Source organism: Arthrobacter sp. L77, from assembly GCF_000816565.1.
Taxonomy (GTDB): Bacteria; Actinomycetota; Actinomycetes; order Actinomycetales; family Micrococcaceae; genus Arthrobacter_D; species Arthrobacter_D antioxidans.
Genome location: NZ_JWSU01000005.1, coordinates 356,243 through 413,433, shown reverse-complemented (window position 1 = coordinate 413,433; position 57,191 = coordinate 356,243). Strand labels below are relative to the sequence as shown.

The 57,191-nt window shown below is 70.2% G+C and carries 49 protein-coding genes (2 of these 49 running past the window's edge); 30 read left to right on the top strand and 19 right to left on the bottom strand.

Annotation, left to right across the window (positions count from 1 at the left end):
- The 7 genes from RY94_RS09930 to RY94_RS09900 all read left to right on the top strand — a co-directional run.
- A protein-coding gene (locus RY94_RS09930) for an alanine/glycine:cation symporter family protein (RefSeq protein WP_043444498.1) crosses the window boundary here: on the top strand, positions 1 to 1,540 show its 3' portion. Its footprint begins 2 nt before the window's first position; the window shows 1,540 of its 1,542 coding nt (coding positions 3–1,542); its start codon straddles the left edge of the window (only 1 of its three bases is visible, at position 1); it ends in the stop codon at positions 1,538 to 1,540.
- 106 nt (positions 1,541 to 1,646) lie between these two features.
- Positions 1,647 to 4,118 carry a DNA helicase PcrA gene (pcrA, locus tag RY94_RS09925; RefSeq protein ID WP_043444496.1) on the top strand — a complete coding sequence of 824 codons (2,472 nt, stop codon included), beginning with the start codon at positions 1,647 to 1,649 and terminating at the stop codon, positions 4,116 to 4,118.
- Positions 4,119 to 4,288: 170 nt separating this feature from the next.
- Positions 4,289 to 5,455, top strand: a complete 1,167-nt coding sequence (sucC, locus tag RY94_RS09920) for an ADP-forming succinate--CoA ligase subunit beta (RefSeq protein ID WP_043444494.1) — start codon at positions 4,289 to 4,291, stop codon at positions 5,453 to 5,455.
- 12 nt (positions 5,456 to 5,467) lie between these two features.
- The gene (gene sucD, locus RY94_RS09915) at positions 5,468 to 6,370 is read left to right on the top strand and encodes a succinate--CoA ligase subunit alpha (RefSeq protein WP_043444492.1); all 903 of its coding nucleotides are present in this window, start codon (positions 5,468 to 5,470) and stop codon (positions 6,368 to 6,370) included.
- Between the two features lie 114 nt (positions 6,371 to 6,484).
- Positions 6,485 to 7,912, top strand: coding sequence for a sugar porter family MFS transporter (locus RY94_RS09910; protein WP_043444491.1), 1,428 nt, complete (start codon positions 6,485 to 6,487; stop codon positions 7,910 to 7,912).
- 76 nt (positions 7,913 to 7,988) lie between these two features.
- Entirely contained in the window at positions 7,989 to 9,044 is a 1,056-nt protein-coding gene (locus RY94_RS09905; protein ID WP_043444489.1) for a zinc-dependent alcohol dehydrogenase family protein, read from the top strand.
- Between the two features lie 81 nt (positions 9,045 to 9,125).
- Positions 9,126 to 9,596 (top strand): SRPBCC family protein, encoded by a 471-nt coding sequence (locus RY94_RS09900; RefSeq protein WP_052274214.1) that lies wholly within the window; start codon positions 9,126 to 9,128, stop codon positions 9,594 to 9,596.
- A gap of 28 nt (positions 9,597 to 9,624) precedes the next feature.
- Here the strand turns inward: RY94_RS09900 and RY94_RS09895 are convergent, their stop codons facing one another.
- Together RY94_RS09895 and RY94_RS09890 are read right to left on the bottom strand one after the other, a co-directional pair.
- Complete coding sequence (locus RY94_RS09895) at positions 9,625 to 10,548, bottom strand: S1C family serine protease (protein ID WP_442853446.1); 924 nt, start codon at positions 10,546 to 10,548, stop codon at positions 9,625 to 9,627.
- A 97-nt stretch (positions 10,549 to 10,645) separates the two neighbouring features.
- Positions 10,646 to 11,767: a VIT1/CCC1 transporter family protein gene (locus RY94_RS09890; protein ID WP_231554487.1), complete on the bottom strand. Its 1,122-nt coding sequence runs from the start codon at positions 11,765 to 11,767 to the stop codon at positions 10,646 to 10,648.
- Between the two features lie 313 nt (positions 11,768 to 12,080).
- Here RY94_RS09890 and RY94_RS09885 point away from each other — a divergent pair, with 313 nt between their 5' ends.
- Together RY94_RS09885 and RY94_RS09880 are read left to right on the top strand one after the other, a co-directional pair.
- On the top strand, positions 12,081 to 13,811 hold the full coding sequence (locus tag RY94_RS09885; RefSeq protein ID WP_043444487.1) for a long-chain-fatty-acid--CoA ligase: 1,731 nt from the start codon (positions 12,081 to 12,083) through the stop codon (positions 13,809 to 13,811).
- Positions 13,808 to 15,169 (top strand): AI-2E family transporter, encoded by a 1,362-nt coding sequence (locus tag RY94_RS09880; RefSeq protein ID WP_082046233.1) that lies wholly within the window; start codon positions 13,808 to 13,810, stop codon positions 15,167 to 15,169. Before RY94_RS09885 ends, RY94_RS09880 begins: the two co-directional genes overlap by 4 nt.
- A gap of 72 nt (positions 15,170 to 15,241) precedes the next feature.
- Here RY94_RS09880 and RY94_RS09875 read toward each other — a convergent pair whose 3' ends face one another.
- Positions 15,242 to 16,738, bottom strand: a complete 1,497-nt coding sequence (locus tag RY94_RS09875; protein WP_043444485.1) for a sodium:solute symporter — start codon at positions 16,736 to 16,738, stop codon at positions 15,242 to 15,244.
- Between the two features lie 158 nt (positions 16,739 to 16,896).
- On the opposite strand from RY94_RS09875, the gene RY94_RS09870 reads away from it, so the two are divergent.
- Complete coding sequence (locus RY94_RS09870) at positions 16,897 to 17,475, top strand: helix-turn-helix domain-containing protein (protein WP_043444482.1); 579 nt, start codon at positions 16,897 to 16,899, stop codon at positions 17,473 to 17,475.
- 36 nt (positions 17,476 to 17,511) lie between these two features.
- On the opposite strand, the gene RY94_RS09865 is transcribed toward RY94_RS09870, so the two are convergent.
- Entirely contained in the window at positions 17,512 to 19,464 is a 1,953-nt protein-coding gene (locus RY94_RS09865) for an amino acid permease (RefSeq protein ID WP_043444480.1), read from the bottom strand.
- Positions 19,465 to 19,654: 190 nt separating this feature from the next.
- Here RY94_RS09865 and speB point away from each other — a divergent pair, with 190 nt between their 5' ends.
- The 3 genes from speB (at position 19,655) to RY94_RS09850 (ending at position 22,621) form a co-directional block, all read left to right on the top strand.
- Positions 19,655 to 20,653, top strand: coding sequence for an agmatinase (gene speB / locus RY94_RS09860; protein ID WP_052274213.1), 999 nt, complete (start codon positions 19,655 to 19,657; stop codon positions 20,651 to 20,653).
- Positions 20,654 to 22,345 (top strand): thiamine pyrophosphate-binding protein, encoded by a 1,692-nt coding sequence (locus tag RY94_RS09855; RefSeq protein WP_043444479.1) that lies wholly within the window; start codon positions 20,654 to 20,656, stop codon positions 22,343 to 22,345.
- 72 nt (positions 22,346 to 22,417) lie between these two features.
- Positions 22,418 to 22,621 carry a DUF2945 domain-containing protein gene (locus RY94_RS09850; protein ID WP_043444477.1) on the top strand — a complete coding sequence of 68 codons (204 nt, stop codon included), beginning with the start codon at positions 22,418 to 22,420 and terminating at the stop codon, positions 22,619 to 22,621.
- Positions 22,622 to 22,687: 66 nt separating this feature from the next.
- On the opposite strand, the gene RY94_RS09845 is transcribed toward RY94_RS09850, so the two are convergent.
- A complete protein-coding gene (locus RY94_RS09845; protein ID WP_043444475.1) occupies positions 22,688 to 23,032 on the bottom strand; it encodes a DUF3140 domain-containing protein in 345 nt (114 codons plus the stop codon).
- Positions 23,033 to 23,164: 132 nt separating this feature from the next.
- Between RY94_RS09845 and RY94_RS09840 the strand changes: the two genes are divergently transcribed.
- Positions 23,165 to 23,704: a hypothetical protein gene (locus tag RY94_RS09840; protein WP_043444473.1), complete on the top strand. Its 540-nt coding sequence runs from the start codon at positions 23,165 to 23,167 to the stop codon at positions 23,702 to 23,704.
- Positions 23,705 to 23,803: 99 nt separating this feature from the next.
- On the opposite strand, the gene RY94_RS09835 is transcribed toward RY94_RS09840, so the two are convergent.
- Genes RY94_RS09835 through RY94_RS09825 form a run of 3 tightly spaced genes read right to left on the bottom strand, consistent with a single transcriptional unit; the run spans position 23,804 to position 26,899 of the window.
- Complete coding sequence (locus RY94_RS09835; RefSeq protein ID WP_043444469.1) at positions 23,804 to 24,940, bottom strand: FAD-dependent oxidoreductase; 1,137 nt, start codon at positions 24,938 to 24,940, stop codon at positions 23,804 to 23,806.
- On the bottom strand, positions 24,933 to 25,661 hold the full coding sequence (locus RY94_RS09830; protein ID WP_043444467.1) for a class I SAM-dependent methyltransferase: 729 nt from the start codon (positions 25,659 to 25,661) through the stop codon (positions 24,933 to 24,935). Before RY94_RS09830 ends, RY94_RS09835 begins: the two co-directional genes overlap by 8 nt.
- Positions 25,658 to 26,899 carry a type III polyketide synthase gene (locus RY94_RS09825; protein WP_052274212.1) on the bottom strand — a complete coding sequence of 414 codons (1,242 nt, stop codon included), beginning with the start codon at positions 26,897 to 26,899 and terminating at the stop codon, positions 25,658 to 25,660. The genes RY94_RS09830 and RY94_RS09825 overlap by 4 nt, the downstream gene beginning before the upstream one ends.
- Positions 26,900 to 26,981: 82 nt before the next feature.
- On the opposite strand from RY94_RS09825, the gene RY94_RS09820 reads away from it, so the two are divergent.
- Positions 26,982 to 27,881 (top strand): SDR family oxidoreductase, encoded by a 900-nt coding sequence (locus tag RY94_RS09820; protein ID WP_043444466.1) that lies wholly within the window; start codon positions 26,982 to 26,984, stop codon positions 27,879 to 27,881.
- A 128-nt stretch (positions 27,882 to 28,009) separates the two neighbouring features.
- Complete coding sequence (locus RY94_RS09815; RefSeq protein WP_156135119.1) at positions 28,010 to 28,684, top strand: hypothetical protein; 675 nt, start codon at positions 28,010 to 28,012, stop codon at positions 28,682 to 28,684.
- A 121-nt stretch (positions 28,685 to 28,805) separates the two neighbouring features.
- Here the strand turns inward: RY94_RS09815 and RY94_RS09810 are convergent, their stop codons facing one another.
- Both RY94_RS09810 and fdhA read right to left on the bottom strand, forming a co-directional pair.
- The gene (locus RY94_RS09810) at positions 28,806 to 29,519 is read right to left on the bottom strand and encodes a LysM peptidoglycan-binding domain-containing protein (RefSeq protein ID WP_043444462.1); all 714 of its coding nucleotides are present in this window, start codon (positions 29,517 to 29,519) and stop codon (positions 28,806 to 28,808) included.
- 422 nt (positions 29,520 to 29,941) lie between these two features.
- Positions 29,942 to 31,159 carry a formaldehyde dehydrogenase, glutathione-independent gene (gene fdhA / locus RY94_RS09805; RefSeq protein WP_043444459.1) on the bottom strand — a complete coding sequence of 406 codons (1,218 nt, stop codon included), beginning with the start codon at positions 31,157 to 31,159 and terminating at the stop codon, positions 29,942 to 29,944.
- A 212-nt stretch (positions 31,160 to 31,371) separates the two neighbouring features.
- Between fdhA and RY94_RS09800 the strand changes: the two genes are divergently transcribed.
- Positions 31,372 to 32,136: an SDR family NAD(P)-dependent oxidoreductase gene (locus tag RY94_RS09800; RefSeq protein WP_043444457.1), complete on the top strand. Its 765-nt coding sequence runs from the start codon at positions 31,372 to 31,374 to the stop codon at positions 32,134 to 32,136.
- Between the two features lie 6 nt (positions 32,137 to 32,142).
- Here the strand turns inward: RY94_RS09800 and RY94_RS09795 are convergent, their stop codons facing one another.
- On the bottom strand, positions 32,143 to 32,451 hold the full coding sequence (locus RY94_RS09795; RefSeq protein WP_043444455.1) for a hypothetical protein: 309 nt from the start codon (positions 32,449 to 32,451) through the stop codon (positions 32,143 to 32,145).
- 149 nt (positions 32,452 to 32,600) lie between these two features.
- On the opposite strand from RY94_RS09795, the gene RY94_RS09790 reads away from it, so the two are divergent.
- From RY94_RS09790 to RY94_RS09755, 8 genes are all read left to right on the top strand, one after another.
- Positions 32,601 to 32,864 (top strand): YegP family protein, encoded by a 264-nt coding sequence (locus RY94_RS09790; RefSeq protein WP_052274211.1) that lies wholly within the window; start codon positions 32,601 to 32,603, stop codon positions 32,862 to 32,864.
- A 118-nt stretch (positions 32,865 to 32,982) separates the two neighbouring features.
- Positions 32,983 to 35,826, top strand: a complete 2,844-nt coding sequence (locus tag RY94_RS09785) for an aconitate hydratase (RefSeq protein ID WP_043444453.1) — start codon at positions 32,983 to 32,985, stop codon at positions 35,824 to 35,826.
- A gap of 104 nt (positions 35,827 to 35,930) precedes the next feature.
- Positions 35,931 to 36,596 carry a GntR family transcriptional regulator gene (locus RY94_RS09780; RefSeq protein ID WP_043444452.1) on the top strand — a complete coding sequence of 222 codons (666 nt, stop codon included), beginning with the start codon at positions 35,931 to 35,933 and terminating at the stop codon, positions 36,594 to 36,596.
- Between the two features lie 2 nt (positions 36,597 to 36,598).
- Complete coding sequence (locus RY94_RS09775) at positions 36,599 to 37,639, top strand: nucleoside hydrolase (RefSeq protein WP_043444450.1); 1,041 nt, start codon at positions 36,599 to 36,601, stop codon at positions 37,637 to 37,639.
- 150 nt (positions 37,640 to 37,789) lie between these two features.
- Positions 37,790 to 38,722 (top strand): ECF transporter S component, encoded by a 933-nt coding sequence (locus RY94_RS09770; protein WP_331375539.1) that lies wholly within the window; start codon positions 37,790 to 37,792, stop codon positions 38,720 to 38,722.
- Positions 38,723 to 38,725: 3 nt separating this feature from the next.
- Positions 38,726 to 39,478 (top strand): energy-coupling factor transporter transmembrane component T, encoded by a 753-nt coding sequence (locus tag RY94_RS09765; RefSeq protein WP_052274210.1) that lies wholly within the window; start codon positions 38,726 to 38,728, stop codon positions 39,476 to 39,478.
- A complete protein-coding gene (locus RY94_RS09760) occupies positions 39,475 to 41,007 on the top strand; it encodes an ABC transporter ATP-binding protein (protein ID WP_052274209.1) in 1,533 nt (510 codons plus the stop codon). Before RY94_RS09765 ends, RY94_RS09760 begins: the two co-directional genes overlap by 4 nt.
- 5 nt (positions 41,008 to 41,012) lie before the next feature.
- On the top strand, positions 41,013 to 41,876 hold the full coding sequence (locus RY94_RS09755; protein WP_052274245.1) for an alpha/beta fold hydrolase: 864 nt from the start codon (positions 41,013 to 41,015) through the stop codon (positions 41,874 to 41,876).
- Positions 41,877 to 42,016: 140 nt separating this feature from the next.
- Here RY94_RS09755 and RY94_RS09750 read toward each other — a convergent pair whose 3' ends face one another.
- Complete coding sequence (locus tag RY94_RS09750) at positions 42,017 to 45,313, bottom strand: DEAD/DEAH box helicase (RefSeq protein ID WP_043444448.1); 3,297 nt, start codon at positions 45,311 to 45,313, stop codon at positions 42,017 to 42,019.
- 224 nt (positions 45,314 to 45,537) lie between these two features.
- Here RY94_RS09750 and RY94_RS09745 point away from each other — a divergent pair, with 224 nt between their 5' ends.
- Positions 45,538 to 46,839 carry a cation:proton antiporter gene (locus tag RY94_RS09745; RefSeq protein WP_043444446.1) on the top strand — a complete coding sequence of 434 codons (1,302 nt, stop codon included), beginning with the start codon at positions 45,538 to 45,540 and terminating at the stop codon, positions 46,837 to 46,839.
- Between the two features lie 10 nt (positions 46,840 to 46,849).
- On the opposite strand, the gene RY94_RS09740 is transcribed toward RY94_RS09745, so the two are convergent.
- Positions 46,850 to 48,037, bottom strand: coding sequence for a benzoate/H(+) symporter BenE family transporter (locus RY94_RS09740; RefSeq protein ID WP_043444445.1), 1,188 nt, complete (start codon positions 48,035 to 48,037; stop codon positions 46,850 to 46,852).
- Positions 48,038 to 48,115: 78 nt separating this feature from the next.
- Here RY94_RS09740 and RY94_RS09735 point away from each other — a divergent pair, with 78 nt between their 5' ends.
- On the top strand, positions 48,116 to 48,670 hold the full coding sequence (locus tag RY94_RS09735) for a helix-turn-helix domain-containing protein (protein WP_043444443.1): 555 nt from the start codon (positions 48,116 to 48,118) through the stop codon (positions 48,668 to 48,670).
- An 11-nt stretch (positions 48,671 to 48,681) separates the two neighbouring features.
- Here the strand turns inward: RY94_RS09735 and RY94_RS17865 are convergent, their stop codons facing one another.
- The 6 genes from RY94_RS17865 to eat are packed head-to-tail and all read right to left on the bottom strand — an operon-like array spanning position 48,682 to position 54,724.
- Positions 48,682 to 48,840 carry a hypothetical protein gene (locus tag RY94_RS17865; protein ID WP_156135118.1) on the bottom strand — a complete coding sequence of 53 codons (159 nt, stop codon included), beginning with the start codon at positions 48,838 to 48,840 and terminating at the stop codon, positions 48,682 to 48,684.
- Positions 48,841 to 48,885: 45 nt separating this feature from the next.
- Positions 48,886 to 49,683, bottom strand: coding sequence for a 3-oxoacyl-ACP reductase (locus RY94_RS09730; protein ID WP_052274207.1), 798 nt, complete (start codon positions 49,681 to 49,683; stop codon positions 48,886 to 48,888).
- Positions 49,684 to 49,711: 28 nt separating this feature from the next.
- Positions 49,712 to 51,094: an aldehyde dehydrogenase family protein gene (locus RY94_RS09725; protein WP_043444441.1), complete on the bottom strand. Its 1,383-nt coding sequence runs from the start codon at positions 51,092 to 51,094 to the stop codon at positions 49,712 to 49,714.
- Positions 51,091 to 51,861, bottom strand: a complete 771-nt coding sequence (locus RY94_RS09720) for a gamma-glutamyl-gamma-aminobutyrate hydrolase family protein (RefSeq protein WP_043444439.1) — start codon at positions 51,859 to 51,861, stop codon at positions 51,091 to 51,093. The genes RY94_RS09725 and RY94_RS09720 overlap by 4 nt, the downstream gene beginning before the upstream one ends.
- Positions 51,862 to 51,867: 6 nt before the next feature.
- Positions 51,868 to 53,241, bottom strand: a complete 1,374-nt coding sequence (locus RY94_RS09715; RefSeq protein ID WP_043444437.1) for a glutamine synthetase family protein — start codon at positions 53,239 to 53,241, stop codon at positions 51,868 to 51,870.
- A 49-nt stretch (positions 53,242 to 53,290) separates the two neighbouring features.
- Complete coding sequence (gene eat / locus RY94_RS09710; RefSeq protein WP_043444436.1) at positions 53,291 to 54,724, bottom strand: ethanolamine permease; 1,434 nt, start codon at positions 54,722 to 54,724, stop codon at positions 53,291 to 53,293.
- 195 nt (positions 54,725 to 54,919) lie between these two features.
- Here eat and RY94_RS09705 point away from each other — a divergent pair, with 195 nt between their 5' ends.
- The 3 genes from RY94_RS09705 to RY94_RS09695 all read left to right on the top strand — a co-directional run.
- The gene (locus tag RY94_RS09705) at positions 54,920 to 55,711 is read left to right on the top strand and encodes a FadR/GntR family transcriptional regulator (protein ID WP_082046231.1); all 792 of its coding nucleotides are present in this window, start codon (positions 54,920 to 54,922) and stop codon (positions 55,709 to 55,711) included.
- A gap of 205 nt (positions 55,712 to 55,916) precedes the next feature.
- Positions 55,917 to 56,906: an LLM class flavin-dependent oxidoreductase gene (locus RY94_RS09700; RefSeq protein ID WP_043444434.1), complete on the top strand. Its 990-nt coding sequence runs from the start codon at positions 55,917 to 55,919 to the stop codon at positions 56,904 to 56,906.
- A gap of 210 nt (positions 56,907 to 57,116) precedes the next feature.
- Positions 57,117 to 57,191, top strand: the start of a protein-coding gene (locus tag RY94_RS09695) for a cold-shock protein (RefSeq protein ID WP_026533290.1). 129 nt of this gene lie beyond the right edge of the window; the window shows 75 of its 204 coding nt (coding positions 1–75); it begins with the start codon at positions 57,117 to 57,119; its stop codon lies beyond the right edge, outside the window.

Here is a 57,191-nt window from a genome sequence, read left to right as displayed (position 1 = left end):
GACAGCTGCGTCCGACGACGTCGGATGGCTTGCCGCCATCGACGAGGCGATCAATAATGCGTTCGCCAGACCCACCGAGATCTTCTCGAGCATCGTGTTCTTCCCCATCACCATCGGCGACCTGAGCTTCCCGTTCGTCGTGCTGTGGCTCATCGCGGCAGGAGTGATCTTCACGATCTACTTCGGAGTCCCGCAGTTCCGCGGCCTCAAGGTCGGGTACGAAGTAGTTCGTGGACGCTACTCCTCGAAGGACGATCCGGGCGAGGTGCCGCACTTCCAGGCCCTCACCTCGGCGCTGTCGGGCACGGTCGGGCTGGGCAACATCGCCGGCGTCGGAGCGGCCATGGCCCTCGGCGGTCCCGGTGCGACCTTCTGGATGGTCCTCGCGGGCCTGCTGGGCATGGCGACGAAATTCGCCGAGTGCACCCTCGGCGTCAAGTACCGGGAGGTGCATGAGGACGGGTCGATCAGCGGTGGTCCGTTCAAGTACCTGCCCATCGCGTTCAGGAAGTTCGGAAGTGTCCCGGCGAAGATCCTGACCGGCATCTTCGCGGTCGCCATCCTGATCTTCGGTGTGGCGGGCGGCAACATGTTCCAGGCGAACCAGACCTTCGCGCAGGTGCAGAACGTGACCGGCGGGGAGGACGGCTTCCTCGGCAGCGCCGGAGCCGCGCTCATCTTCGGCCTCGTGCTCGCGGGCCTCGTCGCCGTGGTGATCCTCGGCGGGATCAAGTCCATCGGCGCCACCACCAGCCGGCTCGTGCCGGCCATGGGCATCGTCTACGTGGTGTCCTGCCTGCTCGTCATCCTGGTGAACTTCACCCAGATCCCGGCCGCGATCGCTTCCATCTTCGCCGGTGCATTCAGCCCCGAGGGAGTCGCGGGCGGCATCCTCGGCGTGATGATCGTCGGCTTCACCCGTGCTGCGTTCTCCAACGAGGCGGGACTCGGGTCGGCAGCGATCGCGCACTCCGCGGTGAAGACCCGCCGACCGGTCAGCGAAGGCTTCGTGGCCCTCTACGAGCCGCTCATCGACACGGTCGTGATCTGCACGATGACGGCCCTGGCGATCATCATCGCGGGTGCGCCGAGCCTCCAGGCCGGAATCGACCAGGTGCAGGCAGGCGGAGGAACGCCGGACGGCGTGATCCTCACCTCCGACGCCTTCGCCACCGTGTTCCCCTGGTTCCCCGTGGTCCTCGCCATCGCGGTGTCGCTCTTCGCCTACTCCACGCTCATCACGTGGTCCTACTACGGGCTCAAGTCATGGCAGTACCTGTTCGGACGCGGCAAGACCTCGGAACTCGTCTTCAAGGTCATCTTCCTCTTCTTCACGGTTGCCGGGTGCGTGCTGACGTTCAGCCAGGTCATCAGCTTCGCCGACGCCGCCCTGTTCGTCTGCGGCTTCGTGAACCTGCTCGGCGTCTACCTGCTCCTGCCCGTCATCAAGCGGGAGATGAAGGAGTACCTCGCCGACCGCAAGAGCGGCAAGCTGCTCATCCTCGGCGTGGAGGAGGACGAGCTCCAGCCCGAGAAGTAACGCCCCGTTCCACCTCGACTGCCCCCGCCGGTCCTCCGGCGGGGGCAGTCCTGTGCCCGGGACGGCACCCGTGGGTGTCGGGGGCACGGCCTAGACTTGAGGCACCATGGACATGCTCTTCGATCCCTACGTCTCCCCGCCCACGCCCGCCGAGAAGAAGCGTGCCCGGGACGCGGCGACGGCGGCTGCGCCCGGAGCGGCCGACCCCGCCACGGAGCACGTCCCCTCCCGCGCCGGCGTGGACGAGGAGCGTGCCCGGGAACTCCTGGTGGGACTGAACCCCCAGCAGGAGGAGGCCGTGAGGCACGGGGGATCTCCGCTGCTGATCGTCGCGGGCGCCGGGTCCGGCAAGACCCGCGTGCTCAGCCACCGGATCGCCTACCTGCTGGCCACCGGCCGCTCGCACCCGGGACAGGTCCTCGCCATCACCTTCACGAACAAGGCCGCCGCCGAGATGCGGGAACGCATCGAGGGCCTGATCGGCGACGTCGCGAAGCGGATGTGGATCTCCACGTTCCACTCCTCCTGCGTGCGCATCCTCCGCCGCGAGGCCGCCTCCGTGGGCCTCAACTCGAACTTCTCCATCTACGACTCCGCCGACACGCTGCGGCTCATCACGCTCGTGGCCAAGGGGCTGGACCTCGACCCCAAGAAGTTCGCGCCCAAGGCCATCCAGCACAAGATCAGCGCCCTCAAGAACGAGCTCATCGACGAGGAGACGTTCGCCTCGACCGCCGGCCTGTCGGATCCCTTCGAGCAGGCCGTGGCCGAGGTCTACTCCGGCTACGCCCAGCGCATGCGCCAGGCCAACGCCATGGACTTCGACGACCTGATCGCCCAGACCGTCTACATGTTCCGGGCCTTCCCCGGCGTGGCCGACTACTACCGGCGGCGCTTCCGCCACGTCCTCGTCGACGAGTACCAGGACACCAACCACGCGCAGTACGCCCTGGTCCGGGAGATCGTCGGGGTGCCGGGCGAATCCACCGACGACCCGGCGGAGCTGACCGTCGTCGGCGATTCCGACCAGTCCATCTACGCGTTCCGCGGCGCCGACGTGCGGAACATCGTCGAGTTCGAGAACGACTACCCGAGCGCCCGCACCATCCTGCTCGAGCAGAACTACCGCTCCACCCAGAACATCCTCACCGCCGCGAACGCCGTCATCTCCAGGAACCCCGACCGCCCGGAGAAGCGGCTGTGGACGGCCGAGGGCAGCGGCGAGAAGATCGTCGGCTACGTGGGCGAGAACGAGCACGAGGAGGCCCGCTTCATCGCCGAGGAGATCGACCGCCTCCAGGACGAGGACGGCATCCGGCCCGGCGACGTCGCGATCTTCTACCGCACCAACGCGCAGTCACGCTCCGTCGAGGAGATCCTGCTGCGCGTCGGCCTGCCCTACAAGGTGGTCGGCGGGACCCGCTTCTACGAGCGCAAGGAGATCAAGGACGCCCTGGCGTACCTGCGCGTCCTCGTGAACCAGGACGACGTCGTCAACCTCCGCCGCATCCTCAACGAACCCAAGCGGGGCATCGGCGACCGCGCCGAGTACGCCGTCGCGTCCCTGGGCGAACGCGAGCGCATCAGCTTCATGGCGGCCCTGCGGCGGGCCGACCATGCGCCGGGCATGGCGACGCGCTCCGTCAACGCCGTGAACGGATTCGTGAAGCTCATCGACGACCTCGCGGAGGTCGCGAGCGGCTCGGGCGCCTCCGCGGCCCTGGAGGCCGTCCTGGAACAGACCGGCTACCTGGAACAGCTGCGCACCAGCAACGACCCCCAGGACGAGTCCCGCGTGGAGAACCTGGCCGAACTCGTCGCCGTCGTCCGCGAGTTCGAGAGGGACAACCCCGAGGGCACGCTGGGCGATTTCCTCGAGCAGGTGGCCCTCGTGGCCGACGCCGACCAGATCCCCGACGCCCCCGAGGGCTCGGCCGCCGATGTGCAGCGCGCCGTCGAGGAGGCCCGGCGCCAGGGCGTCGTCACCCTCATGACGCTGCACACCGCCAAGGGCCTCGAATTCCCGGTGGTGTTCCTCACCGGCATGGAACAGGGCATCTTCCCGCACCAGCGCTCCGCCACCGATCCGAAGGAACTGGCCGAGGAGCGGCGCCTCGCCTACGTGGGCCTGACCCGTGCCCGGCAGCGCCTCTACATCACGCGCTCCGAGGTGCGCAGCATGTGGGGGCAGAGCCAGTACAACCCGGCGAGCCAGTTCGTCAGCGAGATCCCGGAGGAGCTCATCCACTGGAAGCGCGAGGGCGCGGCGAAGCCGGCCTGGACCTCCGGCGGCGGCGGCAGTGCCGGCGGTCCGCGGTTCAGCGGGTCCTACTGGGGTGCGAGCGGCGGCGGGTTCTCCGGCGGAGCGCCCGCGCCGTCCAAGAGCGTGGGGCGCGTGCAGCCCCAGAAGGAGGTCGTGTCCGTCACGGTCGGCGACCACGTCAACCACACGAGTTTCGGCAACGGCACGGTGCTGTCCGTCGAGGGTGCGGGCGACAAGACCGTGGCCAAGGTCCGGTTCGACGTCGGCGAGAAGCGGCTGCTGCTGCGCTACGCACCGCTCACCAAGGTGGCCTGACCGGCGCCGTCCGGACCCGGATAGCAGTTCCCGACCCCCGGGCGCAAATTTCTACAGGGGATAGAAGTGTGGCCTTCCTCACGAAACCGATAGTCTGGGGAAGGCCTCAGGCCCGAGGGGCTAAAGTTCCCTCTTGTAAACCTACTTCGACGTAGAAGGACACTAGCTAAGTGGACCTGTTTGAATATCAGGCGCGCGATCTTTTCGAGGCACACGGGGTTCCCGTGCTGGCCGGCATCGTGGCGCAGACCCCAGAAGAAGCCAAAGCAGCAGCCGAGAAGATCGGCGGTGTCGTGGTCGTCAAGGCCCAGGTCAAGGTGGGCGGTCGCGGCAAAGCCGGCGGCGTCAAGGTCGCCAAGACCCCCGATGAGGCCTTCACCTACGCGTCGGACATCCTCGGGATGGACATCAAGGGGCACACGGTCCACAGGGTGATGATCGCCCAGGGCGCCGACATCGCCGAGGAGTACTACTTCTCGGTGCTGCTCGACCGCTCCAACCGCAACTACCTGGCCATGTGCTCGGTGGAGGGCGGCATGGAGATCGAGCAGCTCGCCGTTGAACGCCCCGATGCGCTCGCGCGCATCGCCGTCGACGCCGGCACGGGCATCGACCAGGCCAAGGCCGAGGAGATCGTCGACGCCGCCGGCTTCGCCCCCGAACTCCGCGAGGGCGTCGTCCACGCCATCCTCAAGCTGTGGGACGTCTTCGTGAAGGAGGACGCCACGCTGGTGGAGGTCAACCCGCTCGTGAAGACCGGCAACGGCGACATCCTCGCGCTCGACGGCAAGGTCACGATCGACGAGAACGCCGGGTTCCGCCACGCGGACCACGCCGCACTCGAGGACACGGACTCCACCGATCCGCTCGAGGCCAAGGCCAAGGAGCACGACCTCAACTACGTCAAGCTCGACGGCGAGGTCGGCATCATCGGTAACGGTGCCGGGCTCGTCATGTCCACGCTCGACGTCGTCGCCTACGCCGGCGAGGCCCACGGCGGCGTGCTGCCCGCCAACTTCCTCGACATCGGCGGCGGAGCCTCGGCCGAGGTCATGGCCGCCGGCCTCGACGTCATCCTCAACGATGCGCAGGTCAAGAGCGTCTTCGTGAACGTCTTCGGCGGCATCACCGCGTGCGACGCCGTCGCCAACGGCATCGTCAAGGCCCTCGAGATGCTCGGCGACGAGGCCAACAAGCCCCTCGTGGTGCGCCTCGACGGCAACAACGTCGAGGAGGGCCGTCGCATCCTCGCCGACGCCAACCACCCGCTGGTCACGCTCGCCGACACCATGGACGAAGGCGCCGACAAGGCCGCCGCGCTGGCCAACGGAAAGTAAAGGGTTCCCCACATGTCTATCTACCTCAACAAGGACTCCAGGGTCATCGTCCAGGGCATCACCGGCGGCGAGGGCACCAAGCACACCGCCCTCATGCTGAAGGCCGGGACCCAGGTGGTCGGCGGCGTCAACGCCCGCAAGGCCGGCACCACCGTGACCCACGGCGACGTCACCCTCCCCGTGTACGGCACGGTCGAGGAAGCGAAGAAGGAGACCGGCGCCGACGTGTCGATCGTCTTCGTCCCGCCGGCCTTCACGAAGGACGCCGTCGTCGAGGCCATCGAGGCCGGCATCGGGCTCGTCGTGGTCATCACCGAGGGTGTCCCCGTGCAGGACTCGGCCGAGTTCTGGGCCCTCGCCCAGTCGAAGGTCGACGCCGACGGCCGGCAGATCACCCGCATCATCGGGCCCAACTGCCCGGGCATCATCACGCCCGGCGAGTCCCTCGTGGGCATCACCCCGGCGAACATCACGGGCAAGGGCGGCGTGGGCCTCGTCTCGAAGTCCGGCACGCTGACCTACCAGATGATGTTCGAGCTGCGCGACCTCGGCTTCTCGACGGCCATCGGCATCGGCGGCGATCCCGTCATCGGGACCACGCACATCGACGCCCTCGCGGCGTTCGAAGCGGACCCCGAGACCAAGGCCATCGTCATGATCGGTGAGATCGGCGGGGACGCCGAAGAGCGTGCCGCCGAGTTCATCAAGGCGAACGTCACCAAGCCCGTGGTCGGCTACGTCGCGGGCTTCACGGCTCCCGAGGGCAAGACCATGGGCCACGCCGGCGCGATCGTCTCCGGTTCGGCCGGGACCGCGCAGGCCAAGAAGGAAGCCCTCGAGGCCGCCGGCGTCAAGGTCGGCAAGACGCCGTCCGAGACCGCCAAGCTCCTCCGCGAGGTCTACGCGACACTCTGATCACCGTGATCCGACAGGCCTCCTCCGCATGCATGCGGGGGAGGCTTTCGCGTGGGAGGGACCGGTGGCCCCATCACCGGAGCCAGGGGACGATCACCAGCAGGAGTTGAGGGCATGAGCAGCCTGACCAGGAACGGCACGGCCGTCACGGCGGTCGACGACGGGCACCGGCAGCGCCGACGCCTCCGACGCGCCACCTGGGTGGCGACCCTCGGCGGCCTGCTGTTCGGGTTCGACACCGGCGTCATCAACGGCGCGCTGCCGTTCATGGTGGACGATCTCCGCCTCACGGCGTTCACGGAAGGCCTCGTCGCGAGCTCGCTGGTCTTCGGGGCCGCGTTCGGCGCCCTCGCCGGGGGCCGGCTCGCCGACGCCTACGGCCGGCGCCGGATGCTCATGGTGCTCGCTGCCGTCTTCCTCGGGGGAACGCTCGGCTCCGCCCTCGCCCCCGATGTCACGGTCATGGTCGCCTCGCGGCTCGTCCTCGGGCTGGCGGTCGGCGGGGCCTCGGTGCTCGTCCCGATCTTCCTCGCCGAACTCTCCCCGGCCGCCCGCCGCGGGCAGGTGGTGACCCGCAACGAACTCATGATCGTGACGGGCCAGCTCCTGGCGTTCAGCAGCAGCGCCTTCCTCGGCGGCTTCTTCGGCGACAGCCACGGCATCTGGCGATGGATGCTCGTCCTGGCCACGCTGCCGGCCGTCGGCCTCTGGATCGGCATGTACTTCGTGCCGGAGAGCCCCCGCTGGCTCGCGGCGCGGGGCGCGTTCGGGTCCGCCCTGCGAGTCCTGGAGACCCTCCGCCCGCCGGCCGCCGCGCAGGGCGAGTTCGCCGCGCTCAAGGCGCTGGCCGTCGAGGACCGCGGGCAGGACCGGGCGAGCATCCGCGACCTGCGCGAGCCCTGGCTCCGCCGCATCGTCGTCGTCGGCCTCGGTCTCGCCGTCATCCAGCAGATCACCGGCGTGAACTCGATCATGTACTACGGGACGCGGATCCTCGAGGTCGCAGGGTTCGGGACGCAGGCGGCGCTCACCGCGAACATCGCCAACGGGATCATCTCCGTCGCGGCGACCTTCGTCGGCATCTGGCTGCTCGGCCGGGTGGGGCGCCGCCCCATGCTCCTCGTCGGGCAGATCGGGACGACGTCGGCCCTGCTCGCCATCGGCCTCGTCTCCCTCCTGGTGCCCGAGGGCACGGCCCGGGGCTTCCTGGTCCTGGCCCTCACGGTCACCTTCCTGGCCTTCCAGCAGGGCGCGATCTCCCCGGTGACCTGGCTCATGCTGTCCGAGATCTTCCCCATGCGGCTGCGGGGCCTCGGCATGGGCGCGGCGGTCTTCGTCCTGTGGATGGTCAACTTCGCCGTCAGCCTCAGCTTCCCGATCCTCATGGATGCCATCGGCATCTCGTACACCTTCTTCGTGTTCGTGGTCCTCGGTGGCGCCGCGATCGTCTTCGCCCGCCGCCACATCCCCGAGACCCGCGGGAAGAGCCTGGAGGAACTGGAGCACCAGTTCAAGGAGGCGGTGGACGGGCGACGGCGGTAGAGCCTCCCCGTGCGCGGCTTGTAGGGTGACCAGAGGGGACAATCGATTGCGTCAAGCAAGCTTCTAGGAGATCACCATGCGCGCCACCATCATCCACGGGCCCGGCGACATCCGGGTCGAGGACCGGGACTACCCGAGCATCATCCGTCCCACGGACGCCGTCGTGAAGGTCACGGCATCCTGCGTCTGCGGCTCCGACCTCTGGCCGTACCGCGGGGTCCGGCCCACGAAGGAACCCAAGGCCATCGGCCACGAGTTCGTCGGCGTCGTGGAGTCGGTGGGCGACGACGTCCGCGACGTCGCGGTGGGCGACTTCGTGATCGCGCCGTTCGTGGACAGCTGCGGCACGTGCCCGCAGTGCCTCAACGGCGTGACCGTGGCATGCGACCACCTGGTGGGCTGGGGCAGCACCGACGAGCACGGCGACTTCGTGCAGGGCGCCCAGGGCGAAGCCGTGCGTGTCCCGCAGGCCGACGGCACCCTGCGGAAGGTGGACGGCGTGACCGCGCCCGACGCCGCCCTGACCGCGAGCCTGCTGACCCTCTCCGACGTGATGTCCACCGGCCACCACGCCGCGGTGTCCGCGAACGTGGGCCCGGGCAGCACCGTCGTCGTCGTGGGCGACGGCGCCGTGGGCCTGTGCGGGGTCCTCGCCGCGAAGCGCCTGGGGGCCGGGCGCATCATCGCCATGTCACGCCACGCCGACCGGCAGGAGCTCGCCCGCGAGTTCGGCGCCACGGACATCGTCGCCGAACGCGGCGACGAGGGCGTGGAGAAGGTGCGCGAGCTGCTCGGGGGAGTCCTCGCCGACTCCGTCCTCGAATGCGTGGGCACGAAGGAGTCGATGGACCAGGCGCTGCGCAGCACGCGCCCCGGCGGACACCTCGGCTTCGTCGGCGTCCCCGCCGGCGGACCGGAACTGCCCATCGGCGTGCTCTTCGCGAAGAACATCACCGTGGGCGGCGGGATGGCGCCGGCGCACACCTACATCCCGGAACTGCTCAAGGACGTCCTCGACGGGACGATCAACCCGGGCCGCGTCTTCGACGTCGAGATGCCCCTCGAGGACGCCGCGGAGGCGTACAAGGCCATGGACGAGCGTCGCGCCATCAAGGTGCTCCTGAAGCCCTGACCGCAGCACGCTCCGACGCCGAAGGGCCCTCCTCGCGGGGGCCCTTCGGCGTCGGAGCCCGGGAGCGGGCAGAATGAGGGCATGACGACGACGCCCGGCACGGATTCCGCCTACCTCATCTCCAGGGAACGCCTCATCGCGGCGCCCGCCGACCGCATCTTCGAGGTCCTCGCGACACCGGCGCTGCACAGCGTCATCGACGGGTCCGGGACGGTCCGCGGCGAGCAGCCGAACGGACCGGCGCGCCTGTCGCTGGGCGCGAAGTTCGGGATGGACATGACGATGGGCGCCTCCTACAAGATCCTGAACCGCGTGGTCGAGTTCGAGGAGGGTCGTCGGATCGCCTGGCGGCACTTCTCCGCCCATGTCTGGCGGTACACGCTCGAGCCCCGGGACGGCGGGACGCTCGTGCGCGAGGAGTGGGACGGACGCGCCGTGCGGTGGCGGTTCGTGTTCAGGCTCACCGGCTTCACGCGGCGGCACCCCGCGAGCATCGAGGCGACACTCGGCAAGCTCGAGGACTATGTCCTGCAGCAGCACGACCCCGCGTAGGCGCGTCCCGGGCGGACGTCCCGTCCCGTCACGGTGTGCGCAGTTCCTCCGGGTGCACGACGATGTCCACGAGGGCGCCGTTGCGCCACACCGTCATCTCCATGCGGCGGCCGATCGCGGTCTCCACCATCAGCCGCTGGATGCCCGTCGCGCTGCGGACCGCGGCGTGGTCGAGTGAGACGACCACGTCACCGGCCCGTGCCCCGGCGCCCGCGGCAGGACTCCCCGCGACGACGGATGCCACCTGCATCCCGGTGCGCGATCCCACCCGGGCCGCGAGCTCGGGGGAGAGGGTGATCTGGGCTCCGACCACCCCCAGCCATGCACGCCGCACCCGGCCCCGGGTGATGAGCGCGTCGATGATCTCACGGGTGGTCGGGTTGATCGGCACGGCCAGGCCGAGCCCTATACCGGCGACGGCGGTGTTGACGCCGACCATGCGGCCCGCGCTGTCGGCGAGCACGCCTCCGCTGTTGCCAGGATTCAGGATCGCGTCGGTCTGGATGACCTCGTCCACCACGCGCCCGGACAGCGTGGGCAGCGACCTGCCGAGCGCGGACACGATCCCTGCGGTCACGCTGCCGGCCAGCCCGAGCGGGTTGCCGAGGGCGACCACGAGCTGCCCCACGCGGAGCCTGGTCGCATCCCCCCACGGCACCGGCGGGGGAGTGCCGCCCTCCGCGGCGAGGACGGCGAGGTCCGACAGGGGATCCCTGCCGACGACGCGTGCGGGGAGGACGGATCCGTCGCCGAACGCCACCTCGGTCCGCTGCGCGCCGGCGACCACATGCGCGCTCGTCAGCAGGTGGCCTTCCGTGGAGATGACGGACGCGCTGCCTGCCCCCGCGCCGCGGGCGGTACGCACCGAGACCGCCGCCACCGATGGCAGTGTCGACTCGGCGATCCGCACGACCGCCGCCGAGTACGCGTCGAGAGCGTCCTGCTCGTCCATACGGACCATTGCAGCACCGCCGCGATCACCGGGGAACGGCGTTCGCGCAGGGCGCACGCCGTTCCCCGGTGCCTTCCGGTCCGGCCGCTGCGCGGGGTCAGGCGACCGAGGTGCCGAACAGCAGGCCGAGTCCGTAGGTCACGGCGGCGGCGCCGAGCCCGATGCCCAGCTGCCGCAGCGCCAGCCGCAGCGGCGAGGCACCGGACAGGAGGGCGACGACGGCGCCGGTCGCCATCAGCGCCAGTCCCACGAGGATGCAGGCGACGACGACGGCGAGCATGCCGCTCAGGCCCAGCAGGTACGGCAGGACCGGGATGATCGCCCCGGAGGCGAAGAAGCAGAAGCTCGAGGCGGCGGCCCCGAGGCCGGTACCGACGGTCTCGTGCTCGTCGACGGCGTCGTCCTCCTCGGGCTGGAGCGAGAAGCTCGGGTCGCAGTCGCAGCCGAGCAGGCCGAGGCGTTCCGACGCGCGGTGCTCCGCGGCCGCGGGCGTCATGCCCCTCGCCCGGTACACCAGCACGAGCTCGTTCGCGGCGATGTCGAGTTCCTTGGCCGCCGTCAGCGTGATCTGCGTGGGGCGCGTCGCGGACAGGAGCTCGCGCTGGGACCGCACGGACACGTACTCGCCGGCACCCATCGAGAGCGCTCCCGCCAGCAGGCCAGCCAGCCCGCTGAACAGGATGAACGACGTCGAGACGCCGGTCGCGCCGATGCCCATGACCAGGGCGAGGTTGCTGACGAGGCCGTCGTTCGCGCCGAACACGGCGGCACGGAAGTTGCCCGAGAGCCGGTTGCGGCCGCGGGTCGCGAGCCCGCGCACCACCTCCTCGTGGATCTGTTCGTCGGCGACCATCGCGCTCGTGGCCGACGGCTCCGACGCGTAGGGGGAGCGGCCCTCGGCCCGCTGGGCGAGGGCGAGGACGAAGACGGAGCCGAAGCGCCGTGCGAGCACGCCCAGGAGCCTGTTGCGGACGGAGGGCCGCAGGGGCCGTCCGGCGTCGTCGCCGAGGAGCTCGAGCCAGTGCGCCTCGTGGCGGCCCTCGGCCTCCGCGAGGCCGAGCAGGATCTCGCGTTCCTCGCCGGTCCTGCGCCGGGCGAGATCGCGGTAGGTGGCGGCCTCGGCGCGTTCGTCCGCGAGGTACTGGCGCCAACGCTTCACGTCGTCCCGGGACGGTGGACGTCCGGGCGTGTTCTCGGGGTCGTTCTGGGGGGTGTTCACGGGGATGCTCCGGTTGCTCGGGGCATGTGCGCACCCCGGTCCGAAGCGGAAGACTTCGGCCGGGACCACAGATGCGTCATATCGGCCGAAGGTCTCGCTCGCCGGTTCCACCGGTGGACTGCCGGGCGCCGATGGCGCCAGTATGTCGACAGGCCGCGCACCCCATGGGTGCGGAGCTACTCCCCTTCGACCGTCAATGCTACCGGATGGAGCGGTGTCCGTCGTCGCCGGCTCTCGGGCACCGGCGGTATGTTCGAGTACAGGAACGCACCGGCCGCGCGATACAGTCGGACGGATAACAGAAAGCAGGCTTATGGATCTGGCAGCCCGCCCCTGGGTCGAAAGCTATGCACCGGGTGTGCCCCGGTCCTTCAGCGTGCCCGAGGGCACGCTGTCCGACCTCCTCGACGCGTCGGTGGCGGCCCACGGCCCCCGCGCGGCCCTCGAGTTCTTCGGCGCCACGACCACCTACGAGGAGCTGGGTGCCGCGGTGGCCCGCGCGGCGGCGGGCCTGCGGTCCCTCGGCGTCTCGGCGGGGGACCGCGTGGCGCTCGTGCTGCCGAACTGCCCCCAGCACATCGTCGCGTTCTACGCGGTCCTCCGCCTCGGCGCGATCGTCGTCGAGCACAACCCGCTCTACACGGACCGCGAGCTGCGGCACCAGTTCGAGGACCACGGCGCCACGGTGGCGGTCGTGTGGGACAGGGTGGTGCCGCGCGTGCAGCGGCTGCCGGCCGACATCCCCGTGACCTCCGTGGTGTCGGTGGACCTCATCGGGGCCATGCCCCTCTCGCGCCGTCTCGCGCTGAAGCTGCCCGTACGCCGCGCGCGGGAGGCGAAGGCCGCGCTCACCACCGAGGAGAAGCTGACCGGCCCCCGGAAGGTCATCGCCTGGCGGGAGCTGCTCCACCACCGGCCGCTGCCGGACCGGCACCCCCGGCCCTCGGCGGAGGACACGGCGGTCCTGCAGTACACGAGCGGCACCACGGGTGTGCCCAAGGGTGCCATCCTCACGCACCGGAACCTGCTGGCGAACGCGGCCCAGGGGCGGGCCTGGGTGCCGGGCCTCGACGAGGGCCGCGAGACCGTCTACGCCGTCCTGCCCATGTTCCATGCCTACGGGCTGACGCTGTGCGTGACCTTCGCCGTGAGCATCGGCGCGAAGCTCGTCCTGTTCCCGCGCTTCGATGTGCCGCTGGTGCTCGACGCCGTCCGGAAGAGCCCGCCCACGTTCCTGCCGGCAGTGCCCCCCATCTACGACCGGCTCGCGGCCGGCGCGGCCGAGCGCGGGGTGGACCTCCGCAGTATCCGGTTCGCGATCTCCGGGGCCATGAACCTGCCGCAGGCCACGGTGGAGACCTGGGAGGCGGCCACGGGCGGCTACCTCATCGAGGGGTACGGGCTCACGGAGACGTCCCCCATCTCGGCCGGCAATCCGATCGGCCCCACGCGGAGGCCCGGCACGATCGGGGTCCCGTTCCCCGGGACCGACGTCCGCATCGTCGATCCGGAGGACCCTCGCACGGACCGAGCCCCGGGCGAGGCGGGGGAGCTGCTCCTGAAGGGCCCCCAGGTGTTCCAGGGCTACTGGCGGCGTCCCGAGGAGACCGAGGACACCCTGCTCGACGGCGGCTGGTTCCGGACAGGGGACATCGTCCGGATGGACGACGACGGCTTCCTGACCATCGTGGACCGCATCAAGGAACTCATCATCACGGGCGGCTTCAACGTCTCGCCGAGTGAGGTGGAGGGCATCCTGCGGACACACCCCGGTGTCACCGATACCGCCGTGGTGGGACTCCCGCGCGCCGGCGGAGGCGAGGACGTGGCCGCCGCCGTCGTCCTCGCGCCGGGCGCCACCCTCGACGTCGAGGCGCTGCAGGCGTCATGCCGCGACGCGCTCGCCGCCTACAAGGTCCCCCGCATCATCGTGCAGATGGAGGACCTGCCCCGATCGCTGATCGGCAAGGTCCTCCGCCGCGAGGTGCGCTCCCAACTGATCAACGATGGCCATCGGGCCGAAGGAAAAGGTGACGGTCGATGACCGAGTCAACCGACGTGCGGGCGGCAACGCCCCCCGCGAAGGGCCCCTGGCGTGACAGCCTCGGGAACGCCAGTATCCGGGCGGCGCAGGTGCTCCTGCTGCTGATCCTGGGCGTGGTGGCCGTGTACGCACTGATCCAGGTGCAGCTCGTGGTGATCCCGATGCTGCTCGCGATCATCCTCGCGGCCGCGATCGGTCCTTTCGTGAACTGGCTCCGACGGAAGGGCTGGGGCCCGTCCATGGCCACCACCGCCGCCTTCCTCCTGCTCCTGCTCGTCTTCGGTGGGCTCATCACCGGCATCGTGTTCGCCGTCGTCGGGCAGGCCGGTGAGCTCGTGTCCTCCGCGACGGAGGGCTTCGACGAGCTCTACGCCTTCGCGCAGAACGGTCCCATCCCGATCGACGACGCGCAGATCCAGCAGGCGCGGGACGCGGCGGTCGACTTCGCCACGAGCAGTACCGTGGGTGCAGGTGCCATCTCGGGCCTCAGCGCGGCAGGGAACTTCTTCGCGGGCGGTCTGCTCATGGTGGTCATCCTGTTCTTCTTCCTCAAGGACGGCGAGAAGATCTGGGCGTTCATGCTGCGCGCCTTCAAGGGCAAGCGCCTCGTCAAGGCCCGTCGGGTCGGCTACAGCAGCATGGCCGTCCTGGGCGGCTACGTGCGTGGCACGGCGATCGTGGCCCTCGTCGATTCCGTGTTCATCGGCGGTGCGCTGCTGGTTCTCGGGGTCCCGCTCGCCCTCCCGCTGGCCGCGATCGTCTTCGTCGGCGCCTTCATCCCCCTCGTCGGGGCCACGCTCGCCGGTGTCCTGGCGGCCCTGATCGCGCTCGTGGCCAACGGGCCATTCGTCGCGCTCATCGTCATCATCGTGGTCATCGTGGTCAACCAGCTCGAGGGCAACTTCCTGCAGCCCGTGGTCATGGGCCGCACGCTGCAGGTGCACGCCCTCGTCATCCTGTTCGCCCTGACCGCCGGTACCATCCTGGCGGGCATCATCGGTGCCATCCTCTCCGTCCCGGTCGCCGCGGTCATCTGGGCGGCCATCAAGGCCTGGAACGGGGAGAGGGATGAGGAGATCACGCGGGAGGAGGTCGAGGACGCCGAGGTGCAGACGGCCCTCGACGAGACGGGCCATGGCCTGAGTTCGACCCCCAAGGAGGAGCAGGAGGCCAAGAAGGCGGCCGCCCTGGCGGCCATCGACGACGCCGACGAGCGCCCCACCGCGCAGGGGCGCAGGACCGAAGGGCTCGACGACGACGACCACGACGGAGACGACGTGCCGACCGGCCCGGCCGGCAGCGCCGATGACGCCGGCACCGCCGGCCGCCACCGGGGATCGTCCTCCGTCGGACACTGAGGCCTCAGGCTCTCCCCGTCGACGCGAGAAGGGCTCCCGGCTGCGGCCGGGAGCCCTTCTCGCGTCCGACCGTCAACGTGCCGCGGCCACCGGCACATCCTCCGGGACGTCGCCGGCGACCCGGCGGTCCCAGGCGTCCATGACGACCGGATCCGTGGCCCGGGTGCCCAGCGAGACCGCCACGTACACGACCGCGGACACCCCGAGACCCCAGTAGATCGGCTCGTTCGCATAGACGCCGTCGTACTGGTTCTCCGCGGTGAACTCGAGGTAGGCCATGACGCCGAGGGTGACGAGCGTGCCCGCCGCCATGGACGCGCCGGCGCCGATCCCGTTGCCGCGGCGCCACAGCAGGCCGCCGAGGATCGCGACGAGGAGCCCTCCCACGAGGATGTCGTAGGCGATGGTCAGGGCGGCCACGACGTCCTGGACGACCACCGCGAGCATGATCGCGACGACACCGAGACCGAGGACCCACCAGCGGCTCGATGCGACGTCGTGCTCGGACGTCGGGCGCTCGCCGCCGCCCTTCCCGAACCAGCCGGCCACGAACGGCACCACGTCGGTCCGTGCCACGGTGGCGGCGGCGATCAGCGCGCCGGACGCCGTCGACATCATCGCGGCGACCGCGGCGGCGAGGACGAGCCCGCCGATGCCGATCGGCAGGACGTTCAGGGCGATGTCCGCGTAGACGTCGTCCTTCGACTCGATCGCGGGCAGGACGACGCTGGCGCTCATGCCGATCACGGCGCCGGCGACGCCGTAGAGGATGCAGTAGACGCCGGCGGCGGAGCCGCCCCAGCGGGCGATCTCCGACGTCCGGGAGGTGAAGACGCGCTGCCAGATGTCCTGCCCGATCAGCAGGCCCAGCGTGTAGACCACGAAGTAGGTGATGATGCTCTGTGCGCCGATGCCGGTGATGCTGAAGAACTCGTCGCCGGCGCGGTCGGCGATGCCGTCGAAGCCGCCGGCGGCAGCGAGTGAGAAGGGCAGCATGAGGGCGAAGACGCCGATGGTCTTGATCACGAACTGGGCCATGTCGGCGAGCGTGATGGACCACATGCCGCCGATCGTGGAGTAGACGAGGACGATCGTTCCGCCGACGGCGATGGACACCGCGCGGTCCCAGCCGAAGAGCACCACGAAGATCGTGGCGTAGGCGCCCGTCGACGTGGCGCAGAGCATGAGGGTGTAGGCGAGCATGACGATCCCGGACACCCGCGTGGCACGGTGGCCGTACCGCAGGGTGAGCATCTGCGAGACGGTGTAGATCTTCAGCTTCTGGATGGTGGGCGCGAAGAGGAGGCTGAGCAGCAGGACGCCGGTGCCGATGGCCACGACGAGCCACATGCCGGAGATGCCGTACTGGTAGCCGAGCCCCACCCCGCCCACGGTGGAGGCGCCGCCCAGGACGACGGCGGCCATCGTGCCGGTGTAGAGGAACGGTCCGAGGCGCCGCCCGGCCACGAGGTAGTCGCTGGCGTTGCGGGTGCGGGACTTGCCCCACCACCCGAAACCGAGCATGGCCACGAGATAGGCCACTACGATGGCGATGTTGAGTGCTTGCATGGGTGAGTCCTTTGGTGGGCTGGACCGATCGGGTGCCCGGGGGGCAACTATTGTTGCCCTGTAAGCTACTCGTGACGCGGCTCACGCGCCAATCGTGGCACGTGCGCAGGCCGTCCGCCCCCGCGGCGTGAGGGCTGCCGCCGTAGGAGAGGACACGCATGAAGGCCCTGCCCGTCGAACCCACCAACGCTCCGGTGGCGATCGGATCCCGGATCCGTGCCGCACGGCAGTCCCAGCGCATGACCATCGAGCAGGTCGCCGACTCCACGGGCCTGACGAAGGGGTTCCTGAGCAGGGTGGAGCGGGACCTGACGTCGCCGTCCGTCGCCTCGCTCGTGACGCTGTGCCAGGTCTTGTCGATCTCCGTGGGGGACCTGTTCCTGGTGCCGGAGACCCACCTGACGCGACTCGCGGACGCCCCCCGGATCAGCCTGGGCGGGCAGGGCATCAACGAACGGCTCCTGACGGCGCGCTCGGAGCGCCGGCTCCAGGTGATCCGCGCCGTCGTCGAACCCCATGGTCGGGGGGAGGACGAGCTCTACGCGGTGGACTGCGAGGTGGAGACCCTGCACGTGGTCGAGGGTCGCTTCGTGCTGATCTTCCCGAACGACCGCTACGACCTCGGCGCCGGAGACACCCTCACCTTCCCGGGCAGGGAGCCCCACACGTGGCTCAATCCGGACGGCCGGGAGGCCGTGGTGCTGTGGACGCTCGTCCCGGCGGCCTCCGGGAAGTGACGCCTCCGGGAAACAGTGCAGCCGGGAAACAGTGCCTCAGCCCACGTGCACCCAGGGGCGCTTCGTCACGTCCGGCTCCGCGGCGCGCAGCACCTCACGCGTGACCGGGGCGATCTCCCCCTCACCGGTGAACAGGAACTTGAAGAGGTTGGCGACGGGGTCCCCCTCCGTCCACCGGAAGTAGACGTGCGGCATGAGCCCGGTGACGTCCCGGATGTGCAGCATCACGGCCGCGATGGTGTTCGGGACGTTGGAGCTGTGGACCTCGAGGACGCGGTACCCGTGCCGCACCACGCCGCGCACGCGCAGCTCCGTCTCGAAGTCGGACGAATCGTCCACGGTCACCTCGATGAACAGGGGCCGCGAGGTGGTGGGGACGTGCGAGACCCTGCACGCGTGCTGGAGCTTGTGGCGGTAGGCGGCGCTGCTGAGCCGCTTCGGTTCGTGGGCGATCAGCAGGATGTCGCCGTCGTCCTGCCCGCTGACGAAGGAGAGCGCGGCCTCGTCCATCCGGATGCTCGTGGCCCGCAGCTCGAACGCCCGCCGTGAGCGGGAGACGAAGGAGATCACGATGATGCCGAGGATGAAGCAGGCGGCGATCTTCAGCCCCTCGGGGCGCTCGACGATGTTGACCGCCGTGGTCAGCACGAAGACCACGGCGGCGATGCCGAACCCGATGGTCCTGCCGCGCTGCTGCTTCCGCCGCGCCGACAGCATCACGGCCACGGACGCGGACGTGATGAGGGCGAGGACGCCGGTGGCGTAGGCGCCGCCCTGTGCCTCGACGTCGGCCTTGAAGAAGAAGGTGACCAGGATGGCGATGACGGTGATGACGAGGACGAGCGGACGCACGGCCTTCGCCCACTCCGGGGCCATCCCGTAGCGCGGCAGGTAGCGCGGCACGAGGTTGAGCAGTCCGGTCATGGCGGACGCCCCGGCGAACCAGAGGATGCCGATGGTCGAGATGTCGTACGCCGTGCCGAAGCCGTCGCCGAGGTACTCGTGGGCGAGGTAGGCGAGCGCGCGTCCGTTGGCCGGGCCGCCCTCCTCGAAGGCGGCGGGCGGGATGAGCAGGGTGGTCACGAAGCTCGAGGTGATCAGGAAGACGCTCATGATGAGCGCTGCCGAGGTGAGGAGCCGGTGCGCACCGGCGATCCGGCCCACCGGATCCTGCTCGGTGTCATGGGGCCCGCCCTGGATCTGCGGCATCACGACCACGCCGGTCTCGAAGCCCGACAGTCCCAGCGCCAGGCGGGGGAAGATCAGCACGGCCAGCCCGAGCATCATGAGGGGGTTGCCGTGCTGGGTGGTCAGCGCCGACCACCAGGAGTCCACGAGCCCGCCCTGCGCCACGATCTGGACCATGGCGACGACGATCACGCACAGGTTGAGCAGGAGGAAGACGGCCACGAGGCCGACGGCGATGCCGATGGCCTCGGTGAATCCACGCAGGAAGACGCCGGACAGCGCGCCCAGGAACAGCACCGTGATGAGGATCTGCTGCCCCTGCAGCCATGCGGGCGCGAACGGGTTCTCGATGAGGTGCGCGCTCGCGTCGGCGGCCGAGAGGGTCATGGTGATGAGGAAGCTCGTCGCGGCGAAACCGAGCAGGACCAGCACGAAGACCTTGCCCCGCCACTTCGGCAGCAGCTTCTCGAGCATGGCGATGGATCCCTCGCCGCGCGGACTCTCCGACGCCACCCGCTTGTACACCGGCAACGCGGCGAAGAGGGTCACGGCCACCAGGACGAGGGTGGCCAGGGGGGACAGGACGCCGGCTGCGGCCGCGGCGATCGCGGGCTGGTAGCCGAGGGTGGAGAAGTAGTCGACGCCGGTCAGGCACATCACCTTCCACCACGACTGGGCGCGCTCCTGCTCGGGCAGGTGGGAGGCGGGCTGGCTGGACTCGTTGAGCAGCCAGCGCTCGAGGCGCTGCCGGGCCGGGTCCTGGGCCCGGGGCTGCGGAGGGGTGCGTACGGAAGAGCTCACCTCATCACCGTAGGGCCCGGCTACCGGCCGGTAGCCGGTCTTTATGCATCCTTAACGGCGCCGACGGCTGACCCACCCCTTCCGGGCTACTCCTGCGATCCTTGACCGCGGTGCACCACCCCAATAGCCTGATACAAAACCTTTGATGCATATTGGGCAACTTGTCGGGGGCCCGGATCGGATGGAAGCTGTGGAAGAACTGCGCGTCACGGGAGGCGGCCACCTCGGCCCCATCGACTCCTCCCGCATCCCCCGCTACGCAGGAGCGGCCACCTTCGCGCGCCTGCCTCGCCTCGACCAGGTGGACCGCGCGGACATCGCCGTCGTCGGCGTCCCCTTCGACTCCGGCGTGTCCTACCGCCCGGGCGCCCGGTTCGGCGGCAACCACATCCGCGAGGCCTCGCGCCTGCTGCGGCCCTACAACCCCGCGCTCGACGTCTCGCCGTTCGAGCGCGTGCAGGTGGCCGACGCCGGGGACATGGCCGTCAACCCGTTCAACATCAACGAGGCCATCGAGACGGTGCAGCAGAACGCGCTGGACCTGACCCGTGACGGCGCGCGCCTCGTCACGCTCGGCGGCGACCACACGATCGCGCTTCCCCTCCTGCGGGCGGCGGCCGAGCGCGCGGGATCGCCCGTGGCGATGCTGCACTTCGACGCCCACCTCGACACGTGGGACACCTACTTCGGCGCCGAGTACACGCACGGCACCCCGTTCCGGCGCGCCGTCGAGGAGGGCATCCTCGACACCGAGGCCATCTCCCACGTCGGGACGCGCGGTCCCCTCTACGGCGTCCGGGACCTGGAGGACGACCGCCGCTTCGGCTTCGGCATCGTCACCTCCTCCGACGTCTACCGGCAGGGCGTGGACGAGGTGGTGGACAAGCTGCGGCAGCGCATCGGCAACCGCCCGCTCTACGTCTCGGTGGACATCGACGTCCTCGACCCGGCCCACGCCCCCGGCACCGGGACCCCCGAGGCCGGCGGCATCACGAGCCGCGAACTCCTCGAGATCCTCCGCGGCCTGCGCGGCCTGAACCTGGTCGGCGCCGACGTGGTCGAGGTGGCGCCCGCCTACGACCACGCCGAGATCACGGGGGTCGCGGCGTCCCACGTCGCCTACGACCTCGTGACCCTCATGGCCGACACCCTCACCCCCGCCGCAGCTCCGATGACAGAGGACCAGTAGATGGACATCACCGCCGGCGCCGCGTCCGCGCCCCCCGCACCCGTCACCGGCCAGCGCAACGGCGGCGACCTCGTGATCGAGACGCTCTCCGCCCTGGGCGCGACGACGGTGTTCGGCATCCCCGGCCAGCACGCGCTCGGCCTGTTCGACGCGCTGTCCCGCTCCGACCTCCGCTTCGTCTCCTCCCGCGTGGAGAACAACTCGGCCTTCGCGGCCGACGGCTTCTCACGGGCGACCGGCGACGTCGGCGTCCTGTTCCTGTCCACCGGCCCCGGGGCACTGACGTCCCTCGCCGGGCTGCAGGAGGCATACGCCACCGGCGTGCCCATGGTGGTCGTCGCGAGCCAGATCCCGCTCGAAGGCCTGGGTGCGCGGCGCAAGGGCATGCTCCACCAGCTGGACGACCAGAAGGCCTCGGCGGCGAACGTCACGAAGAGCCAGCGGCTCATCCAGCACGCCTCCGGCATCCCCTCCGCCATCCAGGACGCCTGGACCGAGGCCGTGTCCTCGCCGCAGGGACCCGTGTGGGTCGAGGTGCCACAGAACGTGCTGCTGGACCCCGTGATGGTCCCGCAGGTGGAGGACGCGCTCGCGGAGCCCTTCGACAACCCGCCGAGGATCGAACTGGTGCGCGAGGCCGTCGCCTGGCTGAAGGACTCGAAGCGGCCCGCGATCGTCGCCGGTGGCGGCGCGCGGCGTGGCAGGGCGGAGAAGTGGCTGCTCTCGATCGCCGAGAAGCTCGGTGCGCCGGTGGTCTGCTCGCCGGGCGGCAACGGCGCCTTCCCCTGGGACCACGAGCTCTCCCTCCAGTCCTGGGTGGAGGACCGCTACGTGACGGAGGTCCTGGAGGACGCCGACGTGCTGCTGGTGATCGGCTCGTCCCTCGGCGAGGTGACGTCCAACTACTTCACCATGGAGCCGCGGGGGCGCATCATCCAGATCGACGCAGAACCCCGCGTCCTCGAGTCCAACCGGCCGGCGCTCGGCATCCGCGCCGACGCCGGACAGGCACTCGCCGCGCTCGACGAGGCGCTCGAGCCGCTGGACCGCCGCCGCCTGCCCGGGTACGACGCCGCGGCGCTCGTCGCCGGGACCCTCGGGCGGGTCCGCGCACGGCTGGACGCCCAGGACCTCGGCAAGGAACGCGCGTTCATGCAGGACATCCGTGACGCCGTCCCGGCCGGCATGCAGACCTTCTGGGACATGACCATCTCGGCGTACTGGGCCTGGAGCTGCTGGGACGCCCGCGAGGGACAGTTCCATTCGGCCCAGGGGGCCGGCGGCCTCGGCTTCGGCTTCCCCGGCGCGATCGGCGGATCCGTCGGGCTGGAGTCCCACGGCCTGCCCGCGCGGGTCCTCGCCGTCTCCGGGGACGGCTCCGCGATGTATTCCATCGCCGAGCTCGCCACCGCGCGGCAGCACGACACCCCCGTCACCTGGCTGATCGTGGACGACGGCGGCTACGGGATCCTCCGCGAGTACATGGAGGGCGCCTTCGGTCAGGCCACGGCGACCGAGCTCGCCCGGCCGGACTTCGTGGCGCTCGCGGAATCGTTCGGCGTGCCGGCACGCAGGGTCGCGCCGGAGGACATCGGCGAGGCGCTCCGGGAGAGCCTCGCAGGGGAGGGCCCCAACGTCGTCGTCGTCGAGACACTCATGCGGCTGTTCGCCCCAACCCATCTTGATCAGTAGGCTTCCTTTTTCCTCCACGGGGTGAGAGTGTCGGAGGAACCGCTCGACCATGTACACCGAGGAAGGAACGCCATGGCATTCAGCAAGGGCGACGAGGTCACCTGGAACACTCCGCAGGGCACGACCGAGGGGAAGGTCGTCCAGAAGCACGAGAAGGAATTCAGCTTCGACGACCAGAAGTTCAACGCCTCCAAGGACGAGCCCTACTACACCGTGGAGAGCGCGAAGTCGGGCAAGCAGGCCGCGCACAAGGAAAGCGCGCTGTCGAAGAAGTAGCGTCGAGGAAGTAGCGGTGGGCACGACGAGGGGCGCCCGGCACCGGGCGCCCCTCGTCGTGTCCCGCTACGTCAGCGGATCGTGGCCCCAGTTCATCAGGGAGTACCGCCACTTCGAGGTCTCGATGTCCTCCTTCGAGGGTTTCTGCGCCAGATGGCGGTGGACGTAGCCCACGACCTTGCGCATGTGCTCCACGTCCTCGCCCGTGAGATCGTCCTTCCGGGTGCGCAGGATGCCGATGATGTGCCTGCCGGACCGGTGGCCCACGGATTCGCCGCCGTCCGGCTCCTTCTGGCCCACCGACCGGGACTCCTCGGTGTCGAGCCAGGTCTCCAGCCGGGACGGGCTCATGTTCACCGCGTCCTTCCACTGCGTCCATATCTCGTCGAGATCGTGCTGGTTCTCCGTCATGGGTCGCCCTTCGTAGCAGTTCCGGGGGAAATGCACACACCGATCGGATTCTTCGGGGTGCTATGGCTTAATCCTAAGCAGGCTGATAGTTATTGGGGGTAGGTCGAACCAACCTCGAAGGAGCTTTACATCATGGCAGGAAATCTTTTGGCACGATCCGCCCACGATCTCGGCGCGGCAGCCTGGTTCGGTGGAACCCTGATGGGCGCCGTCGGCCTCAATGGAGCCACCGGCAAGGCGAAGGACCCCAAGGAGCGCACGCGCCTGTCCTCGCTCGGCTGGGCGAAGTGGGCCCCGGTCCAGACCGCGGCCTTCGCCGCGCACGCCATCGGCGGCATCGGCCTGATCCTCGGCAACAAGGGCCGCGTCGCCGCCCAGGACTCCGTCGGGTCCAACACCGTCGTGAAGTCCGTGGTCACCGTGATCGGCATGGCCCTCTCGCTGTACTCGGGCATCCTCGGCAAGAAGGTCGGCGAGCTCGCCGACCAGGGCAGCGCGGGCGCCACCGAGCCCCGCCCCGGAGCGAGCGACGAACTGGCCAAGGCACAGTCCCAGCTCAAGATCACGCAATGGCTCCTGCCCGTCGTCAGCGCCATCGTCGTGGTGCTGGGTGCGAAGCAGGGCGAGATGCAGCGTCCCGAGAACGTCAAGAAGGGCCTGCTCCGCAAGTAGTCCCGCAGGGCACGACAGAACCCCGCAGCAACCCCGCCCCACGCCGTCCGGCGCCCGGCGGCGGTTCCTGCGGGGTTCTGTCGTCCGGGCCCGGGTGGGCTACTGCATGGTGAACGCGCGGGCCACTCCGGCGTGGACGGTGCTGTTCCTGATCAGCGCCCCGAGGAGCGCGTTGCGCGGGCGCAGGATCGAACCCGGCAGGGGGCGCCCCAGCGCCATGTTGATGGCGGCCTTACGGCGGGCCAGGGCCGCCTGCGCCCGACGGTCCCTCTCGTAGCGCGCGAGCCGCACGCCGACGTCCTGTCCGTCCCGCAGTGACGCCGCGATGATCGGCACCAGATCGACGGCGTCGAGCCAGCCCAGGTTCATGCCCTGCCCGCCGATGGGGGACACCTCGTGGGCGGCGTCCCCCACGAGTACGGTGCGCCCGGAGACCAGACGGCGGGCGAGCCGTGACCGCACCTCGAACGCGCTCAGCATCGAGGTGGTCACCGGGTCGACGCCGACCCCCGTCCGCTCACGGATGAGCCGGGTGAGGCCCGCGGCCGTCGGGCGGTCCACGGGGCAGCCGACCCGCACCACCCAGCGTCGGATGCCCCCGGGCAGGGGGAAGGACTCGACGATCCCTCCGCTCTCCAGATACAGGACGGCGTCGTCGCCGTCGCCCGTGGCGTCGTCGAAATCGCCCATGACGTAGCAGTCCGGGTAGCGACGCGAGGGCGCGCGGATCCCGGCGTCGTCGCGGATGGAACTCCGTGCGCCGTCCGCCGCGACGACCAGCCTCGCCTGGAGGACGGCGTCCTCGCCCTGCTCCCGGGTCACGGCCAGGACGTGGTCCCCGGCGTCGTGCGTGGTGACGACGGCGACGCCGCGGCGCAGCGTGCCCGGAAACCCGTCCTCGAGGTGGCGTTCCAGGATCTCCTCGGTGACGGCCTGCGGCACGGCGAGGACGTACGTCTCCTCGCCCGGGAGTGCCGCGAAGGAGATGGTGCCCACGTCCCGGCCCGCACTCCTGGCGATGCCGTCCCGGATCCGCACCCCGCGTGCGCGCAGGTCGTCGGCGATGCCTCCGGTGTCGAGGGCCCGCAGTGCCGGCGGGTGGATGCCGATGGCCCGCGAATGGCCGCTGCGCTCGGGGCGGCGTTCGAGCACGACGGCGTCGAGCCCGGCCTGGCGCAGCAGCAGGGCGGTGTAGAGGCCGACGGGCCCGCCGCCGACCACGATCACGTCATGCATCGTCGTCTCCCGCCGGGACGCCGCGCTCGAGGACGAGGAGGTTGATGAACGGCACGGCCGTGCGGACCGTCCACTGCCCGCGTCCGCCGGTCGCCGCGCGCAGCTCGCCCGGCGTGTAGCTGCGGCGGATGGAGGTCAGGCCGTCCTGCCGGATGAAGGAGCCGGGCAGCGGGAGGGTGCCCGCCGAGAACAGTGCGTAGCCGAGCGGGTGCCGTGCGATGTCGCTGTGCACCGCGACCGTGCGCGTCAGGCGTTCGGTGTCGTCGAGCAGTCCGTCGAACGCGGGGCGGTCGAGGTGGTGGAGCACGTGGTTGGAGACCACGGCGTCGAACATCGCCCCCTCGGCCACGAGTTCGGAGCTCAGCGCCCGCCGGAAGGACAGGCCGGCCAGGGGCGGCCGCGAGGTGGCGAAGGCGTACGCCCGCTCGTCGGGGTCGATCGCCGTCACCTCGAGCGGGAAGCCGTCGAGCCGGGCCCAGCGGGCGAGGGCGCGCGGGACGTCCCCGCCGCCGGCGCCGATGTCCAGCAGCGTATTGGTGCGGTCCCGGGAGAACACCGGGCGGAGCAGCGAGGTGTACGTCCTGCGCCATCCGGAGACGACGGCGTTGACCAGTCCGAACTGGGCGTATGTGCGGTCGAGCCGGCCGGGGTCGCAGTCGGGCCGGTCCATCTCCTCGACGGCGTCCGGATCGCGTTCGGCGAGGAACCCTCGAGGCCTCATGCGCCAGCGTCGGTGAGGATGGGCGCCAGATCGGCGGGCACGACGTCGTCCTGGCCGCCCGCGGGCGCGGCGTCCGCCGTCGTCGCCGGCGCGGCCCCGGCAGCCGGTCCGGCACCGATCCTCGTGAGCAGGGCCGTCTCCACCGTGAGTCCCGGACCGAAGGCCATGGAGCAGATCCGGTTGTTCCCGTCGGAGCCCGGCTGGTCGAGGATGTTCTTCAGGACGAACATCACCGTCGCGCTGCTCATGTTGCCGTAGTCGCGCAGCGTCTCGCGGGCGGGGACGAGCTGGTCCTTGGTCAGGCCGAGCTTGGCCTCGACCTTGTCCAGGATGCTGCGTCCCCCCGGGTGGATGGCCCAGTGCTCGATCTCCGAGTAGTCCAGGCCCTGCAGCGACGCGTCACGGGCGAGCAGGGGTTCGAGGGCCCCGATGATGTGCTCGTCGATGATGTGGGGGACGTACGTGCCGAGGACCATCTCGAACCCCTCGTCGCCGATGTTCCAGGCCATGGACTCCTCGCCCACCGGGGTCAGGACGGTCTCGAAGTGGTCGAGCGTCAGTGCCGGCCCGGTGAGGGGGAGGTCCCGGGCGGAGACGATCGCCGCCGCGGCACCGTCCGCGAACAGCGACGAGCCGACGATGGTGTCGGGGTTGTTGGAGGACCGGACGTGGAGGGAGCACAGCTCGGCGGCGATCACGAGGACGACGGCGTCGGGGTCGGCGTCGCAGAAGGCCTTGGCGGCGCGCAGCGCCGGGAAGGCCGCATAGCAGCCCATGAAACCGAGGTGGTAGCGCTGCACGGAGGGACTGAGGTCCAGCGCGCGTACCACCTTGTAGTCGGGGCCCGGGGCGAAGAAGCCGGTGCAGGACACCGTGACGACATGCGTGACGTCCGCCGCCCCGATGCCCTGCGCGGCGTCCAGCGCCTTGCGGGCCGCCTCGATGAAGAGCTTCGTCCCCTCCTCGGCGTAGACCTCGTTGCGGGTCTTGGTGCTCGGCGTCAGGATCCGCAGCTCCTTCTGGTCGAAGAACACGGGATCCTCGGCCGCGGCGTCGAGGGTGAGCTCCCTGACGGCGGTGTAGCGCGTGGCGATGCCCGAGGAATCGAAGGCCGCCCCGACCAGGCGCCGACCGAGCCGCGTGAGGCCCGGCTGCGCGGCAAAGACATCGCGGACCTGGGGTTGCACCATGATCGTGTCGGGTACGGCGGTTTCGAGGGACCTCAGGATCGCAGTCATATGTCCATTACTAGAGGACTGACGCCCCAAACACAATGACAGTAGGCTTAGTATCCACCCTCCCACCGTCACCAGGAGCATCATGTCCAACGAACCGACAGGCACCCTCGACCAGGACGACCCCCGCGGCCCCGCCGTCGATCCCTCGACCGAACTGCAGCAGTACCCCGGCTTCACCGAGCGCATGGACCCCCGCCCCGACCACGGCGAGGACAGCTACACCGGGCACGGGCGCCTCAACGGCCGACGCGCCTTCATCACCGGCGGCGACTCCGGCATCGGCCGGGCCGTGGCGTTGGCCTTCGCACGGGAGGGGGCCGACGTCGCCATCGGGTACCTCCCCGAGGAGGAGGAGGACGGCGCCAGCTGCCTCGAACTCATCCGCGCCGAGGGCCGGACCGCCCTGGCCGTGCCGGGCGACCTCCGCGACCAGGCCTATGCCGCCTCGGCCGTGTCTGAGGTGGTGGACGGCCTCGGCGGCCTGGACATCCTCGTGAACAACGCGGGCTACCACATCGCGCAGCCGAACGGTCTGCCCGACGTCGACGCCGACCAGCTCCGGCGCACCTTCGAGACCAACGTGTACGGGACGATCTGGCTCACGCAGGCGGCCCTGCCCCACCTGACGGCCGGAGCCTCGATCATCAACACCACGTCCGTGCAGGGCTACCACCCGTCCCGCAACCTCATGGACTACGCCGCGACCAAGGCCGCGCTCAACAACCTGACGTTCAGCCTGGCCGAGCTGCTGGGGGAGCGCGGGATCCGCGTCAACGCCGTCGCGCCCGGGCCTGTCTGGACGCCCCTGCAGCCCGCGACGACCACCAGCGAGAAGCTGGAATCCTTCGGCGAGGGTACACCGCTGGGCAGGATGGGGCAGCCGGCGGAACTGGCCGGTGCATACGTCTTCCTCGCCTCGAACGATGCACGGTACGTCTCCGGGGAGATCCTCGGCGTCACCGGAGGCACGCCTCTCGCCTGAGGGACTGCCGGGCGCCGGGGCGATCGCCCCGGCGCCCGGACCAAGCCGTGGCGGGGTGCTGAACGAATAGCAGGCACCAGCGCCGGACGTTCGTGATCCGGTGGACGGCCGACATGAATGGGCTCACCGTGAAATTCCTGACCGTACTGCCGCACCGTCGTGGCGCCGCACTCGGCGCCGTCGCGCTCGCCACGTCCCTGGCGCTCGCCGGATGCGGGACCGCCGAGGAGAACCCGCTCGGGGTGAACACAGCGGACGGCAGCCGGGGGTCGGCGCCCGCCGCGGTCTCCGATCCGGACGGCAGCAGGGCCGAGCCCGTGGGCAGCGACCTCGGCGATGATCCCCTGAACGTCGGTGTCGACGGCGCGGAACTGTGCGGTGTCCAGCCCCGGGACAGCCGTCTGCGCTACACCGTCATGCTGCACAATCCCACCCTCGAGACCTTCACGTTCGGCGAGATGGCCCTGGGCGACCCGGAGGGCCTGGACATCGTCTCGGCGAAGGTGCAGACCGCGAACCGCGAGGGACATCACCACACGGCACCGGAGGCCGGTGCGCACGAGGAGCACACGGCTGCACCCACCCCGACGAAGCCGGCCGAGCCGATCGGCCCGCCCGTGCCCGCGGAGGGTTACCGGTTCCTGCCCGACGCCCACATCAACATCATCGTCACGGTGGAACTCGCCGACGGCGTCACCCACGGCAGCGCCGAGAACATCCTCGTGGCGTTCTCCTCCCCGGACCGCGACTACTCGGTACCCCACAACCTGAAGATCGACGTCGACGCCACGTCCTGCAGCTGATCCCCGGTATCACCCGGGGCTGAATGCACCGGAGCCCCCGTCGTGACGACGGGGGCTCCGGTGTTCGTGCTGTGCGGGCGGCGGGCGCTCTGTACGCTACCGGACCCGGGGGGCTCCTGGACTAGGCCGGGAGCTGCAGGGTCTGACCGGTGAAGATCAGGTCCGCGTGGATGACGGTATCGGTGTTCGCAGCGAACAGTGCCTGCCAGCCGCCGACGACGCCGAGCTTGTCGGCGATCGAGCTGAGGGTGTCACCGGACTGGATGGTGTAGGTCTGGCCGCTCAGCGCCACGGGGGCGACGGCGGGAGCCTGGACGGCGACGGGCGCCTGGACGGCGGGTGCCTGGACGACAGGCGCCTGGGCGACAGGCGCAACGGGGGCCTGGACCGGAGCCTGGACGACGGGCGCAACGGGGGCCTGGACGGCGGGAGCCTGGACCTGGACCGGAGCGGCGGCTTCCTGGAACTGCACTGCGCCGCCCGGAGTGGCGGCGCTGCTCAGGCCGAGCTTGGCGGAGCAGGCGGGCCATGCGCCCCAGCCCTGACCGGCGAGCACGTTCTCGGCGACGGCGATCTGCTGCTCACGCGAAGCGTTCTGGGGAGCTCCCTGACCGCCGAAGGCGGCCCAGGTCGACGGGGTGAACTGCAGTCCGCCGGAGAAGCCGTTGCCGGTGCTGATGCCCCAGTTTCCGCCGCTCTCGCACTGTGCCAGTGCATCCCAGTCGCTGGCGGGGGCGGCGTTGGCCGCACCGGCCGCTGCGCCGAGGCCGAGGCCGGTGAGTGCTACTGCTGCGAGTCCGCGACGGGCGCTGGTGCTGAATTTGTTAGTGTTCATGGCGTTACGATGCTCCGAAAGGCCACCTGCACTAGGTCCGTCCCCGGACTTCTTCGCGCCGCTGCTCACCTCGACAGTATTAGAGGTCATGGTTCGGCAGCCGCCTATTGAGCAACGAGCGGTGGAGGGCGGTGCCGGGCATTCATCGCTGCTCGCCGAGCGGCAGCGTTTTCGCTTTCCCCTGAAGGGGAACTGCCCCTACCGTAGAGTATTTTCGTTTCGATGCCAAATCGGTACTGAACCGTGATTGACATTCTGTGAAATTGGGAATTTTTGCTGGACCTATCGGGCCTGGTCTGGGACACTCACCCGCGGCGGGTGATCCTGGACGCAGGAAAAGGCGTAGGGAGGGCCCGAAAAAGGGGCCCGGACCGTGACGGTCCGAGCCCCTTCCGGTCCCGCTCACGCGGGCCACGGCCTGATCAGGCGGCAACCATCCCGTGCGGATCGATGACGTACTTGGTCGCAGCTCCGGCGTCGAACTCCTCGTAGCCGCGGGGCGCGTCGTCCAGGCCGATCGCCTTCGCGTTCACGGCCTTGGCGATCTGCACACGATCGTGCAGGATCGCCATCATCAGGCCGCGGTGGTACTTCATCACCGGACACTGTCCGGTGGTGAAGGACAGCGACTTCGCCCACCCGGTACCGAGACTGATCGACAGCGACCCGACCTTCGCGGCCTCGTCGATGCCTCCCGGGTCTCCGGTGACGTACAGGCCCGGGATGCCGAGTGCACCGCCGGCGGCCGTCACCTGCATCAGCGAGTTGAGCACCGTGGCGGGTGCCTCGGTCGCTGCACCCTTTCCGTGGCCACGAGCCTCGAAGCCCACGGCGTCGACGCCGCAGTCGACCTCGGGTACGCCCAGCAGCTGCTCGATCTGATCCCGCGGATCACCCTTGGACACGTCGACGGTCTCGCAACCGAAGCTCCGTGCCTGGGCCAGCCGGTCCTCGTTGAGGTCGCCCACGATCACGACGGCGGCACCCAGGAGCTGCGCCGACGCCGCGGCGGCGAGACCCACGGGGCCGGCGCCGGCGATGTAGACCGTCGATCCCACGCCGACGCCCGCCGTGACGGCACCGTGATAGCCGGTGGGGAAGATGTCCGACAGCATCGTCAGATCGAGGATCTTCGCCATGGCCTGGTCCCGGTCCGGGAACTTCAGCAGGTTCCAGTCCGCGTAGGGCACCAGGACGTACTCGGCCTGCCCGCCGACCCAGCCGCCCATGTCCACGTAGCCGTAGGCGGCACCGGGGCGGGCCGGATTGACGTTCAGGCAGATGCCGGTCTTGCGTTCCTTGCAGTTCCTGCACCGCCCGCAGGCGATGTTGAAGGGGACGGAGCAGATGTCCCCCTTCTTGATGAATTCGACGTCGCGCCCCACTTCGACGACCTCGCCTGTGATCTCGTGGCCCAGCACGAGGTCCGCCGGCGCCGTCGTGCGCCCGCGCACCATGTGCTGGTCCGATCCGCAGATGTTGGTCGTGACGGTCTTGAGGATCACGCCGTGGTGGAGGGCCCGGCCCACGTTGGCCGGATTCACCCCCGGCCCGTCCTTCAGTTCGAATGTGGGGTACTCGGTGTCGATGACCTCCACTTTCCCTGGTCCCTTGTACGCAACAGCTCTGTTACCGCTCATGGAACTTCCTCTCGTGACACATCGGTCGCGCCGGCTGTGCCGGCGCTGGACTCGACGGACGGAACGCGCAGGTGTGCGTCGTCTGCCCGCCGGTAGCGCGAACGTACACCGCCGGGGGTCGCATCGACGTTGCATGGCCGGACGGCGGATCCGCGGGCCGTCCCTCGGGTCCGTCCCTTGTGTCGCCGACAGGTGTGGGGGAGGGTGGGGAAATGACCGAGACCGTCCTGATCACCGGAGCCACGTCGGGGATCGGCGCCGAATTCGCGCGCCAGTTCGCGGCCCGAGGATGCGATCTGGTGCTGGTCGCCAGGTCACCGGGCCCGCTCGGGGATGCAGCGTCGACGTATCGGGCGCAGGGTGTCGGGGTCGATACGATCGCCGCGGACCTGCTCGACGACGACGGCCTCGCGCGCGTGCTGGACCGGTTGCGGACCGCGGAGAACACTTCGGCGCCCGTCACGGTGCTCGTCAACAATGCGGGATACGGCCTGGTCGGGCCGTTCGCTGACAACGCTCTGGAGGACGAGATCCGCCACCTGAGGATCCACGTCGAGGTGCCCCTCGCCCTGGCGCATGCGGCCCTGCAGTCGATGCGGCCCCGGCGTGCCGGCACGATCATCACCGTGGCGAGCGTCGCCGGATTCACGCCGCGGGGCACCTACGGCGCCGCGAAGGCGGCCATGATCAGCTTCAGCCGCTGGGCGAACGTGGTGTACGGGCGTGAGGGGATCCGGGTGACGGCGGTCTGCCCCGGCTTCGTCCGCACGGAGTTCCACCAGCGCATGGGGATGGAGGCCTCGTCCATCCCTGCCGCCATGTGGCTCGATGTCGGTCTCGTGGTGCGGGACGCACTGCGCGACACCGCGGCCGGCAAGGCCGTCTCCGTTCCCAGCGTCCGCTACAAGGCCCTCGTGGCGCTCACGCGGGTGACGCCGTCGTCCCTCGTGGCCCGGCTCGCGGGGCTGGGCCGCTGAGCAGCGTCAGCGATCCGCGGCCCCGCCGTCCCACGTGTCGTGCTCGAGGGCGGCGTCCTCCGGGCGGCGCCGATGGTGCGCGTCGTCCTGCCCGCCTGCCGGGTCGTCGCCGTCGTACGCGGGCGGCACGGCGCCGGCCTCGTGGATCCCCTGCTCGTCCCTGATGCTCGCGGCATGGTGGCCCGCCCCGGGGGACGGTTCCAGGATCTCCTCGCGCCGATCAGGGGCGGGACGGCCGTCGGAGTGTCCGTCGTCGGGATGCCCGGGCGCCCGGGTTCCGCCGTCGGGATGTCCTGCGCTGCTCGGCTCGGTCATGGTGCTCCTTCTGTGTCCTGCGCAGGCGTCGGCCGGTGGATCGGGCGGGTGGTCGATTCCATCCGACGACCCCGTGTCAGAGGCGGTAAGTATGCTTATGCTAGAGGATCACAGGTTGCAGAAGTTGTCCCTTACAAGGAGGTAAGACGATGGCTGGGTACTTCAAACTGGTGGACGCTCACGACGACGGTTTCCGGGTGAAACTGACCGCTCCGGATGGAACGCTCGTGGCAGTGTCCGCTTATTACACATCGAAAGAGGAAGCGGTCGCGGGGATCGAACTCATCCGCGAGATCGCCGGGACCGGCCCGGTCGTGGACCACAGCCGGGTGGAGTCCCAGGAACACGCGGCGCTCATGGCCGGGCTGCAGTCCGGCGCGGAGCGCGAAGGCGCGGTCCGCCACAAGGCCTGAGCCCGTTCGCCCGGATCGTCCCGAGAGGTCGGGGACACGGTGTACGACTGTATACAGTGTCCCCGGTCGTGGAATAGGATGGTGCTATTCCACAACCTCTCTGAAGGGAGCCAACGTCATGTCGACCGCGGACTCATTCGGCGCAAAGGGCGTTCTCGACGTCGCAGGCGCCAGTTACGAAATTTTCCGGCTCAGCGCGGTCGAAGGCGCCGAGAACCTTCCGTTCAGCCTCAAGGTCCTGCTGGAGAACCTGCTGCGCACCGAAGACGGCGCGAACATCACGGCAGGCCACGTCCGCGCCCTCGCGCAGTGGGACGCCGCAGCGGAGCCCAGCACGGAGATCCAGTTCACCCCGGCGCGCGTGATCATGCAGGACTTCACGGGCGTCCCCTGCGTCGTCGACCTCGCAACGATGCGTGAGGCCGTCGCCGACCTGGGTGGAGACCCCAAGCGCGTCAACCCGCTCGCGCCCGCCGAGATGGTCATCGACCACTCCGTCCAGATCGACGTGTTCGGCAACGCCGGCGCCCTCGAGCGCAACATGGAGATCGAGTACCAGCGCAACGGGGAGCGCTACCAGTTCCTCCGCTGGGGCCAGACCGCGTTCGACGACTTCAAGGTCGTCCCGCCGGGCATGGGCATCGTGCACCAGGTGAACCTCGAGTACCTGGCCCGCACCGTCATGACCCGCGAGGTGGACGGCGTCCTCCGCGCCTACCCCGACACGTGCGTCGGTACCGACTCGCACACCACGATGGTCAACGGCCTCGGTGTGCTCGGCTGGGGCGTCGGCGGCATCGAGGCGGAGGCCGCCATGCTCGGCCAGCCCGTCTCCATGCTCATCCCGCGCGTGGTCGGCTTCAAGCTCACCGGTGAGATCCCCGCCGGCGCCACCGCCACCGACGTCGTCCTCACCATCACGCAGATCCTGCGCAAGCACGGCGTGGTCGGCAAGTTCGTCGAGTTCTACGGGGAGGGTGTCGCGTCCGTGCCCCTCGCCAACCGCGCGACCATCGGCAACATGAGCCCCGAGTTCGGCTCCACCGCCGCCATGTTCCCGATCGACGACGTCACGCTCGACTACCTGCGCCTCACGGGCCGCCCGGCCGAGAACGTGGCGCTGGTCGAGGCCTACGCCAAGGAGCAGGGACTCTGGCACGATCCGTCCCACGAGATCCGCTTCTCCGAGTACCTGGAACTGGACCTGTCCACGGTGGTCCCCTCCATCGCCGGTCCCAAGCGCCCCCAGGACCGCGTGGAGCTCAGCCGGTCCAAGGCCCAGTTCCGCGAGGACCTGCGCAACTACTCCAACGACCCCGAGCTGACGTTCGCGCCCGGTGGCACGGTGGACGAGTCCTCCCAGGAGAGCTTCCCCGCGTCCGACGCACCGAGCTTCACGCCCGGTACGACGTCGACGGTCACGGACGAGAACGCGGAGCCCCGCGAGACCGTCGCCGCCGGATCGAACGGCTCCACGCGCCCGTCGAAGAAGGTCGGCGTGACCATGAAGGACGGCCGCGAGTTCGAGCTCGACCACGGTGCCGTCAGCATCGCGTCGATCACGTCCTGCACCAACACGTCCAACCCGTCGGTCATGCTCGCCGCCGCGGTCCTGGCGCGCAACGCCGTCGAGAAGGGCCTCGTGTCCAAGCCGTGGGTCAAGACCTCCGTGGCCCCGGGCTCGAAGGTCGTCACCGACTACTACGAGAAGTCGGGCCTGATCCCGTACCTGGAGAAGCTCGGGTTCTTCACGGTCGGCTACGGCTGCGCCACCTGCATCGGCAACTCCGGCCCGCTGGAGGACGAGATCTCGCAGGCCATCCAGGACAACGACCTCGCCGTCACCGCCGTCCTGTCCGGCAACCGCAACTTCGAAGGCCGCATCAACCCGGACGTGAAGATGAACTACCTGGCCTCCCCGCCGCTGGTGGTCGCCTACGCACTCGCCGGCACCATGGACTTCGACTTCGACACCGAGCCCCTCGGCCAGGACGAGGCCGGCAACGACGTCTTCCTGAAGGACATCTGGCCCAACCCGGTCGAGGTCCAGCAGGTCATCGATTCCTCGATCGACGAGGAGATGTTCACCTCGAGCTACAGCACGATCTTCGAGGGCGACGACCGCTGGAAGTCCCTGCCCACGCCCGACGGCGACACCTTCGCCTGGGATCCCGAGTCCACCTACGTGCGGAAGCCTCCATACTTCGACGGCATGCAGCGCGAGACGAGCCCGGTCGAGGACATCGACGGCGCCCGGGTGCTGCTGAAGCTCGGAGACTCGGTCACCACCGACCACATCTCGCCCGCAGGGTCCTTCAAGTCGGACACCCCGGCCGGCCGGTACCTCACCGAGAAGGGCGTCCAGCGCAAGGACTTCAACTCCTACGGCTCGCGCCGTGGCAACCACGAGGTCATGATCCGCGGCACGTTCGCGAACATCCGCATCAAGAACCAGCTGCTCGACGGCGTCGAGGGCGGGTTCACGCGGGACTTCTCGCAGCCGGACGGGCCGCAGGCCGCCGTGTACGACGCCGCCGAGAACTACCGCGCGGCAGGTACGCCCCTCGTGGTCCTCGCCGGCAAGGAGTACGGCTCCGGGTCCTCGCGTGACTGGGCTGCCAAGGGCACCGCACTGCTCGGCGTCAAGGCCGTCGTCGCCGAGAGCTACGAGCGCATCCACCGCTCGAACCTCATCGGGATGGGCGTCCTGCCCCTGCAGTACCCCGAAGGCCAGAACGCGGAGAGCCTCGGCCTCACCGGCACGGAGACCTTCGCGGTCAGCGGTGTCACCGAGCTCAACGAGGGCCGCACCCCCCGGACGGTGAAGGTCAGCGCCACCCCGGCCGACGGCGGATCGCCGATCGAGTTCGATGCCGTCCTGCGCATCGACACGCCGGGTGAAGCGGACTACTACCGCAACGGCGGCATCCTGCAGTACGTGCTGCGCCAGCTCGCGAGCTAGCGTCCACCCACGGCCCGGGCCGGGAGGCCTGCCTCCCGGCCCGGGCCGCCAGCAGGGCCTGTGGCCCTGACCATCCGCACCACGAGACCTCCGAGGAGGGCGCCATGGCCGAGTCCGCGGAACTGTCGGCGCGGGTGGACGGCGACGCGATCTTCCGCGTCCTCCGCAGCGAGATCCTCGCCGGGGTGCACCCGCCCGGGACGGCGCTGCGGGAAGTGGTCATCTCGGAGCGGTTCGGCGTGTCGCGGACCCCGGTGCGCGAGGCGCTCAGTCGCCTGCAGCACGAACGGCTGCTCGAACGCGCCGCCCGCGGACTCCAGGTCCCGCAGATCGACCCCCAGGAAGTCATCCAGATCTACGACCTCCGGGTGATGCTCGAGGAGGAGGCCGCCGGGCAGGCCGCGCTCAATCGCGGAGCCGCGGACATCATGCGCCTCGAGGCGCTGCTGGAACGCGACCGCGCCGTCGTCGATCCCGACGACACCGCTCGAGTCACCAACAACCTCGAGTTCCACACCTCACTGTGGGCGGCCGCGCGCAACCCCATCCTCATGGACCTCCTGCAGCGGCTCTCGACCCACCTCATCCACACGCCGCGCTCCACGCTGTCCGTGGGGAACCGCTGGCAGGAGGTGCTCCTCGAGCACGAGGCGCTGATCAGCGCCATCACCGAGCGGCGCAGCGACGACGCCCGGGGTATCGCCCGCCGGCACATGGAGACGGCGCGCACCATCCGCCTGCAGCTGCTGCGCACCACGGCGGCGGACTGACGGTGGCCCCCGAGCGCGGCCGGCACCGTCTCCTGCTCGACGCCGACACCGGCATCGACGACGCCGTCGCCCTCCTGTACCTCCTCGGCTCGCCGGACGTGACGCTGGAGGCGATCACCTGCACCGCGGGCAACGTCGGCGCCCGCCAGGTCGCCGCCAACAACCTCGCCCTGCTCGAGCTGTGCGGCCGCACCGGCGTGGAGGTCGCCGTCGGCAGCGAGGTACCGCTGGAGATCCCGCTCGTCACCACGGAGGAGACGCACGGCGACCAGGGGATCGGCTACGCCGTGCTGCCCCCACCGCGCGGCGGCGTCTCGGAGCGCCACGCCGTGGACGTCTGGGTCGAGGCCGTCCGCAACCACCCCGGCCAGGTCACGGGGGTCGTCACGGGCCCCCTCACCAACCTCGCGCTCGCGCTCCGTGCCGAGCCGCAGCTCCCGATGCTCCTGAAGGGCCTCGTCATCATGGGCGGGGCGTTCAACTATCCGGGGAACACGACGCCGGTCGCCGAGTGGAACACGCACGTGGACCCGCACGCGGCGAAGGAGGTCTATGCCGCCTACGAGGGCCTGCCGTTCGGGAAGCTGCCCATCGTGTGCGCGCTCGAGACCACGGAGCGGATCGAGTGCACCCCCGCGCACGTCGATGCCCTCTCCCGTGCCGCCGGGGCCGGGCCGGAGGTCCTCGACCCTGACGAACCGGAGGGCACGCGCAGCAGGAGCGGCAACGCCGTCGTCGCCTGCGTGTCCGATGCCCTCCGGTTCTACATGGAGTTCCACCGCCTGTACGACCAGGGGTACGTCGCGCACCTCCACGACCTGTTCGCCGCGATGGTCGCGACGGGGGAGGCCGGCTTCGAGGAACGCCTGGCGACCGTGGACGTCGAGACCGGATCCTCGCTCACCTTCGGACAGACGGTCGCCGATTCTGCGGGGATGTGGAAGCGGGAGCCCAACGCCCGGATCGTCACGGGCAACGACCCCGCGAAGGTGTTCGACCTGATGGTGCGCAGGCTGTCCGACGTCGCGCGCCTGCACGGGTGAGGACGGTTCCCTCCGACCCCGTTCCTGTCACAGGGCCCCGTGCGGCGGTGCAGCCCCCGGTACACTGGTAGCTGCCACGCACTGCTGCGCGGCCGGCGCCGAGGTGACATGAGGTGCGTCCTCATCCCTCCACCGCGCCCAAGGAATACCGTGAGCTCATCCCTGACCCTGGCCTCCGAGCCCGCCGCCGAACGGCCGCGGCGCCTCCTGATCGTCCTCGGGGCTGCGCTCATCGCGGCCACCTACGCGTTCCTCGTCGTCGTCCAGCCGGCGGAGATCGCCGGCGGCATGGGCAGCACGGCATCGCTCGTCTCGCTCTTCGGCTTCCTCGGAGGCGGGGCGCTCCTGGTGGGCGGGATCCTGCCGATGCTCAGCACGAGTTCCCTGGTGATCATGCCGCTCGGCATCGCCCTGAACATCGCGATCGGACAGATCGCCGGATCCCTGGGCATGCAGATCTACCTCGACGCCATCGGCACCGTCCTCGTCGCCGTCCTGGCCGGCCCCGCGGCGGGTGCCGCGACGGGTGCGATCAGCAACGCCATCTGGGGTCTCTTCAATCCGTTCGCGCTGCCCTTCGCGGCGGGCGCCGCCCTGATCGGGCTGCTCGCGGGCCTGGCCGCACGCTATGGCGCGTTCCGCCGCGTGTACCTCGTGCCGGTGGCGGGGCTCGTCGTCGGAGCGGTCGGCGGACTCGTCGCGGCGCCGGTGGCCGTCTTCATGTTCGGTGCCGCCGGGACGTTCGGGACCAACGCGATCATCGCCGTGTTCCGCTCGATGGGGGACAAGCTGCTGGTCGCGGCGACGAAGCAGGGCCTGCTCTCCGACTCGCTGGACAAGATCGTGGTGTTCGTCATCGTCGCCCTGATCGTGTACGCGCTGCCGCAGCGTGCCATCCGCCAGTTCCCCTTCGCCCGTACGTACCGGGTGGTGGGCAACCGGGCCGGTACCCCCGCCGTCGCCGGCGCCACGTCCGGCACCGCCACCGCCACGTCCGCCACCGCCACGTCCGGCACCGCCACCGCGGGTACCGGCGCCGGAAGCACCACCCCCGCCCGCGGGAACGACTCCAGCGTCGGCTGAACCATGCCCCGCCGCAGGATCTACAACCCCCTGACCGAGCTGCTCGCCGCGGTCCTGCTGGTGGTGCTCGTCCTGGTGGTGAACCGTTGGGAGTTCTCCCTCGCGGTGCTGGTCCTCGGGGTGCTCCCTGCCGTGCTCCTGTCCGGCCGGCCCCGGCAGATCGGCCTCGCGATCATCCTGGTCGCGGGGCCCCTGCTCCTCTCCTCCCTGCTGCTCCACGGGCTCTTCTTCCCCGAGGGCACCACCGTCCTGCTCGATCTCGGCGTCGCCCGCGTGACCGCCGAGGGCCTGGCCTTCGCCACCCTCATGGGCCTGCGCATGACCGTGTTCACCGCGGTGCTGCTGACGGCCGCGATGACGCTGGACATCCCCGACCTCCTGGCCACCATGACGCACCGCGGCTGGAACCGGAAGCTCGTCTTCGTCGTCGGATCCGCCGTCGGGCTCATCCCGCACGTCGCGCAGCGCGCACGCCGGATCTCGCGGGCCCAGCAGGCCCGTGGCCTCGTCGTGGGGCGCGGCCCGTTCTCCCGTGTCCGGGCCCTGCTGACCGTGCTCACGCCCCTCGTGATCGGGTTGCTCGTGGATGCCTCCGAGCGCACCCGCATGCTCGAGGCCCGCGGCTTCTCCTCCACGGGCCCGCGCACGAGCTACCTGCCGGACTCGGACACGGCGCGCCAGCGCGCGGCACGCCGCGCGATGGTCGCCGTCGTCGGTGTGTTCTCCGCCGCCCGGCTCCTGACGGCGGCGGCATGATCGCCCTCGACAGCACGGGCTTCGCCTACGACGACGGCGCGCGGGCGCTCGCCGGTGTCGCCCTCACCGTGGAGGCGGGGGACCACCTGGTGGTCGTGGGGGCCTCCGGTTCCGGCAAGACGACCCTCGCCCGGCTGCTCGCGGGCATGACAGGGGCCGACGCGGGCTCCACGTTCACCGGGACCCTCACGCTCGACGACGAGACCGTGCGCTTCCGCGGGCTGCCGGGCGACCCGCGGATCGATCCCGCGCGGTGGAGCGCCAGGGTGGCGTACGTCGCCCAGGGCGCCTGGGGGCAGCTGTCCATGATGTCCTCCACCGTGGCGGAGGAGATCGCCTTCGGTCCAGCCAACCGGGGCATGCCCGCACGGGAGCTGCGGCAGGCCGTCGACGACGTCGCAGCCGCACTCAAGCTCACATCCCTCCTGGGCCGTGATCCCCGCAGACTCTCCGGCGGGCAGCTGCAGCGCACCATCATCGCCGCCGCCGTGGTCCAGCGGCCCGAGGTCATCGTCCTCGACGAGCCGTTCCAGGGGCTCGACGACGACGCGGCCCGGGACGTCGCCGGGGCCATGGAGGCGCTCCGCCGGAACGGCACCGGGGTGGTGGTCTGCGCACCCATGCTGCCGCGGCACGCCCCGCAGGGTGCGCGCGTCCTGGCGCTCGCCGACGGCCGCTCCGTGTTCGAGGGTCCACTGGCGGAGGCACGCCGGGCCGGGCTGCAGCGCTTCGGCATCGGCACGGAGGGCGAGCCCCTCCGGCTGGGCGACGACGCCGCCCCGCGTCCCGTCGGTCCCACGGTCCCCGAGCTCGTCGCGGTGCGTGGACTCGGCTTCCGCTACCCCCCGGAACCCGGCTCGGCGGCTCCGCCGGCGGGGCTGGCCGGCGTCGACCTGTCCGTCCGGGCGGGGGAGGTGGTCGCCGTCCGCGGCCCCAACGGGTCCGGCAAGTCGACCCTGTTGCAGCACCTGAACGGGCTGTCCCGGGCTGACACCGGCTCGGTCACCGCGGGCGGGGTGCGGATCGACCGGCAGCCGACGGGCACCCTCGCGGCCACCGTCGGATACCTCTTCCAGGACACCGACCAGCAGCTCTTCGAGCGCACGGTGCTGCGCGAGGTCTCCTACGGCCCGCGCGCCGTGGGGCTCCGGAAGGACGACGCCGCCCGGCGGGCCGTGCTCGCCTTCGACGCGCTGGGACTCGGAGCGCTGGCGGACGCGCACCCGTACGAACTGTGCTTCGTGCAGCGGCGCATGGTGGCGCTGGCCTCCCTCATCGCCACGGGCCCGGCCGTCTGGGCCCTCGACGAACCCACCGCAGGCCTCGACGAACCCGCGCGCCACCTCCTCGCCACCGTCCTCTCCCGCCATACCCGGGACGGCGGCTGTGTGCTCATGGCCACGCACGACGCCGCGTTCGCCGACGCCGTCGCGCACCGGAGCGTCTGGCTCGACGGCGGCAGGATCCGCCCGGACGGTCGGACGCCGCACGGAGATGCCTCCGCCGCACCGACGCAGCCCCTAGGGTGAACCCCATGGACCTATTGCGCGAGCGGCACCGGCGGATCGAGTCGGGGGGCGCCGATCTCGCCGTGTTCGAGTACGGCCTCGATCCGGACCCGTCCACGCCGACCCTCGTCCTCCTGCACGGCTACCCCGACGATCACCGTGTCTTCCACCCGGTGCTCCGGGAGCTCGCCGCGACGCACCACCTGGTCGCGTTCGACACCCGGAACGCCGGCCGGTCCCGTGCCCACGAGGGCGCCGGGTTCACGCTGACGGAGCTCGTGGAGGACATCTTCGCCGTCCTCCACGCCGTGGACACGCCGGGCGGTGTGCGGCTGGTGGGCCACGACTGGGGGTCGATCCAGGGCTGGGCCGCCCTGCAGGACGAGCGCGCGCAGGGGCTGATCCTCGACTACACCAGCATCTCCGGACCCGACCTCCGGCATTTCTCCCGGTGGCTGCGCGGGCGTTTCAGGAACCCCCGGCTGGTGCCGCAGGGCGTGGGGCAGGTGCTGCGCAGCTGGTACGTCGGTTTCTTCCAGCTGCCCGTCCTGCCGGAGGCGCTCTGGAGACACGCGCTGACGCGGCGCTACGAGCTCACGGCGCGGCGCACTGTGGGGCAGGACCCGGTGCGGGGACTCGCCCTCTACCGGACCACCATGTCCACCGCGGTGCGGCAGCCCCGGCGGCGACCGATCACCGTCCCCGTGCACGTGATCGTCCCGCTGAAGGACCCCTTCCTCTCGCCGCACCTCGTGGACGGGCTCGAGGACTGGGTGTCGGACCTCACCGTCACGAGCGTCCCCGGCGGGCACTGGTGGATCGCGGCGCAGCCCCGCGCCTTCGCCGAGCTGCTCGATCCCGCGCTGCGGAACCGGGACGATCCCGACTGACCCCGGCACACGGGGTTCGTTGCGCACGTGGGGAGGGTGCCGTCGTCGTGCACCCGCCACACGTGCGCACTGAGGAGAGGTGGGGGACTGTCCGGGTGGGGGACTGGCCGGGTGACGGGCGCGGGAGGGAACGCTCACGCCTACGCGTCGAGCAGACCCCGGATGTCGTCCGCGGTCAGCGCCGAGGAGAAGATGGCGTCGTCGTCCATGACGGACGTGAACAGCTTCGCCTTCTTCTCCTTGAGCTTCATGACCTTCTCCTCGATGGTCCCCTTGGACACCATGCGGTAGACCATCACGTTCTTGGTCTGCCCGATGCGGTGCGTGCGGTCCACGGCCTGGGCCTCGGAGGCCGGGTTCCACCACGGGTCCAGCAGGAAGCAGTAGTCCGCCTCCGTCAGGTTCAGGCCGAACCCGCCGGCCTTGAGGCTGATGAGGAACACGGGCGCCGTGCCGTCCTTGAAGGAGTCGATCACCTCGCCGCGGCTGCGGGTGGAGCCGTCCAGGTAGGCGTACTCGATGCCGCGGGCGTCCAGCTGCTCCGCGGCCTTCTTGAGGTAGGAGGTGAACTGGCTGAAGACGAGGGCCCGGTGCCCCTCCGCGAGGACGTCCTCGAGATTCTCGAACAGGACCTCGAGCTTCGCCGACGGGACGCCCGCGTGCGCAGGATCCACGAGCGAGGCGTCGAGGCTCAGCATGCGCAGCAGGGTCAGGGACCGGAACACGATCATGCGGTTGCGGTTCATGTCCTCGATCAGCCCGAGGAGCTTCTGCCGCTCGCGCTGCAGGTACGTCTCGTAGATGTGCCGGTGCTCGGGGTGGAGCTCCACCTCCAGGACCTGCTCCTGCTTCGGCGGGAGGTCGGAGGCGACGGCCTCCTTGGTGCGCCGCATCATCAGCGGCCGGATGCGCTTGCGGAGCCGCACGAGCGGACGGTTGTCACCGATCTTCTCGATCGGCGTGCGGTAGTCCTCGGTGAACTTGCGCGCCGAGGGGAAGAGCCCGGGCGCCACGATGTTGAACAGGGACCACAGCTCCATGAGGTTGTTCTCCATGGGCGTGCCGGTGATCGCGAGCTTGAACGGCGCATCGAAGTCCTTCGCCGCCTGATGCACCTTCGACGCGCGGTTCTTCACGAACTGCGCCTCGTCCAGGACGAGACCCGACCAGGCGAGATCCTGGTAGACCGGGAAATCGAGCCGGAAGAGCGTGTAGGAGGTGATGACGACGTCGGCGTCGCCCACCTGCTCGTCGATCGGGATGCCCGAGGCGCCCTGCGTGTCGGTGACGGCGACGACCTTCAGGCCCGGCGCGAAACGGCGTGCCTCGTTGGACCAGTTGGGGACCACCGAGGTGGGCGCGACGACGATGAACGGTGCGTCGAGCCCCGACGTCTCCTTCGCGTGGATCATCAGGGCCAGGGCCTGCAGGGTCTTGCCGAGCCCCATGTCGTCGGCGAGCACGCCGCCGAGGCGGTGCCGCCACAGGAACGCGAGCCAGCTGAAACCCTCCGCCTGGTAGGGGCGCATGTCGGCGACCAGGCCCGCCGGGGCCGGGGTGGCCGCGACGTCCTCGAGTTCGAGCAGTCCGCTCACGGCGTCACGCCAGGACTGCGCCTGCTCGGTCTCCTCGGCGAGCTCCTCGAGGTCCGCCCACAGCCCCGCCTGGTAGCGGCTGATCTGCAGCCCGGACTCCGGATCCCATTCGCTCAGCGCCCGGGCCTCCTCGATGAGCTCGCGGAGCTGGTCGAAGACGGGCTGGTCGAGCGAGAGATAGCTGTTGTCGACGAGCTTCAGCTTCTTCCGGCCCTGGGCGAGAGCACGGAAGATGGAGTCGAAGGGGATGGTGCGGCCGCTGACGGTCACCATCACGCCGAGGTCGAACCAGTCGCGGTCCTCCGTCTCCACGGTGCTGATCCGCAGCGTGGGGGTCTCGGTCAGCTCCTGGTAGTCGGGCTTCTCGCCGACCATCTCGACGCTCACGCCGTCGAGCTCCGCGAGCCGGGGCAGGACCTCCTCCACGAACTCGACGGCCTGCATGTCCTCGAGCCTGAGCGATTTGATCGGGAGCGGGCCGAGGGCCTGACGCGCGGAGGCCGCGAGGGCGTCCTCGACGTCGGGCTCACGGTAGCCGTCGTCGCTGCCGGGGCCCCCGCGGCGGAAGGGCCGGCGCTGCACGGCGTCGCCGAGGGTGTAGTCGAAATGCCAGTCCAGGGCCACCGAGCCGTCCTCGCCGTAGGCGGTGGTGAGGACGAGCGCCGGGGGCTGGATCTCGGGCAGCTCCACGCTGCCGTCACTGCTGTCCACGTGGATGGACTGCCGCAGCTTCGGATAGTAGTCCTGCAGGAAGAGGGACTTCTCCTCCTCGGGGACGACGACGGCGTGCCCGCGCTGGAGGAGTTCGATGTCCTTCGACGTCAGCCTGCGCGAGGTCGGGGCGAGGGTGATCGTGTCATCGGGGGCGACGGTGTAGATGCCGTGCGTGCTGATGACGTGCGCCGTCTCGGACGGGTGGGGCCGGCCGTCGACGTCGAGGGCCGGGCTCAGCCGCAGCGAGCCGTCCTCCGTCCCGGTCGCGTCGAGCTTCAGGGTGGCGCGGGCCGCGAGTTCGATCGTCACGGACTTCTTCGAGCCCACGAAGGCGATGCCCAGGCGCTGCGCCTCGTCCAGCAGCTGCCAGAGCAGCGGATTGCTGAAGTCGTCGAGGTACAGCCAGGAGTCGTTGTTGCCGAAGTAGTTGACGCCGGTGCCGCGGTGCAGCGCCGGGAACTGGGAGAACCACCGGTGCTGGTCCGGGTCCAGCGTCAGCCCGTACGTCTGGTAGCTGATGCTGCCCCAGGACAGGTTGTTCTTGATCCACTTGCCCTTGCCGTTCTGGCTGACCGGCCGCACCCCGAGGCGTGTGTTGAGGGTGCGCTGGCCCTGGCGTTCGGCGGCGGAGCCCCACCGCTGCACGGCGACCTCGGGGGTGCGCAGCTCGAACTGCAGACCCAGCGGCGTGCGCGGGGCGGGCGCGGCGTCGACGGCGGTATCGGCCGCCAGGAGATCCGTGAGGGACGCCTGCCAGCCCTCCGGGACCGACGGGCGCGGCGCGGACCGGGCGCCGAGCTCGCGTTCGTGCTGTGCCAGCAGGTTCTCGGTGTTGCTCTGCAGTGCTGTGGCCGCCACGTGCTTGCAGTCCGCGCCGATGGGGCAGCTGCAGAAGTTCTCGAGGGGGCGGAACCGGCCGTCGCCCTTGAGTCCGAGGCGCAGCTTGGTCCTGTAGTCGTTCGGCGCGGTGCCACGGACCTTCCCGGTCAGCAGCTTGGACTCGGCGTCCCAGGTGAGGGAGCTGACGGCGCCGTCCTTGGCGTAGGTCTGCCCACGCTGGAACGCAGCGCCGCCCACGATCCGGATGATGTCCGTGACATCGACCATGGGGTGGGTGGAAATGGGCATAATTCCATGCTCTCACGTGACGGTGGCGCTCTTCTCGCCCGGCGCCCCGTTTCGCGGAACAGCCCCGGTCGACGGCGGTGATCGCGCCGGAAGCGGCCAGACAGTCTACGCGCTGCCGACCGGGCCCCGTGACCGGGCATGCGGGCTCCGGCGGCACCCCGGCCTGCCCTACTCTTGGCTCGGGGCCTGAGCATCAGGTCGCAGCGAAACGGAAGAGGTTGCACGTGTTCGAGGCTCCAAGCATCATGTTCGCGGCTGCGGGACTGGCCGTGTTCGCGGCTGCCCTCCTGCCGCGCCTGCTCAGGCGCGCCCCGGTGTCCATGCCCATGGTCTTCCTCGCCGCCGGCATCCTCATCTTCACGTTCGCCAAGGACCTCCCGGACCCCGACCCCATGAAGTACAGCGATGTGACCATCCACCTCAGCGAGGTCTGCGTCATCATCTCGCTCATGGGCGCCGGACTGGCCCTGGACCGCAAGGTCGGCTGGCGTCGGTGGTCCACCACCTGGCGGCTCCTCGGCATCGCGATGCCCCTGTGCATCCTCGGACTGACGCTCATGGGGATGTGGGTCCTCGGGCTCGGCCTCGCATCGGCCCTCCTGGTCGCCGCCGCCCTGGCGCCGACCGATCCCGTCCTCGCCTCCGAGGTCCAGGTGGGCGAGCCGTCGGAGTCGGAAGAGGATCTGGACGCCGAGGACGAGGTTCGGTTCGGGCTGACCTCGGAAGCAGGACTGAACGACGGGCTCGCGTTCCCCTTCGTCTACCTCGCCATCCTGCTCAGCACCGTGGGGCTCGCTCCGTCGGCCTGGTTCCCGGAGTGGATCCTCCTCGACGTGCTGTGGCGCATCATCATCGGCTGCGCGTTCGGCGTCGGGATCGGCATGCTGCTCGGTCGCATCTTCTTCCGGTCACCCATCAAGAGCGTCCGCCTGGCCAACCACTCCGAGGGCTTCGTCGCACTGGCCGCCACCTTCCTGACCTACGGACTGACCGAGGCGGTCGAGGGGTACGGCTTCATCGCCGTGTTCGTGTGTGCCGTCACCATCCGCGCCGGGGAGCAGACCCACGGCTACCACGGGGTCCTGCACAGCTACATCGAGCAGCTCGAGCGCCTGCTGACGGTCGTCGTGCTCGTCCTGCTCGGTGGTGCCGTGGCACGTGGACTCTTCGAGGGCCTCCGCCCGCTCGAAGTCGTCGTCGCCGCCGTGTTCATCCTCCTCATCCGGCCCGTCACCGGGTGGATCAGCCTGGCCCGCGGGAAGACCGGCCCGCGGGAGCGCCGCACCCTCGCCTTCTTCGGCGTGCGCGGCATCGGGTCCATCTACTACCTCAGCTACGCGCTGTCGAAGGGCGAGTTCGCGGCCGACGAGTCCACCCTGTGGCGGATCGGCGCGCTGGTGATCGTGATGTCCATCGTGGTGCACGGCATCACCGCGGCGCCGGTCATCAACTCGCTGGACCGTGCCCGGCAGCGCAAGGCCCGCGCCGAGGGCAACGAGGCGCAGGCGCCGAACACGCCCGTCTAGCCGTTCCCGGTCAGGCCGGCCGTCCCCGCTCGATGGCGGCCCGCACCGCGAGCCCGCCGAGGAGCGCCCAGAAGGCCCCGCCGATCCCGAGGACCGACAGGCCGGACGCCGCGAGGAGGAACGTCACGGCGCCGCTCATGCGACCCGTCGCATCGCGGAAGGACGCCGTCACCGCCGTCGCCATGGTGCCGATGAGGGCGAGCCCGGCCACCGCCTCCACGAGCCCGGCGGGTGCGGCGCCCACGACGACGACGAGCGCGCCCGAGCAGCCGGCGAGCACCAGGTAGGACAGCCCCGCCGTGAGTGCCGCGATCCACCGGCGGTCGCGGTCCTCACCCGCCCCCTCGCCGGCGGACAGTGCGGCCGACAGGGCTGCGAGGTTGACCGCGTGTCCGCCGAAGGGCGCGACGACCGCGGTCCCCGCTCCCGTGACGGCCAGGGCGGACCGCCAGGGGGCCTCATAGCCGAAGGACGAGAGCACGGCCACGCCCGGGAGGTTCTGCGACGCCATGGTGACCATATAGAGCGGCAGGGCGATGCCGATGACGGCGGCCGGCTCGATGGCCGGGACGGTGAACGCCACGGACGGCACCAGGGACGAGGACTCGATCGCCGTGCCCGCGAGGCCGAGCTGGACGCCGATCACGGCGAGGGCCGCGACGAGCGCGAGGGGGACCGACCACTTCGGGGCGACGGCCGATGCTGCGAGCCAGACGAGGATCACGGGGAGCACCAGGTGCGGGATGGTGCCGATCGACTGGAACGGCGCCAGGCACAGGGGGAGCAGCACGCCCGCGAGCATCGCCTGCGCGAGGTGCGGCGGGATGCGGGCCACCAGCCGGCCCAGCCACGGCACCGCCGCGGTCAGCGCGATGAGGACGCCGGTGACCAGGAAGGCGCCGACTGCCGCGGGCCAGCCGCCGGACGGGATGCTGGCACCGGCGAGCAGCGCGGCCCCCGGGGTGGACCACGAGAGCGTGACGGGGATGCGGTAGCGCAGCGACAGCAGGACGATCCCGAGGCCCACGACGACGGTCAGCGCCAGCAGGCCCGAGGCGGCCTGGTCCTCGGACGCCCCCGTGGCCCGCAGGCCGGCGAGCACGACGGCGAACGACGACGTGAAGCCCACCAGGGCCGTGACGATGCCGGCGAGGACGGGTTCGTGCAGGCCGGGCCGGACGGAGGATCTGGTGTGCACCGGGGGACTCCTGTCGGATGGGCCGTCGCGCCGCCCACACTCGTTCTGTATACGGAACGGCCAGCGTAGGATGCAGGGATGCCCGAGGACAAACCGGACCGCAATGCGTCGCTCCGCTCCGCCGTCGCCCGCAGGATCACACGCCTGCGCCAGGACCGAGGGCTCTCCCTCAGTGCCCTCGCCCTGCAGGCCGGCATCGGGAAGGGCACGCTGTCCGAGCTGGAGGCGGGAACCCGGAATCCCACCCTCGAGACGCTCTACGCGCTCGCAGGCCCCCTGGGGGTGCCGCTCACCGGACTCGTGGGGGACGGGACGGGGCGCGGTGTCACCGACGGCGTCGTGGAGGCGCGGCTGCTCACGGTCCGCACGCACGGCGACGGCGGCACCACCGAGGTCTTCTGGCTCACCATCGCCTCGACGGGGACGCGCGTGTCACCGGCGCACGGGCCGGGAACGGTGGAGCACTTCCGCGTGGTGCGGGGCAGCGCACGCGTGGGTGTGCTCGGCGCCGAGCAGGACGCGGGAGCCGGCGACACGCTGTCCTGGCGCGGGGATGCAGTGCACTCCTACGCGTCGACGGACGGGGTCGCGGAAGGGGTCCTGACCATCGAGACGCCGGCGCCCCGAGGCTGATCAGGTGCCGGTCAGGCGTTGCGTCGCTGCTCGAGCCGGCGCTGGATGTCCTCGAGCTCGTCGCTGAGGACCTGCAGGCGGGCGGAGTTCTGCTCCACCGCGAGTTCGCGGACGAGGAGGTCCTGGCGCTCGCGGAGCGCGGCTTCGGAGGTCGGGAGGTCGCTGGGCATGGGCCCAGTCAAGCAGATCCGGCGCGGGCGTGGGGCCGAACGGCGTCACAGGGGCGTGACGTAGGCGCCGGCGATGCCGCCGTCGACCATGAACTGGCTCGCCGTGATGAAGGACGAGTCGTCCGAGGCCAGGAAGGCGACGGCGGCAGCCAGTTCGTCGGGTTCGGCGAAGCGCCCGAGCGGGACATGGACGAGCCGACGCCGGGCCTGTTCCGCGTCGCTCGCGAAGAGCTCCTGCAGCAGGGGCGTGTTCACGGGTCCCGGGCAGAGCGCGTTCACCCGGATCCCCTGCCGGGCGAACTGCACCCCCAGCTCACGGCTCATGGACAGCACGCCGCCCTTGGACGCGGAGTAGGAGATCTGGGACGTGGCGGCGCCGAGGACCGCCACGAAGGAGGCCGTGTTGATGATGGACCCGCGTCCCTGCGCCTGCATGTAAGGCAGGACGTGCTTGCAGCAGTAGTACACGCTCGTCAGGTTCACCTCCTGGACACGGCGCCAGGCATCGATCCCCGTGTCGAGGATGGAGGAGTCGTCGTCGGGCGAGATCCCTGCGTTGTTGAAGGCGATGTCGATGGAGCCGTAGGTCGCGACGGCGAACGCGTACATGGCCCGGACGTCGTCCTCGCTGGTGACGTCGGCGCGGATGAAGCTGCCGCCGAACTGCTCCGCCAGCCCCTCCCCGACGGCGTCCGGACAGATGTCCCCGATCACCACGTGCGCTCCCTCGTGGGCGAGGCGCCGGGCCGTGGCCAGGCCGATCCCCGAGGCGCCCCCCGTGATGACCGCCGTCCGCCCCTGGAGGCGGTTGGTCACGAGTCCGTTGTAGGGCAGGGCTGTCATGGCACTCCTCATGGTCGATGGACGCCTGTCAGGCGTCGGTGGAAAGGAAGACGTTCTTGGTCTCGCTGAACGCGTCGAGGGCCTGGGGGCCCAGTTCGCGGCCGAGGCCGGACTGCTTGAAGCCCCCGAAGGGGGTGGAGTACCGGACGGAGGAGTGCGAGTTCACGGAGAGGTTCCCGGCGTCGATGGCCCGTGAGACGCGGAGCGCACGGCCGACGTCACGGGTCCAGATGGACCCGGACAGGCCGTAGGCCGAGTCGTTGGCGATCCGCACGGCATCCGCTTCGTCCTCGAACGGCACCACGCAGACCACCGGGCCGAAGATCTCGTCGGTGAAGGCAGCGGATCGCGGATCCGACGGCGTGATGACGGTGGGCGGGAACCAGAAGCCGGGTCCGGCGGGGGCGGAGCCCTGGAAGGCCACGTCGGCCACGGCCTCCCCGTCCGCGGCGTACACGAATCGCGCCACGGAGTCGCGCTGGGCGGCCGAGATCAGCGGACCCATGTGCGTGTCCTCCCGGCTCGGATCACCCACCCGGACGGACTGCACCGCGGCTCCGAGCATGCCCAGGACGTCGTCGTAGACGGACCTCTGGACGAGCACCCGGGACCGGGCGCAGCAGTCCTGCCCGGCATTGTCGAAAGCGCCGTCCGGCACGGCGGCGGCGGCTTTGTCCAGGTCCGCATCGGCGAAGATGACGTTGGCGCTCTTCCCCCCGAGCTCGAGGGTCACGCGCTTGACCTGGTCCGCGCAGCCCGCCATGATCTGCTTGCCCACGCCGGTGGAACCCGTGAAGACGACCTTGCGCACCAGGGGGTGGGTGACGAAACGGGCTCCGACGACGGAACCCTTGCCCGGCAGGACCGTGAAGACGCCCTCCGGGATCCCGGCCTGCAGGGCGAGCTCACCGAGCCGTATCGCCGTCAGGGGAGTGAGCTCGGCCGGTTTCAGGACCACCGTGTTGCCGGCGGCGAGCGCCGGCGCGAACCCCCAGGCGGCGATGGGCATGGGGAAGTTCCACGGCACGATGATGCCGACGACGCCGAGCGGTTCGTGGAACGTGACGTTCACCCCACCCGCGACGGGGATCTGCTGCCCGCTATGGCGTTCGGGGGCTGCGGAGTAATACGTCAGGACGTCACGCACGTTGCCGGCCTCCCAGCGTGCGTTCCCGATCGTGTGGCCGGCGTTGGCGACCTCGAGTGCTGCGAGCGCCTCGATCTCCGCGTCGACGGCCGCCGCGAAGCGCCGCAGCAGCAGTGCGCGGTCCGCCGGGGACACCCGCCGCCAGGCGGGGAAGGCGTCGGCCGCCCGCAGGATCGCGGCATCGGTGTCCTCGAGTCCTGCCATGGCGACCGTGCCGATGGCTTCCTCCGTCGCAGGGTCGAGGATCTGGTGGGTGGAGCTCATGACGCTGTCCTTTCCGGGGCGCTGCGGTGGAGTGCGTAGGTGCGGGCAGCGTCGACGAAGCCGCCGAACAGGCGCCTGTCCTGCCCGTTCTCCTCGGGGTGGAACTGGACGCCGAGGGTCCAGCCGGCAGGGCCTCCGGCCGCCGCTTCGACGACCTCCACCGTCCCGTCGGCGGCCAGGGCCGTCACGCACAGCCCGTCGGCGATCCTGTCCAGGCCCTGGTGGTGGTAGCACGGGCTCGACGCCCGCTTGCCCAGCAGCTGCCGGGCGATGGAGCCGGGTTCGGTGGTGAAGTCGACGCTGCCGAAGACACCCGGCGCCGGCTGGTACAGCGCCGCATCCTTCCGCACCTCGGGCAGGTGCTGGTGCAGCGTACCGCCGAGGGCGACGTTGAGGATCTGCGCCCCCCGGCAGATCGCGAAGAGGGGCATGCCCGCGGCCAGCGCCGCCCGCGTCAGGGCGAGGTCGTGGTCGTCGCGCTCCGGCTGGGCCACCGTGGCCGGATGCGGGGCGGCGCCGTAGTGCACGGGGTCCACGTCCACCCCGCCGATGACGATCAGACCGTCGAGGACGCCGACGACGCCCGGGTCGGTGCCCACGGGCGGCAGCAGGAGGGGGGTTCCGCCGGCGTCCACCACGGCGCGCACGTAGGCGCCCGGGACGATGGCCGCGGTGCCGTCCCAGACGCCCCAGGCGGCGGACTGCCAGTAGGTGGTGAGGCCGACCCGGGGCCGGTAGGTACCCTGCGCGGGCTCGGTCGTCACCATGACGTCCTAGTGTCGTTCAAACCCGCGCCGCACTTCCCAGTCCGTCACGGCCGCGTTGAACTGTGCCAGCTCGACGTCGGCGTAGTGGGTGTAATGCTCCACCACCTCGTCGCCGAAGACCTCCCGCGCGATCGCGGAGCCGGCGAAGAGGTCGCGCGCCTCCTTCATCGTGGCGGGCACGTGCTCGGCGTCGGACAGGTAGGCGTTGCCGTCCATCCGTGGGGGCAGCTCCAGTTCGTTCTCGACGCCGTACAGGCCGCCGGCGAGCATCGCGGCCAGCGCCAGGTAGGGGTTCGCATCCGCGCCCGGGAGCCGGTTCTCCAGGCGGGCGGAGGAGCCGTGGCCCACGAGGCGGACGGAACAGGTCCGGTTGTCCAGTCCCCAGGCCACCGCGGTCGGCGCGAAGGAGCCTTCGGCGAAGCGCTTGTAGGAATTGATGTTGGGTGCGTAGAAGAGCGTGAACTCGCGCATGGTGGCGAGGACCCCCGCGATGAAGTGGTCGTAGAGCGGGGTGCGCTGGTTCCCGGCCTCGTCCCAGAACACGAGTCCGCCGTCCTCGCTCCGGAGGGACATGTGGATGTGGCAGGAGGAGCCCTCCCGCTGGTTCGGCTTGGCCATGAAGGTCACCGACTGCCCGCGCTGCGACGCCATCTCCTTCGCCGACAGTTTGTAGACACTGTGGTTGTCGGCCGTCACGACGACGTCGTCGTACTTGAACGCGATCTCGTGCTGGCCGAAGTTGCACTCGCCCTTGGCCGATTCGACGATCATGCCCGCCTGGTACATCGCGTTGCGGATGTCCCGCAGCAGCGGTTCGACGCGCAGGGACCCCAGGATCGAGTAGTCGACGTTGTACTGGTTGGCCGGGACGAGATCGCGGTAGTGCTTGAGGCCGGCATCCTCGAACGAGTCGTTGTAGATGATGAACTCGAGCTCCGTCCCCGAGAACGCCCGCAGGCCCCGGGCCGCGGCCCGCGCAGCTTGGGCCTTGAGAATGCTGCGCGGGGCCACCTCGACCGGCCCGCCGCTGGTGAAGGACAGGTCCGACTGGATCATGACCGTGCCCTCCCGATAGGGCAGGCGCCGGATGGTGTCGAGGTCCAGGTCGAACACCATGTCCCCGTACCCGGTCTCCCAGCTCGACATCGCATAGCCGTCCACGGTGTTCATGTCGGTGTCCACGGCCAGCAGATAGTTGCACCCCTCCGTGCCGTGACCGAGGACGGTGTCGAGGAAGAACCGGCCGTGGATCACCTTGCCCTGCAGTCTGCCCTGCATGTCGGTGAACGCGAGGACCACCGAGTCGATCTCACCCGCCTGGATGGCCGAGGTGAGCTGGTCGACGGTGAGCATGCGTTCGCTGCGGGGATGCGGGTCCATGAGCTTCCTTCTGTCGTTTCGGTGTCGTCACAGGTGGGGTGCGATCGGGTCAGGCCAGGTCCTGCTCCTCCTTCTCCAGCAGGGCGAATTCCTCCTCCGGGGCGCTCGCCACCAGGTGGTGGCGGCTGTAGAACCAGAAGTAGGCGATCGCACTGAGGAAGATGGCGGCGGTGATGGAGGCGGCGAGGATGTCGACGAAGAAGGTGGCCAGCAGGGCGACGACCGCGAGGACGAGGGCGATGCCCGTGGTGACCACGCCGCCCGGCGTGCGGTAGCCCCGCTCGAGCCCGGGTTCCCTGAACCTCAGGAAGATGTGCGAGAGGTTCAGCAGGACGTAGGACACGGTGGCGCCGAAGACGGCGATGTTGATGAGCAGCCCGCCGTTACCGGTCAGGGCGGCGAGCAGGAAGCCGATGGTGCCGGGGACGAGCAGCGCCACCCAGGGCGTATGGCGCTTCGAGGTGAGGGAGAGGACGCGCGGGAGGTAGCCGGCCCTCGAGAGAGCGAAGAGTTGCCGTGAGTAGGCGTAGACGATCGAGAAGAAGCTCGCGACGAGGCCGGCGAGTCCCGCGTAGTTGACGAAGTCGGCGAGGAAGGAGTCCCCGCCCGCCGCAGCCCGCAGCGCCTCCGGGAGTGGGGAGTCCGACTGGCCCATCGCCTGGGCGCCTGCTGCCCCCGGCACCAGGAACAGCATGAGTGCGCCGAAGACCAGGAGCAGCAGCATGGCGACGATGATGCCGCGGGGCATGTCCCGTTTCGGGTCGTTGGATTCCTCGGCGGCGAGGGGGACGCCCTCGACGGCCAGGAAGAACCAGATCCCGAACACCAGCGCGGCGAGGACGCCGGAGAACCCGTAGGGCAGGAAGGCCGACGCTCCGGCCGATCCGTCGGGGACGATGTCGAAGAGGTTGGCGGTCTCGAAATGCGGCAGGAGTCCGACGACGGTCACCACCAGGGCGATGACGGCGATCACGGTGATGCCGAACATCAGCTTGAGTGCCTCGCCGACGCCCCAGAGGTGGATCCCGATGAACACCACATAGGTGACCAGGTAGACCGGCCAGGAGTTGGTGATGCCGAAGAGTCCGAGCGCCTCGATGTAGCCACCGATGAACGTGGCGATCGCAGCCGGCGCGACCGCGTATTCGATGAGCACCGCCATGCCCGTGGCGAAGCCTCCGAGCGGACCGAGGGCGCGGCGGGCGAACCCGTAGCCGGCGCCTGCCGTCGGCAGCATCGATGACATCTCGGCGAGGCCGAAGACCATGCAGGTGTACATGATGCCCATCAGGATGAAGGCGATGAGCAGGCCGCCCCAACCGCCTTCGGCGAGACCGAGGTTCCAGCCGGAGAAGTCCCCGGAGATGACGTAGGCGACCCCGAGCCCCGCCAGCAGGACCCAGCCTGCGGCCCCGCTCTTGAGTTTCCGGTGCTTGTGGTACTGGTCGTCGACGGCGGTGTAATCGATGTTCCTGTGTGCCACGTGTACCCCTTGGTTGGACGGCCGGATGGAGGACGGGTAGGGCAGGCCTTGTCGGTGGAGCAGGTTCTCGCCGACAACATTGGACTGAAATCAGTCCAATGAGTGCCCCCATGCTCGTCCCCCCGGTCCGAATCGTCAAGAGGTCGGCCGGTCGGCCGGGAGGGGCGGCACCCGGCCGGTGCGTATGCTGTGGGCATGGACGATCCGGGGGACCCTGCTTTCCGGCTCATCCAGCCGGCACGCAGGGGAAACGCGTTCGAGGAGACGGTCGAACGGCTCCTGCATGCCATCAAGCTGGGGGTCTTCCCCGCCGGGTCACGGCTTCCGCCGGAGCGGTACCTCGCCGAGCACCTGGGCGTCTCGCGGTCCACCCTGCGCGACGGACTTGCCGACCTGCAGACCGCGGGCTACCTCACCGTCCAGCGCGGCCGCTACGGGGGCGCCACCGTGAGTGCATCGCTGCCGACCCGGGGCGGCAGTCCTGCCGTCCTGCGACGTGCCGAGGTGGAGGACGTCCTCGCCTTCCGTGCCGTCGTCGAGCCCGGCGCAGCCCGCCTCGCCGCTGAGCTGGTGTGCACGGAGGAGTCGCGCCGTAGCCTCCTCGGAGCACTGGAGGCGGTGGCTGGGGCGGACGCGGCCCGGTACCGCCCCCTCGACGCCCGGCTGCATCTTGCCATCGCCGAGGCGGCGGGGTCCCCGTCGCTGGCGCTCGCCGTGGCTCAGGCGCGGTCCCGCACCAACGACATGCTCGACCGCATCCCCTTCCTGGCCGTGAACATCAACCATTCCAACCGGCAGCACGCTGCCATCGTGAAGGCGGTACTGGGTGGCAATCCGGAGCGCGCGCAGGCCGAGATGACCGCCCACCTCGAGGGCACCGCCGCCCTCCTGCGGGGGTTCCTCCTCGACGAGGCGCAGGACGAGGCGCAGGACGAGGCCCAGGACGAGGCCCAGGACGGGGCCCAGGACGAGGCGGCGGGGGCGTAGCGCCGTCCGGGCAGGCCCGGCAGTCCCCGTAGTCCCGGCAGGCGCCGTGGGTTCCGCCGTGGCGCCCCTCGCCGCAGCGTGAGGAGAACCACGTCCACCGGCGCACGGCACCCGGACGATCGGGAAATAGATGTGTGCAGGCAACCGTTCCTTCAAGAGGTCCGCGACACACCCCGCCGTGGTTCCCGAATCGGAAGGTGCATCCATGACTGTCCCCCTGTCCATCCTGGATCTCGCGCAGGTCGCCGAAGGCTCCACGCCGGCGGAGACCTTCGCCTCGAGCGTCTCGCTCGCCCAGCAGGCCGAGCGGTGGGGATACCGCCGGATCTGGTACGCGGAGCACCACAACATGGGCACCATCGCGTCCTCGGCCACGAGCGTGCTCATCGCCCACGTCGCCGCGCACACGTCCACCATCCGTCTCGGCTCCGGCGGTGTGATGCTCCCCAACCACTCGCCGCTCACCATCGCCGAGCAGTTCGGCACCCTCGAGAGCCTGCACCCGGGCCGGATCGACCTCGGCCTCGGTCGTGCCCCCGGCAGCGACCAGGTGACGGCCCGCGCCCTGCGCCGCGATCCCATGGCCGCGGACAGCTTCCCCCAGGACGTCCAGGAACTGCAGGGCTACCTGAGCGGGGAGAGCCGTGTGCCCGGTGTGCAGGCGACCCCGGGCAAGGGCACCCATGTGCCGCTGTACATCCTCGGGTCCTCGCTGTTCGGTGCGCGGCTCGCTGCGGCCCTCGGCCTGCCCTTCGCCTTCGCCTCGCACTTCGCCCCGCAGGCACTTCAGGACGCCGCCGCCATCTACCGCCGGGAGTTCACGCCGTCCGCGCAGTCCTCGGAGCCGCACTTCATCGCCGGCGTGAACGTCATCGCCGCGGACAGCGCCAACGACGCCCACCACGAGTTCCACGAGGGCATGCTGCGCCGCGTGAGCCTGCTCCTGGGGCGCGGGCAGACCTTCACGCGGGAGGAGTCCGAGGCCATCCTCGCGTCGCCGAGCGGTCAGCAGATGGCCGGGATGGCGCGGTACAGCGCCGTCGGCACGCCCGACGTCGTCCGCGACTACCTGGAGCAGTTCGCCGAACGGTTCGGGGCCGACGAGCTCATCGTCGCGACCCAGGCGGAGAGCACCGAGGCATGGCTGCGCTCCTTCGAACTGCTGGCCGACGCGATGCTCCCGATCGCGGCGTAAGGATAGCCGATCAAAGAACTTTGGCTTCCTGCTTGCCATTACCCTCCAACGTTTGGTTAAGTGGGTGTCGGTTGTAGTGTTGCGCATTTGTATTTCACGCGGTCCGACCCTCACGGGACGGATCGTGTCTCTGAAAAAGCGGACAAGCACGCCGCGACTGGGGCGCTCCGAAAGTCGGAGTGCGTCTGAATTTCAGAAGGATAAACAAAAATGGCAACAGGTACCGTGAAGTGGTTCAACGCTGAAAAGGGCTTTGGATTCATTGCTCCCGACGACGGAAGCGCA

Coding starts and splice junctions, on each gene's coding strand:
- RY94_RS09845 (WP_043444475.1), bottom strand. CDS start 23,032: ATGACGGAGAACCAGCACGATCTCGACGAGATATGGACGCAGTGGAAG.
- RY94_RS09800 (WP_043444457.1), top strand. CDS start 31,372: ATGACCGAGACCGTCCTGATCACCGGAGCCACGTCGGGGATCGGCGCC.
- RY94_RS17865 (WP_156135118.1), bottom strand. CDS start 48,840: ATGCCCAGCGACCTCCCGACCTCCGAAGCCGCGCTCCGCGAGCGCCAG.
- pcrA (WP_043444496.1), top strand. CDS start 1,647: ATGGACATGCTCTTCGATCCCTACGTCTCCCCGCCCACGCCCGCCGAG.
- RY94_RS09780 (WP_043444452.1), top strand. CDS start 35,931: ATGGCCGAGTCCGCGGAACTGTCGGCGCGGGTGGACGGCGACGCGATC.
- RY94_RS09750 (WP_043444448.1), bottom strand. CDS start 45,313: ATGCCCATTTCCACCCACCCCATGGTCGATGTCACGGACATCATCCGG.
- RY94_RS09705 (WP_082046231.1), top strand. CDS start 54,920: ATGGACGATCCGGGGGACCCTGCTTTCCGGCTCATCCAGCCGGCACGC.
- RY94_RS09840 (WP_043444473.1), top strand. CDS start 23,165: ATGGCAGGAAATCTTTTGGCACGATCCGCCCACGATCTCGGCGCGGCA.
- RY94_RS09790 (WP_052274211.1), top strand. CDS start 32,601: ATGGCTGGGTACTTCAAACTGGTGGACGCTCACGACGACGGTTTCCGG.
- RY94_RS09885 (WP_043444487.1), top strand. CDS start 12,081: ATGGATCTGGCAGCCCGCCCCTGGGTCGAAAGCTATGCACCGGGTGTG.
- RY94_RS09795 (WP_043444455.1), bottom strand. CDS start 32,451: ATGACCGAGCCGAGCAGCGCAGGACATCCCGACGGCGGAACCCGGGCG.
- RY94_RS09900 (WP_052274214.1), top strand. CDS start 9,126: ATGACGACGACGCCCGGCACGGATTCCGCCTACCTCATCTCCAGGGAA.
- RY94_RS09895 (WP_442853446.1), bottom strand. CDS start 10,548: ATGGACGAGCAGGACGCTCTCGACGCGTACTCGGCGGCGGTCGTGCGG.
- sucD (WP_043444492.1), top strand. CDS start 5,468: ATGTCTATCTACCTCAACAAGGACTCCAGGGTCATCGTCCAGGGCATC.
- RY94_RS09830 (WP_043444467.1), bottom strand. CDS start 25,661: ATGAGGCCTCGAGGGTTCCTCGCCGAACGCGATCCGGACGCCGTCGAG.
- RY94_RS09875 (WP_043444485.1), bottom strand. CDS start 16,738: ATGCAAGCACTCAACATCGCCATCGTAGTGGCCTATCTCGTGGCCATG.
- RY94_RS09855 (WP_043444479.1), top strand. CDS start 20,654: ATGGACATCACCGCCGGCGCCGCGTCCGCGCCCCCCGCACCCGTCACC.
- RY94_RS09760 (WP_052274209.1), top strand. CDS start 39,475: ATGATCGCCCTCGACAGCACGGGCTTCGCCTACGACGACGGCGCGCGG.
- RY94_RS09905 (WP_043444489.1), top strand. CDS start 7,989: ATGCGCGCCACCATCATCCACGGGCCCGGCGACATCCGGGTCGAGGAC.
- RY94_RS09725 (WP_043444441.1), bottom strand. CDS start 51,094: ATGAGCTCCACCCACCAGATCCTCGACCCTGCGACGGAGGAAGCCATC.
- RY94_RS09810 (WP_043444462.1), bottom strand. CDS start 29,519: ATGAACACTAACAAATTCAGCACCAGCGCCCGTCGCGGACTCGCAGCA.
- RY94_RS09755 (WP_052274245.1), top strand. CDS start 41,013: ATGGACCTATTGCGCGAGCGGCACCGGCGGATCGAGTCGGGGGGCGCC.
- RY94_RS09850 (WP_043444477.1), top strand. CDS start 22,418: ATGGCATTCAGCAAGGGCGACGAGGTCACCTGGAACACTCCGCAGGGC.
- RY94_RS09835 (WP_043444469.1), bottom strand. CDS start 24,940: ATGCATGACGTGATCGTGGTCGGCGGCGGGCCCGTCGGCCTCTACACC.
- RY94_RS09820 (WP_043444466.1), top strand. CDS start 26,982: ATGTCCAACGAACCGACAGGCACCCTCGACCAGGACGACCCCCGCGGC.
- RY94_RS09880 (WP_082046233.1), top strand. CDS start 13,808: ATGACCGAGTCAACCGACGTGCGGGCGGCAACGCCCCCCGCGAAGGGC.
- RY94_RS09735 (WP_043444443.1), top strand. CDS start 48,116: ATGCCCGAGGACAAACCGGACCGCAATGCGTCGCTCCGCTCCGCCGTC.
- fdhA (WP_043444459.1), bottom strand. CDS start 31,159: ATGAGCGGTAACAGAGCTGTTGCGTACAAGGGACCAGGGAAAGTGGAG.
- RY94_RS09765 (WP_052274210.1), top strand. CDS start 38,726: ATGCCCCGCCGCAGGATCTACAACCCCCTGACCGAGCTGCTCGCCGCG.
- RY94_RS09720 (WP_043444439.1), bottom strand. CDS start 51,861: ATGGTGACGACCGAGCCCGCGCAGGGTACCTACCGGCCCCGGGTCGGC.
- RY94_RS09715 (WP_043444437.1), bottom strand. CDS start 53,241: ATGGACCCGCATCCCCGCAGCGAACGCATGCTCACCGTCGACCAGCTC.
- RY94_RS09910 (WP_043444491.1), top strand. CDS start 6,485: ATGAGCAGCCTGACCAGGAACGGCACGGCCGTCACGGCGGTCGACGAC.
- RY94_RS09825 (WP_052274212.1), bottom strand. CDS start 26,899: ATGACTGCGATCCTGAGGTCCCTCGAAACCGCCGTACCCGACACGATC.
- RY94_RS09700 (WP_043444434.1), top strand. CDS start 55,917: ATGACTGTCCCCCTGTCCATCCTGGATCTCGCGCAGGTCGCCGAAGGC.
- RY94_RS09785 (WP_043444453.1), top strand. CDS start 32,983: ATGTCGACCGCGGACTCATTCGGCGCAAAGGGCGTTCTCGACGTCGCA.
- RY94_RS09870 (WP_043444482.1), top strand. CDS start 16,897: ATGAAGGCCCTGCCCGTCGAACCCACCAACGCTCCGGTGGCGATCGGA.
- RY94_RS09730 (WP_052274207.1), bottom strand. CDS start 49,683: ATGACAGCCCTGCCCTACAACGGACTCGTGACCAACCGCCTCCAGGGG.